Origin of the sequence: Roseateles aquatilis (assembly GCF_002205645.1) — a bacterium.
Classification (GTDB): domain Bacteria; phylum Pseudomonadota; class Gammaproteobacteria; order Burkholderiales; family Burkholderiaceae_C; genus Roseateles; species Roseateles aquatilis.
In genome coordinates this window covers 114,072-171,082 of sequence record NZ_NIOF01000013.1, presented here as the reverse complement: position 1 = coordinate 171,082, position 57,011 = coordinate 114,072, and the positions used below count along the sequence as shown (strand labels likewise).

The following is a 57,011-nucleotide window of genomic DNA, read 5'->3' as shown; positions in this document are numbered from 1 at the left end:
AGCGCAGAAGCGAGATTATGAACGATTTCTTTCGAATCCGTCAAGCAGTCTGCGAAATTAATTTCATCGTCGACTGCGAGAATCTCGCCGCCAAATGAAAACCGGGCTTTGCCTGATATTCACTTGACTACCTCGGCATACCCTCCGAGGGCGCTGTTCAAAACGTTGTTGTGAGCAGCGAAGACCGAGAGTCTAGCACGGATTTTTTGCCCGACACAACTCCCCGTCACGAGAGCGTCATTCTGCCGGTGCGTATACCGGCCAACCGCCTCAATGCAGGCGGGACTGGGGCGTCAGCGCCTCGGCCGCCGTCTTGGCCGGCTCGTCGCTGTCCAGGATGCGCGGCATCACCGCCGCCAGCCGCTGCGAGTCCGCGCGCAGGATGCGCTGCTTGACCGAGGGAATCTGCGAGGGGTGCATGGAGAAACACCGCAACCCCATGCCCAGCAGCAGATCGGTGAAGGCGGCGTCGCCCGCCATCTCGCCGCAGACGCTGACTTCCTTGCCAGCCGCACGCGCCTGCGCGATCGATCCGGCCAGCAGATGCAGCACCGCCGGATGCCACGGGTCATACAGATGGGCGACGGCCTCGTCCGCGCGGTCGATGGCCAAGGTGTATTGAATGAGGTCGTTGGTGCCGATGGACACGAAGTCCACATGCTTGACCAGGTGCGGCAGCATGATCGCCGCCGCCGGCACCTCGATCATGACGCCCACTTCCACGCGGCCGTACATCTGACCGGCATCGTCCAGTTGCACCTTCACCCGCTTGATGGCTTCCTGAACTTGACGGATCTCCCCCAGGTGGGCGACCATGGGAATCAGCAGCTTCACCTTGCCGAAGGCGCTCGCTCTATAGATGGCACGCAATTGCTGGCGGAACATGCTCGGCTCCGCCAGGCTCCAGCGGATCGCCCGCAGCCCCATCGCCGGATTGAGCACGTGCTCGTGCCGCAGCTCGTTGACGGACATGCGGTCGAGCGGCTTGTCCGCGCCGATGTCCACGGTACGGATCGTCACCGGCAGCCCGGCCATCGCTTCAACAGCGGCCTTGTAGGCGGCGAACTGCTCTTCTTCGGTCGGCAGGTCGCCGTCGCGATTCATGAAGAGGAACTCGCTGCGGAACAGCCCCACCCCGGTAGCGCCCGACGCCAGCGCGGCGACCGTGTCGCCGGGCAGCTCGATGTTGGCGTGCAGCTCGATGCGTTGCCCGTCCAGCGTGATCGCCGGCGTGTGGCGCAGACGGGCCAGCCGCGCGCGCTCCAGTTCCGATTGACGCTGGCGGAAGCGGTACTCCTCCAGAATGATCGGCGACGGGTTGACGATCACCGTGCCGGCGTCGCCGTCGATGATGACCCAATCGTCCTGACGGATCAGCCGGGAGGCCTCGCGCGTGCCGACCACCGCCGGGATGTCCATGCTGCGCGCCACGATCGCCGTGTGCGAGGTCTTGCCGCCGATGTCGGTGATGAAGCCCTGGAAGACACTGCGCTTGAACTGGATCATGTCCGCCGGCGCGATGTCCGCGGCGACCAGCAACAGCGGATCCTCCCCCGCGAAGTCCCGCGCGACGACCGCGGCCGGGCCAGCCACGGCGGCATCGTCCAGCTCGACCGCCAGCGCGGACAGGACACGCTCCACGACCTGCTCCAGGTCGGCCTTGCGCTCGCGCAGGTAGTCGTCCTCCATCTCGTCGAACTGGCGGGCCAGCACTTCGAGCTGCGCCGACAGCGCCCACTCCGCGTTGTAGTGCCGGTCGACGATCCAGTCGCGGGCCGCGTCGACCAGCGCCTCGTCGTTGAGCAGCAGCAGGTGGACGTCCAGCAGCGCGTCGAGCTCGTGCGGCGCGTCGTCGGGCAGGTCGGCCTTCAATGACTGCAGCTCGCGCGTGACCACGTCCCGGCCGCGGACCAGGCGGGCGTACTCCTGCTCCGCGTCGGCCGCGGCGATGAAGTAGTGGGCCACGTCGACGCGGCTGGAGGCGACCAGCACCGCACGGCCGATGGCCACGCCACGCGAGACGGGAATGCCGAAGACCTGAAAGCTCATGCGCCGACTTTAGCAGCGGCCTCCACGCCCCCACCGGCCGATGGGGCAAGCGGAAGAAAAGCCCGGTAAAGCGCCGGACAAGGAGTCGCCCGCGACACGTGACGGCGACGCGACTGTCACGGTTCATTCACCCACGAGTCACCGACGCGTCACCCCGTCCGCTCAGCATCACGGCCATCACTTCAGCGAGGCTTTGCCATGAGGGATCTGCCGCTGCCCACCCTGCCCTTCTCTGATCTGCGCTCACCCGAAGCGCCCCGGAGGTCACTTCCAGCAGGGTCCCAAACCGACGCTGTCGACACTGCGCGCACTCGCTTCCATGTGGGCTGGGCTCGTACCGAAGACGAAGTCCGCCAGGCCCAGCGCCTGAGGTACCAGATCTTCGTCGACGAGATGGGCGCCCGCCTGAGCCCGCCCGTCGGCGCTCCGGCCGGGCATGACATCGACGTCTTCGATCCGTTCTGCGAGCACCTGCTGGTGCGCACGCTCGACGAGCGCGGCCAGCCCGGTCAGGTGATCGGCACCTACCGCGTGCTGACGCCCGAGGCCGCGCGCCGCGCCGGCGGCCTGTACAGCGAGACCGAGTTCGACCTGACCCGCCTGCGCTCGCTGCGCCCGCGCATGCTGGAACTGGGCCGCTCGTGCGTGCATCCGGATCACCGCAGCGGCGGCGCCATCATGGCGCTGTGGGGCGCGCTGACCGAGTTCATGGTCCGCAACGACCTCGACACGATGATCGGTTGCGCCAGCATCAGCATGCGTGACGGCGGTCACTACGCGGCCAGCCTGTGGAAGCAGCTCGAGGGCAGCCACATGACCGACATCGAATGGCAGGTCCGTCCGCGGCTGCCGTTGCCGGTCGACGAGTTGCGGCAGGACCTGGTCGTCGAGCCTCCGCCGCTGATCAAGGGTTACCTGCGCTGCGGTGCCCGCGTGCTGGGCCGCCCGGCCTGGGATCCGGACTTCAACACCGCCGACCTGCCGATGCTGATGCGCATCGCCGATCTGCCGGCGCGTTATCGCCGGCACTTCCTGGGTCGCTGAGCAAGCCGAGGCTCCGGGCGGGACGGCATGTCCCGCGCAGCCCCGCCGCCTCGCGGCTTGTCCATCCGAGCGGCGCGGTGATCCGGCGCCGCGTCGACATCATTGGCCCTCGCCGAACTTGTCGTTCACCAGCGCGGTGATCGCGTCCTGCGCGGCCTGCTCGTCCTCGCCCGACGTCTCCAGTTCGACCTCGGAGCCGATGCCCGCGGCCAGCATCATCACGCCCATGATGCTCTTGGCATTCACGCGGCGGCCGTTCCGGCTCAGGAACACTTCGGACTTGAACCCCCCCGCCAACTTCGTCAACTTGGCCGATGCACGGGCATGCAGGCCCAGCTTGTTGCTGATGGTGAGCGTCGACTTGATCATGAGCAGGAAGTTCAGCGCGGAGGGTAGTTGGAGGAGGACGTCGCCGGCGGTGGCGCCGACGCGCAGCCCCCGGTCGGCGGCGCGCACGCCCCGGCCGCGGGCTCGAACATGATGCCCTGGGTGCCGCCGAGGCTGGCGCGCTGGATCAGCGCATCCAGGCCTTCGCCGGCGTAGCACAGCGAGCGCCACAGCATCGGCACGTTGACGCCCGTCAGCACCTTCACCTGCTCGCCCTGCAGGCGCAGCGCGGCATTGGTGGGCGTGGCGCCGAAGACGTCGGTGAGGACCAGGGTCTGGAGATGCCCGCTCGCCGCGATCAGCGCGCGCGCGCTGGCCTCGACGTCGTCGGCGGTCATGTCCGGCGTCACGTCCAGCACGCTCAGCTGGAGCGAGCAATGAGGGAACGTGTGCTCGGCCACCTGCTTCAACGCGGTGGCCAGCGGGGCATGGGCGATCAACAACAGGCCGGACATTCGCGCATTATCGTGCGCCGCAACATGGCGCGGGCGGGGCTCGCACAAACCCTCGATCGGGGGAATGTCGTTCACGGCGGCAGCTGTATCGACCCCAGGAACACGTCCCAGGCCTCGGGGTCGAGCCGTTGCCCCTGCATCAGCAATTGATACAGCCGACCGTCGCGCGAGAACACGGCCTGCCGGACCTGCTGGACCGGCTGGCCGGGACGGGCGTCGAAGACCTGCTGGAAGGCCTCCGGGTCGGCCGCGATGCCGCGCACCGCCAGCGGCGCCGAGGCCCCCGGCGCCAATTGCCTGGCCATCCCCTCGTGCATGCGGCGCATCGCGGGCGAGGTCGACCGGGGGTCGCCCAGGTCCGTCCAGGTCAGCGAGAACTGCCAGTCCCGGGCCTTGCAGCTCATCGAGCTCACGGTCACGTCCCGGCCGCCGGGGCCGGGCTGGGCGCTGGATTCGCGCTCGGGCTTGCAGGGGAACATCAGTTCCAGGCCGGCGCCTTCCGGCCGCACCTTGCGCCAGTTGAGCGCCGGACTGCAGCCCGCCCCCAGCGCGGCGACGAGCAGCACGCCGGCCGTGGCGCCCATGACGGATCTCAAGGTCTCGCTTCTCATCGGACGATTATGGTGGGCCGCGCTTCCGGCATGGGCGGCGGCGCGCGGCGTTCGACCACAATGCCCGGATGAGCGAAGCGAACCTCCCCGATGACTCCGCCATGGCCCTGCGGGGCGTGCGCGTTCTGGATCTCTCCCGCGTGCTGGCCGGCCCGTGGTGCACGCAGACACTGGCCGACCTCGGCGCCGATGTCGTCAAGGTGGAGCGCCCGCCCAAGGGCGGCCACCCCGGCGGCGACGACACGCGCGGCTGGGGCCCGCCCTATCTGAAGGACCACGACGGCCGCGACTCCGGCGAGGCGGCCTACTACCTCGGCGCCAATCGCAACAAGCGCTCGATCGCCGTCGACATCGCCAGCCCCCAGGGTCAGGTCTTGATCCGCGAACTGGCCCTGCGCGCCGACGTCCTGGTCGAGAACTACAAGGTCGGTGACCTGGCCCGCTACGGGCTGGACGCCCAGACGCTGCTGGCGCTCAATCCGCGCCTGGTCTTCTGCTCGGTGACCGGCTTCGGCCAGACCGGCCCCTATCGTGATCGCGCCGGCTACGACTACGCGGTGCAGGGCCTGGGCGGGCTGATGAGCGTGACCGGCGAGACCGACGCCCTTCCCGGCGGCGGGCCGCAGAAGGTCGGCGTCGCGGTGGCCGACCTGTTCACCGGCATGTACGCGACCGTCGCGATCCTCGCCGCGCTGCGGCATCGCGACGCGACCGGACGCGGGCAGGTCGTCGACATGGCGCTGCTCGACACGCAGGTGGCGATGCTGGCCAACCTCGGCTCCAACTACCTGTGCACCGGCGTCGCGCCGCGGCGCATGGGCAACGCGCATCAGAACATCGTGCCGTACCAGGTGTTCCAGGCCAGCGACGGCCACCTGATCGTGGCCGTGGGCAACGACAGTCAGTTCGTCAAGTTCTGCGAGCTGCTCGGACTGCCCGAGCTGCCGCTCGATCCGCGCTACGCGACCAATTCGCAACGCGTGCGGCACCGGGACGAGCTGGTACCGCGGCTCGCCGAGCGCGTCGCCGCGCGCCCGCGTCAGCACTGGCTGGACGCGATGGAGGCGGCCAAGGTCCCGGGCGGCGCGATCAACGACCTGGCCGAGGTCTTCGACGATCCGCAGGTCCGGCATCGCGAGATGGTCGTGCCCATGGACCACCCGCTGAGCGACCGGCTGCGCGTCGTGGCCAGCCCGATCAAGCTCTCGGAGACGCCGGTGGCCTACCGGCTCCCCCCGCCGCTGCTGGGACAGCACACCGACGAGGTCCTGGCCGAGCTCGGCCACGCGCCCGACACGATCGCCGCCTGGCGCAAGGACGGCGTGATCGCCTGAGCGGCGCTTGGCGACAAGGGGCGGCGAGGGACGGCGCGCGGGGGGCCGGTCCTCGGCCGGAATGCCGGGCGGACGTCCGCGAATCGCCCCGACCGCGCGTCGAATCGTGAGCCATTTCACGCCATCCAGACAGGGGGCGGCGCGCCCCCGACTCACGGGATGGCCTCCCCGGGGGCGAACCGGAACCATGGCGCCTCCTAGCCACGGCATCCCTGCCGGCCGGCTCACAAGAACGAAGAGAGCATGTCCAGCCCGCCCCCCTCCATTGCCGCGCCCCTGGCCGCCAATGACATGGTGCCTCGCCCCAGCGACTCGCAATGGGGCGACATCGTCCAGCAACTCGGCGCCGAAATCGCCGGGCCGCTGAGCGGCGCGCTGGAGCGCATCCAGCAGTTGATCAGCACCGGGCAGATCGACCGCCAGGGCCTGCGGGCGCTGCGCGACGCGGTGGCGCAGGCGCGCGAGGCGGGCATGGTCAGCCAGCAGCTGGCGCGGCTCGCGTCGGGCCGGCTGCGGCTCTCGCGGGAGCGCATCCACCTGACGCAGGTGCTGCGCGGCGTGCTCACGCAGCGCAGCCGCGAGACGCAGGCACGCGGCATCCAGGTCCGGCAGTTGCTGCAGCCGGTCGAGATCATGACCGACGCGTCGCTGCTGTTCTCGCTGCTGAACGCCGTGATGGACTGGGCGCTGGCCAGCACGCATTCGTCGCTGGAGATGCGGCTCGACCTGACCCCGTGGCCCGCCAAGGCGCGCCTGATGTGCCGCTTCGCCCATCGCTCGCTGGACCTGGGCAGCGCCCCGGCGCATGCGATCGCCGAGGCGCCGGAGGCGCTCAACTCGCTGACCTGGCGCCTGATCGAGCAGACCGCGATCACCATGGGCGTGCTGCCGCTGCGCGAGGACGAGGCCGGCATCACCATGCTCACGCTCGAGTTCCCGCATCTGATCGGCGACGAGCCCGGCGCGCAGACCGGCGCCCAGCCGTTGCCGCGCCCGGACCGCCCCGAGCTCGACGATCCCGCGCCGTCCCACAACTCCAAGCCGCTGGCCGGCTGCCATCTGCTGATCGTGTCGCCGCGCCGCGAGGTGCGTCAGGAGATCCAGGCCTCGGTGCGCCACATGGGGCTGATCATCGATGCCGTGTCCTCGATGGAGGAAGCCATGCAGTTCTGCGAGGAGGGCCTGCCGCACGGCATCGCCTTCGAGCAGTCGCTGCGCGACGCCGACTTCGACCGCCTGCGCGCCGACATCACCGCCGAGGTGCCCAACTTCAGCTTCATCGAGGTGATGGACGGCGAGCAGCAGACCCAGCTTTCCACCGCCACCGCGGACCACATGGCGCGCATCTCGCGCGGCAACCTGCCGGACGCGCTGCCGTCGGTGCTGCTGTTCGAGCTGTCCAAGGCGCTGTGAGGGCGCGCCGCGGCCTCCGCTGAACGCCCGCTCCGCCGGGATTCGCGGATGACCGTGACGGTTGGCGGGGCAAGACCTCGGGACTACACTCCCCCGCCATGAAGCTGCCTCGCTGGACCGGACTCCTGTTGCTGGTTGCCGCCGTCGGTGTCGGCGCCGGCCTCGCCTATGAGGGCCTGAAGCCCGACGCCGCCCCGGCGGTGAACTACGTGCTGCTGGACGGCACCCGCCAGACGTCGACGCAGGCCTGGGCCGGCAAGGTGGTGCTGGTCAACTTCTGGGCCACGTCCTGCACGACCTGCGTCAAGGAGATGCCGAACGTCATCTCGACCTACCGCAAGTACAAGGACCGGGGCTTCGAGACGCTGGCGGTGGCCATGAGCTACGACCCGCCGGCCTACGTCGCCAACTACGCGGAAACCCGCGGCCTGCCCTTCGGCGTCGCGATGGACAGCACCGGCGAGATCGCGCAGCGCTTCGGCAAGGTGCAGCTCACGCCCACCACCTTCCTGATCAACAAGCGCGGCGAGATCGTCAAGCGCTTCGTTGGCGAGCCCGACTTCGCCGCCCTGCACGGCACCATCGAGAAGCTGCTGGCCGAGAGCTGATCACAGCGCCGCGCGCGCCACCCCTGTCCCGATGCCGCTCCACGAGCGGCATTTTTCATGGCGGCGCGAGGGCTCCGATCCGGTTGCGCGCCAATCGCGCGACACGCGCGATTGGACGCCAGACCTCGGGTTACTCCCCCCGCTTTGCGATTCTTTTCGTCGGGGACACCACCCTGCTGTCGCCGGATACTACGGTGTCGACATGCCCAGCCGACCGCGCGCCCTGACGGTGACGCGGCGCTAGACCTTCCCTAGATCTTCCCCATGGGCAGTCTGCCGAGCAGTAGCGTGCAGACCGCGATCCCGACCGAGCATCGCGAGCACGTCGTGCCGCCCCAGGCGCCGATGCGCTCCGAGAGTCTGCCCACGGCCCGCAGGGCCACATCGCCAGTCCGAATGAACACGAACAAGATCCTGCCCCGTCCGCCGGTGTCCGGCGCGCCGTCTTCCTCCGCCGCAGCGCGGGTCGCCCCGGAGGCCGCGTCGCGACGGCAGCAGCGGCGGCGCCAGCAGGGCCGGGCGACGCCCTGGATCGTGGCCATCGTCGTGCTGGCCGTCGCGGCCGGCGGCTGGTGGTGGTGGAAGGGACGCGGCGCCGACGGCGCGGCGGGTGGTCCGGCCAGCGCGGCGAGCGGCGCGGCCGGCGGCCCCGGCGGCGCGGGTGGGCCCGGCGCGCGCGGCCGCTTCGCCGCCAACCGGACGCAGCCGGTGTCGGTGATGCCGGCCCGCCTGCAGGACATCCGCCACACCGCCGCGGCCATCGGCACGATCACCGCCTCCAACACCGCCGTCGTGCGGGCGCAGGTGAGCGGCGTGCTGCAGCAGCTCCACTTCAAGGAAGGCCAGCAGGTGAAGGCCGGCCAGACGCTGGCGCAGATCGATCCGCGCGCCTTCATGGCCGCGCTCGGCCAGGCCGAGGGCCAACTCGCCCGCGACAAGGCCACGCTGGACAACGGCCGCGTCGACCTCGCCCGCTACAAGGACCTGCTCGCCAAGGACGCCATCGCGAGCCAGCAACTGGATACGCAGCAGGCCCTGGTCCGCCAGCTCGAAGGCACCGTCAAGGCCGACCAGGCCACCGTCGACAGCGCCCGCCTGCAGGTCACGTACACCAAGGTGCTGGCGCCGATCGACGGTCGCGTCGGCCTCAAGCAGGTCGATATCGGCAACGTCGTCCAGACCGGCGATGCCAACGGCATCGTCAGCATCACCCAGACGCGCCCGATCGCGCTGACCTTCGCAGTGCCGTCGGCGCTGCTGCCGCGCGTCACCGCCGGCCTGCGCGGCAACACGCCGATGGTGGTGGAGGCCTGGAGCCGCGACGGCAAGACCCGCCTGGCCACCGGCAAGCTGGCCACGGCGGACAACGCCATCGACATCACCACCGACACCATCAAGCTCAAGGCGCTGTTCCCCAACGACGACGACGCGCTGTTCCCCAACCAGTCCGTCAGCGTGAAGCTGCAGATCAGCACCGAGCAGAACCGCCTGGCCGTGCCGGCCGCCGCGGTGCAACGCGGCTCGCAGGGCTTCTACGTCTACGTCGTGAACGCGGACAACACCGTCAACACCCGCGTCGTGCAGACCGGCGCCGTGGACGGCGACTGGATGGCGGTGGACGGCAAGATCGAGCCGGGTGAACGTGTCGTCATCGACGGTGTCGACCGCCTGCGCGAAGGCGCCAAGGTCGAGGTCATCGCCGCCGATCCCAAGCAGCGCGCCGGCGCCAACGCGGCGCCGCGCCGCGGGCGGGGCGCGAGCGCCCCCGGCGGCGGCGCTTCCGGGGCCTCCGGCGCCTGGGGCGGCGACCGCGCGGCCTCGGGCGCCTCGGCGCCGCACGGCGGTGGCCGCGCCGCGTCCGGCACCGCTCAAAACGAGGCGTCGGGCGAGCGCCCGGCCTGGCTGGACCGCCTGCCGCCGGACGTCCAGGAGAAGGTCATGAAGATGAGCCCTGCCGAGCGCGAGGCCTGGATCGCCGAGCGCCGCGCCGAGCGCGCCAAGCGCCAGGCCGCCGGCGGCGGCAACTGAACGGCGCGCGGCCATGAACCCGTCACGTCCCTTCATCGAGCGGCCGGTCGCGACCTCGCTGCTGATGCTGGCCATCCTGCTGGCCGGCCTGCTCGCCTACCGTCTGCTGCCGCTGTCGGCGCTGCCGGAGGTCGACTATCCGACGATCCAGGTGACGACGCTCTATCCGGGCGCGAGCCCGGACGTCATCTCCACCACCGTCACCGCGCCGCTGGAGCGCCAGTTCGGCCAGATGCCCGGCCTGAACCAGATGACGTCGGCCAGCTCGGGCGGCGCCTCGGTCATCACGCTGCGCTTCTCGCTGGGCCTGTCGCTGGACGTGGCCGAGCAGGAAGTGCAGGCCGCCATCAACGCCGGCAGCAACCTGCTGCCCAGCGACCTGCCGATGCCGCCGGTCTACAGCAAGGTCAATCCGGCCGACGCGCCGGTGCTGACGATCGCGATCACCTCGCCATCGCTGCCGGTCATCAAGGTCCACGACCTGGTGGAGAACCGGCTCGCGCCCAAGCTCTCGCAGGTCGACGGCGTCGGCCTGGTCAGCATCGCCGGCGGCCGTCGGCCGGCCGTGCGCATCCAGGCCAATCCGCGCGCGCTGGCCGCGCTGGGCATGTCGCTGGACGACGTGCGCAGTGCCATCGCCGCGGCCAACGTCAACCAGGCCAAGGGCAGCTTCGACGGCTCGCAGCGCGCCTCGACCATCGACGCCAACGACCAGTTGCGCTCCGCCGCCGAGTACCAGAACCTCATCATCGCGTGGAAGAACGGCAACCCGCTGCGCCTGAGCGACGTGGCCGAGATCGTCGACGACGCCGAGAACCTGCGCCTGGCCGCCTGGGCCGACACCACGCCGGGTGTGATCCTGAACGTGCAGCGCCAGCCCGGCGCCAACGTCATCCAGACCGTCGACCGCGTCAAGGCGCTGCTGCCCAAGCTCGAAGGCACGCTGCCCGCGTCGGTCGACGTGCAGGTGCTGGCCGACCGCACGACCACGATCCGCGCCTCGGTCGACGACACCGAGATCGAGTTGCTGCTCGCGATCGCGCTGGTCGTCGCGGTGATCTTCGTGTTCCTGCGCAGCGGCACCGCGACGCTGATCCCCAGCGTGGCCGTGCCGCTGTCGCTGGTGGGCACCTTCGGCGTGATGTACATGGCGGGGTTCTCGATCAACAACCTGACGCTGATGGCGCTGACCATCTCGACCGGCTTCGTCGTCGACGACGCGATCGTGATGATCGAGAACATCGCCCGCTTCGTCGAGGAGGGCGACTCGCCGATGGAGGCCGCCTTCAAGGGCTCCAAGCAGATCGGTTTCACCATCATCTCGCTGACGGTGTCGCTGATCGCGGTGCTGATCCCGCTGCTGTTCATGGGGGACGTCGTCGGCCGCCTGTTCCATGAATTCGCGATCACGCTCGCGGTGGCCATCCTGATCTCGGCCTTCGTGTCGCTGACGCTGACGCCGATGATGAGCGCACGGCTGCTCAAGCCCGAGTCCGAGCAGAAGCACTCGCGCCTGGGTACCTGGTTCGGCGACCGGTTCGACCGGATGATCCAGGCCTACGGCCGCGGCCTGGACTGGGTGCTGGACCGCCCGGTGCTGACGCTGCTGGGCTTCGCCGGCACGCTGGCGCTGACCGCGCTGCTCTATGTCGTCGTGCCCAAGGGCTTCTTCCCGGTGCAGGACACCGGCCTGCTGCAGGTCATCACCGAGGCGACGCAGAGCACCTCGTTCGACGCCATGAGCACGCGCCAGCAGAAGCTGGCCGAAGTCTTCCTGCAGGACCCGGACGTGGACCACATCGCGTCCTTCATCGGCGTCGACGGCGCCAACGCATCGCTCAACACGGGTCGGATGCAGATCACGCTGAAGCCCTTCGCGCAGCGCCACGCCTCGGCCACCGAGATCATCGCCCGGTTGAACGACGCCAACCGCAAGGTCGCCGGCATCACCGCCTACATGCAGCCGGTGCAAGACCTGACCATCGAGGACCGGGTCTCCAAGACGCAGTACCAGTTCCTGCTCAGCTCGCCGGACTCGGGCGACCTGGCCAAGGCCAACGCCGCGCTGATGGAGCGGCTCAAGGCCCTGCCGCAACTGACCGACGTCGCCAGCGACCTGCAGAACCAGGGCCTGCAGGCCTGGGTGCAGATCGACCGCGAGGCGGCCGGCCGGCTCGGCGTGACGGTGGCGGCGATCGATACCGCGCTCTACAACGCCTTCGGCCAGCGCCTGATCTCGACCATTTACACCCAGTCCAGCCAGTACCGCGTGGTGCTGGAGGCCGCGCGCGAATTCCGCAGCGGCCCGCGCGCGCTCGAAGGGCTCTACGTGCCCGGCAGCACCACGACCATGAGCGGCGCGAACGGCACCGCCACCACAACCACGGTGCAGGTGCCGATGAACTCATTCGCGCAGATCGTCGAGCGGCCGACCGCGCTGACGATCAATCACGTGGCGCAGTTCCCGGCCGCGACGATCTCCTTCAACCTGCCGCCCGGCGTGGCGCTGGGCGACGCGGTGCAGGCGATCAAGGCGGAGCAGGCCAAATTGGACCTGCCCATCAGCGTCGAGACCAGCTTCCAGGGCGCGGCCGAGGCGTTCAGCAATTCGCTGTCGAGCACGCTGTTCCTGATCCTGGCCGCGGTGGTGACGATGTACATCGTGCTGGGCGTGCTCTACGAGAGCTACATCCACCCGGTGACCATCCTGTCGACGCTGCCGTCGGCCGGCGTCGGCGCGTTGCTGGCGCTGCTGGTGGGCGGGCTGGACCTGGGCATCATCGCGATCATCGGCATCGTGCTGCTGATCGGCATCGTGAAGAAGAACGCGATCATGATGATCGACTTCGCGCTGGAGGCCGAGCGCGAGCAGGGCCTCGATCCGCGCGCCGCGATCCACCAGGCCAGCCTGCTGCGCTTCCGCCCCATCCTCATGACCACGATGGCCGCGCTGCTGGGGGCGTTGCCGCTGATGCTGGGCACCGGCGTCGGCCATGAGCTGCGCCATCCGCTGGGCGTGACGATGGTCGGCGGCCTGATCGTGAGCCAGTTGCTGACGCTCTTCACGACGCCGGTGATCTACCTCGGCTTCGCGCGGCTGTCGCAGCGCTGGCGCGAGCGCCGCAAGCATGCAGGCACCGCCTCGACAGGCTCGTCTCACGCCAGCGCGGCGGGCCCGGGCGCCGGGCTGCCCCAAGCCGGGCCCGACCCTCTCGGAGGGTCGATCGCCGTCCCCGGCGATCGGGGTGCCCCATGAATATTTCGGCGCCGTTCATCGCCAGGCCGGTCGCGACCACGCTGATCACGCTGGGCATCGCGCTGGCGGGCGTGCTGGGGTACCACTTCCTGCCGATCGCGCCGTTGCCGCAGGTGGACTTTCCGACGATCTCGGTGTCCGCCTCGCTGCCCGGCGCCAGCCCGGACACGATGGCCGCGACGGTGGCGACGCCGCTGGAGCGCGCGCTCGGCGCCATCGCGGGCGTGACGGAGATCACCTCGCGCTCGTCGCTGGGCTCGGTCAACGTGACGCTGCAGTTCGACCTGAACCGTGACATCGACGGCGCCGCGCGCGACGTGCAGGCGGCGATCAACGCCGCGCGCACGCTACTGCCGACCGGCATGCCCAGCAACCCGACCTACCGCAAGGTCAACCCGGCCGACGCGCCGATCATGATCCTGGCGCTGACCTCGCAGACGCTGACGCGCGGCCAGATGTACGACACCGCGTCGACGGTGCTGGCGCAGCGCCTGGCGCAGGTCGACGGCGTGGGCCAGGTCAACGTCGGCGGCGGCGCGCTGCCGGCGGTGCGGGTGGAGCTCAATCCCGACAAGCTGGCCGCCAACGGCATCGCGCTGGACACAGTGCGGCAGGCCATCACCAACACCAACGCCAACCGGCCCAAGGGCTCGGTCGAGGAAGGCGGCCGCTACTGGCAGGTCGGCGCCAACGACCAGGCCCGCACCGCGGCCGAGTACGCGCCGGTGCTGCTGTCCTACCGCGACGGCGCGGCGCTGCGGCTGCGCGACGTGGCCGACGTCGTCGACTCGGTGCAGGACGTGCGCAACTACGGCGCGTCCAACGGCCAGCCGGCGATCCTGCTCTTCATCCAGAAGGAGCCCGGCGCCAACATCATCGAGACGGTCGCGCGGGTGCGCGAGCTGCTGCCGCGCCTGCAGGCCTCGATCCCGCCGGCCATCGAGCTCAAGGTCATCAGCGACCGCACGCCGACGATCAAGGCCTCGCTGGACGAGGTGCAGCGCGCGATGGCGATCGCCATCGGCCTGGTGATCCTGGTGGTGCTGCTGTTCCTGCGCAGCTGGCGCGCGACGCTGCTGCCGGCGGTGGCCGTGCCGGTGTCGCTGGCCGGCACCTTCGGCGTGATGTATTTGTGCGGCTACAGCCTGGACAACCTGTCGGCGATGGCGCTGACGGTGGCCACCGGCTTCGTCGTGGACGACGCCATCGTGGTGCTGGAGAACATCACCCGCTACATCGAGCAGGGCCTGGCGCCCAAGGAGGCCGCGCTGCGCGGCGCGCGCGAGATCGGCTTCACGGTGGTCTCGATCAGCCTGTCGCTGATCGCGGTGTTCATCCCCATCCTGCTGATGGGCGGCGTCGTGGGACGGCTGTTCCGCGAGTTCGCGGTCGTGCTGTCGTCGGCGATCCTGGTCTCGATGGTGGTATCGCTGACGACGACACCGATGATGGCTTCGCGGGTGCTGCGCGCGCGCCAGGAGCCGGCGCCCGGCGCGCCGACGGCCCGGAAGAGCCGCCTCGTGCGTCTGTTCGACGGCTTCAATCGCGGCGTGGTGCGCGGCTACCGGCGCACGCTGATGTGGACGCTGCGCCATCAGCCGGTGGCGCTGCTGTCGCTGGTGGCGGTGATCGCGCTGAACGTGCACCTGTACGGCGCCATCCCCAAGACCTTCTTCCCGCAGCAGGACACCGGTGTGCTGATCGGCGGCGTGCAGGCGGACCAGGGCAGCTCCTTCGACATGATGCGCAAGCGGGTCGACCGCTTCATGGAGATCATCCTGTCGGACCCGGCGGTGGAGAACGTCAACGGCAGCACCGGCGGCGGGCAGCGCAACAGCGCCAACTTCTACATCACGCTCAAGCCGCTGAAGGAGCGCAAGGTCTCGGCCGACCAGGTGGTGAACCGGCTGCGCGACAAGATGGCCCACGAGCCCGGCGCCAACCTGTTCATGGTGCCGGTGCAGGACATCCGGATCGGCGGCCGGCAGGCCAACGCGCAGTACCAGTTCACGCTGCAGGCCGACGACCTGGAGGCGCTGCGGGCCTGGGAGCCGCGCGTGCGCAACGCGCTGTCGCAGCTGCAGGAGCTGACCGACGTCAACACCGACCAGCAGGACAAGGGCATGCAGACCTCGCTGGTCATCGACCGCGAGGCCGCGGCACGGCTGGGCATCACCGTCAGCACCATCGACACGACGCTGAACAACGCCTTCGGCCAGCGCCAGGTGGGCGTGATCTACAACCCGCTGAACCAGTACCGCGTGGTGATGGAACTGGCGGCGCCCTACCTGCAGGGACCGGAGACGCTGCGCAAGCTCTACGTGATCAGCAATTCCGGCGCGCAGGTGCCGCTGTCGGCGTTCAGCCGCTTCGAGACGACCAACACGCCGCTGTCGGTCAACCACCAGAGCGGCACGCCGGCCTCGACGATCAGCTTCAATCTGCCGGAAGGCGTGTCGCTGTCGCAGGCCACGGACGCGATCAACAACGCGATGTCGGAGCTGGGCGTGCCGGTGTCGGTGCGCGGCACCTTCGCCGGCACCGCCAACGCGTTCCAGGATTCGCTGAAGTCGCAGCCGCTGCTGATCGGCGCGGCCATCATCGCGATCTACCTGGTGCTGGGCATGCTGTACGAGAGCCTGGTCCACCCGGTGACGATCCTGTCGACGCTGCCGTCGGCGGGCGTGGGCGCGCTGCTGGCGCTGATGATGTTCAACACCGAGTTCTCGATCATCGCGTTGATCGGCGTGATCCTGCTGATCGGCATCGTGAAGAAGAACGCGATCATGATGATCGACTTCGCCATCGCGCGGCAGCGCAGCACCGCGCATCTGTCGGCGGGCGCGGCGATCTTCCGCGCCGCCAACCTGCGGCTGCGCCCGATCCTGATGACGACCTTCGCGGCCATCTTCGGCGCGGTGCCGCTGGCCCTGGGCAGCGGCGACGGCGCCGAGCTGCGCAAGCCGCTGGGCATCGCCATCGTCGGCGGGCTGATCCTGAGCCAGCTGCTGACGCTGTACACGACCCCGGTCGTCTTCGTGACGATGGAGCGCCTGCGCCGCCGCCTCCAGCGCCGCCGCGCCGCCAAGGCCGCGCGCGCACGGCGCCGTGCCCCCGATGAATCCCGAGCCGCCCGCGGCTCCGACCCTGCAGGGCTGAGACATGCCGACCCCGTTCATTCCCCCCCTCTCCTCCCTCGGCCCCGTCGCGCGTCTCGCGTCGCGTGGCACCCGCCGGGCACGCCTGGGCGCCAGCGCCGCGATGACGACGCTGGCCGCCGCGGCGGCGCTGCTCGGCGGCTGCGCGGTGACGCGCGTCGACCCGCCGCCGCCGGTCGCCGCGCCGGCGCAGTTCAAGGAAGACGGCCTTTGGAAGAAGGCCCAGCCCGGCACCGCCGAGGCGGTGCCCGAGCAGTGGTGGACGCTGTTCAACGACCCGGCCCTGGACGACTTGCAGCGCCGGCTGGTGATCGGCAACGAAAACCTGAAGGCGGCGGTCGCCCAGGTCGCCAGCGCGCGCGCCGCGCTGGAGGCCAGCCGCTCCGCGCTGTTCCCGACGCTGTCGGCCGGTTTCTCCGGCACGCGCAGCGCCAGCCCCGACGGCAACGTCAGCAACGGCACGATCAACCGCGGGCCGTCCAACAGCGTGCAGGCATCGCTGAACGCGAGTTGGGAGGCGGACCTCTGGGGCCGTCTGCGCCTGGCCAGCGAAGGCGCGGGCGCCACGCTGCAGGCCAGCGCCGACGACCTGGCGGCCGCGCGGCTGAGCGCCCAGGCGACGCTGGCGCAGACCTACTTCTCGCTGCGCACGGCCGAGGCGCAGGAGGCGCTCTACGACCGCAGCGTCAAGGCCTATCAGCGCTTCCTCGACCTGACGCAGGCCCGCTACCAAGGCGGCGTGGCGGCCCGCAGCGACGTGCTGCAGGCGCAGACGCAACTGCGTTCCGCCGAGGCCCAGCTCCTGGAGACGCGCAGCACGCGCGGCCAGCTGGAGCACGCCGTCGCCGTGCTGCTGGGCCTGCCGCCGTCGGCGCTGGACCTGGCACGCAGCGCCGCGCTACCGACGGCGCCCGAGGTGCCGGTGCTGTTGCCCTCGCAATTGCTCGAACGCCGTCCGGACATCGCCGCGGCGCAGCGCCGCGTGGCCTCGGCCTATGCGCAGATCGGCGTCGCCGACGCGGCGTACTTCCCGTCGCTGACGCTGTCGGCCAGCGGCGGCTACCGCAGCAGCACGCTGTCCCACCTGCTGACGGCGCCCAATCTGTTCTGGTCGCTCGGTCCGTCGCTGGCGCAGGCGATCTTCGACGGCGGCCAGCGCAAGCTGGCCAGCGCGCAGGCCCGCAGCAGCGCCGAGGTCGCCACGTCCACCTACCGCCAGACGGTGTTGACCGCGCTGCAGGAGGTGGAGGACAACCTGATCCTGACCGACAACCTGCGGACCCAGTCGCGCCTGCAACAGGAAGCGCTGGAGGCCGCGCAGCGCAACCTGGAGCTCGTGACCGACCAATACCGCGCCGGCACCGTCAGCTTCCTCGAAGTGACGACGGCGCAGAACAGCGCGTTCACGGCCGAGGCCTCGTTGTTGTCGCTGAAGAACCGTCAGTTGGCGGCGGTGAACCTGCTGCTGAAGAACATCGCCGGGCGGTGGGCGCCGGCCTGAGCGCGGAGCGCCAAAACAAATCGGCTCCCGAGGGAGCCGATCTTCATTGGGCGAAGGGCGCGTTCAAGCCGCCGAGGCCGCCCGCTCCGCATCCGCCTTCTCCAGCGCCGCATGGGCCTGCTGGTCGGCGTGGTAGCTGGAGCGCACCATCGCGCCCACGGCCGCGTGCGTGAAGCCCATCTTGTAGGCCTCTTCCTCGAACATCTTGAAGGTGTCCGGGTGCACGTAACGCCGCACCGGCAGGTGGTGACCCGACGGCGCCAGGTACTGGCCGATGGTCAGCATGTCGATGTCGTGGGCGCGCATGTCGCGCATGACCTGAAGGATCTCCTCGTCGGTCTCGCCCAGGCCGACCATGATGCCGCTCTTGGTCGGCACGCCGGGGACGGCTTCCTTGAAGCGCTTGAGCAGGTTGAGGCTGAACTGGTAGTCCGAGCCCGGACGCGCTTCCTTGTACAGGCGCGGCGCGGTTTCCAGGTTGTGGTTCATCACGTCCGGCGGCGCGGCCTTCAGGATGTCCAGCGCGCGGTCCATGCGGCCGCGGAAGTCGGGCACCAGCACTTCGATCTGCGTCAGCGGGCTCAGCTCGCGGACCTTGCGGATGCACTCGGCGAAGTGGCCGGCGCCGCCGTCGCGCAGGTCATCGCGATCGACGCTGGTGATGACGACGTAGTTGAGCTTCAGAGCCGCGATCGTCTTGGCCAGGTTCATCGGCTCGTCGACGTCGAGCGGATCCGGGCGGCCGTGGCCGACGTCGCAGAACGGGCAACGGCGCGTGCACTTGTCGCCCATGATCATGAAGGTGGCCGTGCCCTTGCCGAAGCACTCGCCGATGTTGGGGCAGGAGGCTTCCTCGCAGACGGTGTGCAGCTTGTGCTCGCGCAGGATCTGCTTGATCTCGTAGAAGCGCGTGCTGGGCGAGCCCGCCTTGACGCGAATCCAGTCCGGCTTCTTGAGCTGCTCGGCCGGGATGATCTTGATCGGGATGCGCGCGGTCTTGGCCTGGGCCTTTTGCTTGGCGGTGGCGTCGTAATCCGCGGCGCTCTTTGCTTCGTGGGTGATGTTCTCGGTTGCCATCAGGCGTGCTCTCCGGGAGGCCTCAGGGTTGGAGCTGAGCGGACAGGCGCTCGCCGAACCGCTGGGCCACCGCGGCCCAGTCCGTGAAAACCCCGAGTGTACCGAGGTCCACCGTCGCGAGCCCTGCGTAGCCGCACGGGTTGATGCCCAGGAAGGGCTTCAGGTCCATCGCGACATTCAGCGCGACGCCGTGATACGTGCAGTGCCGGCTGATCTTGATGCCCAGCGCCGCGACCTTGCCCAGGCCGCGGAACGGGTCCGCCGGATCGGCTGGCCCGGTCAGCGCCGCGTGCGATCCCGGATCGTCCAGCCGCACGTAGATGCCGGGCGCGCCGGCGACACGATGCCCGGTCACGCCGAAGCCGTCCAGCGTCTGGATCACGGCGGTCTCGAGGCGGAAGACGTATTCCTTGACGAAGACACCCAGCCGCTTGAGGTCCACCAGCGGGTACGCCACCACCTGGCCCGGTCCGTGGAACGTCACCTGACCGCCGCGGTTGGTCTGCACGACGGGAATGCCGGCGGCGTCCAGTACGTGGTCGGCCTGGCCGGCCAGGCCCTGCGTGTAGACGGGATCGAATTCGCAGAGCCACAGCTCGTCGGGGGTATCGGGGCCGCGTGCGTCGGTGAAGGCGCGCATCGCGTCCAGCGTGGCCGCGTAGTCCACGCGGCCCAGGGTCTTGATCAACATTCCGGCATGCTAGCCGCGAAGGCCCTAGCATCGCCCGCATCGGGACATTTCGGAGCCGCGCCATGCCGCGTCACATTACGAGTCTGTCGGCGGCCGCCGCCGCTCTCCTCCTGCCTTGGACCGTGCCGGCCGCCTGGGCCCAGGCCGCGTCGGCAACCTCTCCGGACGCGGCACCGAAACGTGCCGATGCCTCCATCTCCGCCTCGGCGCCCGCCCCTGCCACGAGGGTGACGCTCGCCCAGGCGCTCGCCACCTACGAACGCGGCGACCTACCGGGCGCCGAGCGGCAGTTCCGGCAACTGTCTCGACAGGGCGTGGCGCTGGGCGACTACAACCTCGCGATGATGCATCTGCGGTCCGAGGTGCCGAAGCCCGATCCCCGCCTCGCGCGTGAGCTGCTGATGCGCGCCGCCGGTCGCGGGCTGGTGCGGGCGGAGCTGGCGCTGGGCCAGTTCTTCGAGCAGGGCGCGGGCGGCACGCCCGATCTGGTCCGGGCCCAGTCCTGGTACCTCAAGGCGGCGGAACACGGCAGCGCCGACGCGCAGGTCGCCGTGGCGACCGCCTTCTACCTGGGACGCGGCGCGCCGCAGGATCCCGCGCAGGCCGCGGCCTGGTACCGCGAGGCCGCCAAGGCCGGGGATGTGGGCGCCCAGTACCTGATCGCGTCGATGTACGAAAGCGGCCTCGGCGTCGACCGTGACCTGCGCCTGGCGCGCTACTGGTACGACATCGCCGCCCGCAACGGCGACGAAGCCGCGCCGTACAAGCTCAAGGCCCTGGACGCCGCCCTCACCGCCGACCCCGGCTCGATCTGAGCTGCCAGGTCTAGAACGCCCGCCCCCTGTGAGCCCGGCGGGCGCCGATTCGGGATGCCCTGCCAGGCGCAAACCGCAGCCATAGCAGCGCTATGGCGAGGATTTGCAACACCGCAGGGCGCCCGAATCGGCGCCCCGCCGGGTTCACAGGACCACTTTCACCATGGGGTGGGTGGTCAGCGTGCGGTAGAGCTCGTCGAGCTGCTCCCGGCTGGTTGCCGTGACGACGATCGTGACGCCGAGGTAGTTGCCGCCCTTGCTCGGGCGCTGCTCGACGGTCGTGTGGTCGAAGGCCGGATCGAATTGCCGCGCGACGCTCACAACGGCGTCGACAAAACCCTCCACATGCGCGCCCATCACCTTGATGGGGAACTGCGACGGGTACTCGATGAGCGATTGCTCGGGCGAAATCGGGGCGTTGTTGAAGGAGGTGGTCATGATGGGATTCTCAAATGGAGCCGCTCAAAGGCTTTGCAAGATCTTGGCCCGCTGGTAGGCCTCGTGCAGCCTGGCGTAGACCGGGCCCGGCTTGCCGCGCAACGCGCCGTGGCCGACCGGCTCGCGATCCAGCCGCGTGACCGGCGCGATCTCCTTGGTCGCCGAAGTCAGCAGGATCTCGTCCGCGGTGGTCAGCTCGGTCTCGGCGATGGGGCATCGGTTGCACGCGATGCCGATCTCCTCGCACAACTCCTGCAGCAGGCCGATGCGCACGCCTTCCAGCAGCAGCTCGCCGGGCGGCGGGGTCAGCAACGCGCCGTCGCGCACCACCCAGACGTTGCTGGACGAGGCCTCGGTCAGGAAGCCGTCGCGGATCAGCAGCGTCTCGTCCGCGTTCTGGTCGGCGGACATCTGCCGCGCCAGCACGTTGCCGAGCAGCGAGGTGCTCTTGATGTCGCCGCGCTGCCACCGGAAGTCGCGCGCGGTGACGCAGGACAGGCCCTGATGGCGCTGCTCCGGCGTCAACGCGCTCTGCGGCTGCGTGTAGGCGAGCACGGTGGGTTCGATGTCCACCGGCATCACATGGTGGCGCGGCCCGACGCCGCGCGTGACCTGCACGTAGATCCACTGGTCGTCGTCATCCGGCAGGTGCTGCACCAGGCTGCGCAGCAGGTCGAGCCAGGCCTCGCGCTCGTACGGATCTTCGATGCGCAACGCCTTCAGGCCGTGGCCCAGGCGATCGAGGTGGTCGTGGACGCGGAACAGCCGACGGGCGTAGACCGGGATCAGCTCGTAGACGCCGTCGCCGAAGAGGAAACCGCGGTCCATCACCGGCACCCGCGCATCGCCGAGCCGGCCGAGGTGGCCGTTGAGGTAGCAGGGCAGTTCGGGCCAGGGCATCGTCATCGGAGGTCTCCCGCACGTTGTCACGCCGAAGAACCGACTTTACGCCGCCGGCCCATCCGCAGACCCCGGCAATCGAGGGGCCTTGCGGACGCCGCCGCGGGCGCGCGGCGCGCGCCTTACTTGATCCAGAGACGGATCGCGTCCCAGGCGCGGCCGAAGATGCCGGCCAGCGGCACTTCCTGCTGGACCACCAGCGGCACGTCGGCCACGGGGGCACCCGATGCGGTGGTCACCTTCAGCGTGCCGACACGCTGGTTCAGCGCCAGCGGCGCGACCAGCGGATCGGTGCGCTGGATGTCGGTCTTGAGCTTGCCGCCCTCGCCGCGCGGCACGGCGACGAACACGGCATCGGCCGCGCCCAGCTTGGCCTCGGGGCTGGCGCCCTTCCAGACCTTGACGGTCGTGATCGGCTGGTTCTTCTCGAACAGGCGCACGGCGTCGAACGCGGCGTAGCCCCAGTTGAGCAGCTTCTGGCTCTCGGTGGCGCGCGCTTCCTTGGAGGCGGTGCCCATCACCACGCTCAGCAGGCGGCGCTTGCCGTTGGGCACGTCGCGCTGGGCGCTCACGGCCAGGCAGTAGCCGGCCGCGTCGGTGAAGCCCGTCTTGCCGCCGTCCACCGATGGGTCGCGGCCCAGCAGCATGTTGCGGTTGAACTGGCGGATCTTGTTGAACGTGTACTCGCGCTTGGAGTAGTAATCGGCGTAGTACTGCGGATAGTCCTGGATCACGTGCGAGAAGATGACCGCGATGTCCCGCGCGGTCGTCTTGTGGCCGGGCTCGGTGATGCCGGTGACGTTCTTGAAGGTGGTGTTCTTCAGGCCCCAGGCCTGCGCCTGGCGGTTCATCATCGCGACGAACTGCTCGACGGTGCCGCCCACGCCTTCGGCCAGCGCGACCGACGCATCGTTGCCGGACTGGATGATCATGCCGCGCAGCAACTCGTCGACCTTGGGCGTCATCGTGGTGTCGATGAACATCAGCGACGGGTCGCCCTTGCGCTCGTCCCAGGCGCGCCGGGAGATGGTCAGCGTCTGGTCCAGCGTCAGGCGCTTGGCCTTGATCGCGTCGAAGACGATGTACGCCGTCATCAGCTTGGTCAGCGAGGCGGGATCCTGCGGGACGTCCGCGTCGCGCTCGGCCAGCGTCTGGTGCGTCGTCAGGTCCAGCAGGACGTAGTTGCGCGCCGCGATCTCGGGCGGCGTCAGCGCCTGCGCCGAGGCGCCGGTCGTCATCAGGAAGCTGGACAGGCCCACGCCGAGGGCCAGGGAAGCAAGGAATCGTTTCATGCGGGAGAAATCCTCAGGCGCGCGCCGCGCCGGCGGGATGCCAGCTGCGCAACACCAAATGCTTGAGCAGCGGCAACTGCCCATGGAAGAAATGCCCGACACCGGGCACCACGATGACCGGCAGCGCCTGCGGGCGCGCCCAGTCGAGCACCGCCTGCAGCGGCACCACATCGTCCTGTTCGCCGTGGATCACGACGGTATCGTCGGGCACGGTGGCCACGCCGAAACGGCTGGCCGCGGGGCCGACCAGCAGCAGGCGCTCGGCCGGCCGGTCCAGCCGCAAGGCCGCCTGGGAAGCCACGAAGCCGCCGAAGGAGAACCCCGCGAGCGCCAGCGGCAACGCCGGGTCGCGCAGCGCCTCGATCACGGCCAGCGCGTCGTCGACCTCGCCGCGCCCCTCGTCCCAGGCGCCGGCCGACCGGCCGATGCCGCGGAAGTTGAAGCGCACCGCGCGGTAGCCCAGGTGCACGAACCCGCGCGCGATGGTCTGGACGACCTTGTTGTCCATCGTGCCACCCTGGGTCGGGTTGGGGTGACAGATCACGACGACGCCGCGCAGCGGGCCCGCGTCGACCGCGGGCTCGTCGACGGCGCATTCGATCTCGCCGGCCGGGCCGGCGATCTGCCGGCGTTGCGTTTGGGAATTCATGACGGGCGAGGCTCCGATCAACGGCCGACGTCGTCGGGCAGGACCAGGCGATCGACGACCTCGCCGTGCTTGAGGTGGCGCTCGACGATCTCGTCGATGTCGCTCTTGTCCACGAAGGTGTACCAGACCGCGTCCGGGTAGACGACCGCCACCGGCCCGCCCGCGCAGCGGTCCAGGCAGCCCGCCTTGTTGACGCGCACGCCGCCCTTGCCGGCCAGCTTCTCGGCCTTGACGCGCTGCTTGCAATGGTCGAAGGCGGCCTGCGCGTCGTGCTGCAGGCAGGCGTTCTCGTGCTCGCGCTGGTTCAGGCAGAAGAAGATGTGGCGGGCGTAATAGCTCGGCGCCGCGGAGGTCGGCTTGATCGGCTCGGTCATGGCTTCATTGTAGTTTCAGGGTTTTCACCGACGGGCGATTCGTGCAGTTCGTCACGATCGACAGGCGGTGCGCGCGGCTCGCTCTGCGTCACGCCATAGAGCAGCCAGGCCAGCGCCGCGAACGGCCACAACCAGCCGACCCATTGCGCCAGGCCGTAGAGGTTGACGAAGCGGCCCTGCTCCCAGAACTGCAGGCTTTGCAGCAGGTAGGGATCGGACGGAGCCTCGGCCACCAGCGCGATCAGCACCGTCAGCACCACCAGGCCCCATGCGGCATTCGCGCGGCGCGACATCAGCGCGGCCAGCAGGGCCAGCACGCCGCCGATCAGCAGCCCCGGCGCGGTGGTGGGGGTGACCCAGGCCCAGGCGTGATCGGGGCCGAAGTTCAGCAAGGTCGACCAGGCCGTGGCCATCACGCCGATCAGCAGCGCGCCGACGATCAGCAGCGCGCGCCGCCAACCGGGCCGCGCCACCGACAGCGCCAGCAGGCACGGCGCCAGCAGCCCCATCGCGATGGCGATCGCCTCCAGGCCCGGCGGCAACGGCGGGTCGTCGGCAAGCTCCCGGGGGATGAGCTCCCAGGGGGTGTTCTCGAGCAGCAGCTCGGTCCATTCACGCAGGCGCGGGAACAGCTGGCCCAGCCCCAGGGGCATCGGCGCCGGATAGAGCAGCCCGATCGGCCACAACGCCAGCAGCGCCAGCGCGCCCGCGCTGTGCGGCGCGAACCAGCGCTCGCGCCAGCCGTTCCAGCGCGCCAGGCCGCCGAAGCGATGCAGGATCCAGGCGCACAAGGCGCCGGTCCACGCGCCGCCGCTGTTGAGCAGGAAGTCCGCCAGCGACGGCACCCGGCCGGGGAGGAAGTACTGCAGCGTCTCCATCGAGAACGACAGCAGAGGCAGCCCCACCAGCGTCAGCAACAGCGCGCGCATCAAGCCGCCACCGCTGCGGATCACCGCGGCGAAGCACAGGAAACCCAGCGGCCAGTAGCCGACCGCATTGGCCCAGACGTCGAACTTGCCCCAGTAGCGCGGCCAGGGCAGCCCCACGACGCCGGGCCAGGGCAGGCTCGGCGGCATGCGCCACGGCCAGAACGGGTAGAGGCTGGCGTAGATCACCAGCACCGCGTAACACAGGGCCAGCCAGGTGGCGGAACTGCGTCGAACCATCATGCGGTCAGATCGGCTTGACGACCACCAGGATCACGATCGCCGCGAACAGCAGCACCGAGACCTCGTTGAACACGCGGTACCACTTGTGGCTGCGGCGATTGGCCAGCAGCTCGAACTTGCGCAGCATCGCGCGGCACATGTGGTGGTAGCCGATCGCCACCAAGACCAGCAGCAGCTTCGCGTGCATCCAGTAGTTGCCCGGCCCGCGACCGATGCCGTAATGCAGCCACAGCGTCAGGCCGAAGACCAAGGCCAGCAGCATCAGCATGGTGCTGAAGCGATAGAGCTTCAGGCCCATCAGCAACAGGCGCTCGCGTTCGGCGTGGCTGTCGTTGGGCACCATGGCCAGATTCACGAAGATCCGCGGCAGATAGAACAGGCCAGCAAACCACGCGGCGACGAAGATGATGTGAAGCGCTTTGATCCAGAGCATCGCGGCATTATGGATGGCGCGAAAAAAAACCCCGGCTTCACAGCCGGGGTTGGAAAGCCTTATCGCTGTCATCACGTTAAGGCTCCTGCTCAGGGAGGAAAAGCAGGGAATGACAACCGAGCGGCTATCATTCAAGAACGAGTTTAACAGATCTGCCAAATTTCGGAATCCACGTCTTTCCGCGTGGTGGCCCCCTATCCCGGTGGTATTCCTCAGAAACCATGCAACTGCCTGCACCGTATCCCGCCAGCCGTCCCCGTCGCCTGCGCCGCGACGCCTACACCCGCGCCCTGGTGCGTGAACACCGGCTGCACGCTGGCGACCTGATCTTTCCGGTCTTCGTCCATGAGGGCGAGAACCGCGTCGAGCCGATCGCGTCGATGCCCGGCGTCTCGCGGCTGAGCCTGGACCGGTTGATCCCCGTCGCCGAGGAATGCGTCGAGCTGGGCATTCCCGTGATGGCGCTGTTTCCCGCGATCGATCCGTCGCTGAAGACGCCCGACGGCATCGAGGCGACCAATCCCGACGGTCTGATCCCGCGCGTCGTCCGCGCGCTGAAGGAGCGGGTGCCGGGACTGGGCGTGCTGACCGATGTCGCGCTCGACCCCTACACCAGCCACGGCCAGGACGGCGTGCTCGACGAGACCGGCTACATCCTCAACGACCGTACGGTGGCGCTGCTCAAGCAGCAGGCGCTGGTCCAGGCCCGCGCGGGCGTGGACATCGTCGCGCCCAGCGACATGATGGACGGCCGCATCGGCGCGATCCGCGAGGCGCTCGAGGCCGACAGCCACATCCATACGCGGATCATGGCCTACAGCGCCAAGTACGCCAGCGCGTTCTACGGCCCGTTCCGCGACGCCGTCGGCTCGCGCACCAACCTCGGCAAGGCCGACAAGAAGACCTACCAGATGGATCCGGGCAACACCGACGAAGCCTTGCGCGAAGTCGGCCTCGATCTGGCCGAGGGCGCCGACATGGTGATGGTCAAGCCCGGCATGCCGTACCTGGACATCGTGCGGCGCGTGAAGGACGAGTTCCGCGTCCCGACCTTCGCATACCAGGTCAGCGGCGAGTACGCCATGATCAAGGCCGCCGCCGCCAACGGCTGGCTCGACCACGACGCGGTGATGATGGAGGCGCTGCTGGCGTTCAAGCGCGCGGGCGCCGACGGCATCCTGACCTACTTCGCGCTGGACGCGGCCCGACTGCTCAAGTCGGGCGCCTGACCCAGCGGCACGCCGGCTGCCCGTCCGACGCATGCGCATCTTCCACCTCAGCGACAGCCTCTACGAAGAGCTCGCCGCGCTTCCGGAGGACCTGCCCTCGGAAGGCTTCCTCTGGATCGGCCTGCCGCGGCGGGAATTCGAGCTTCAGCTCGGCATGCTGCAGCAGCGGCTGCAGCGCTGGACCGGCGCGCAGCTGCTCGACCTGCATGTGTCGGACCTGATGAACCAGCAACTGCCGTCGCACTTCGACTACACGAGCTGGTACGACCTGATGGTCTTCCGTCGCCTGGCGACGCTGCCGGGCAGCCAGCACCTGATGGCCGACGACGAGCCGCACACGCCGGGCGCCATCGAGCAGGCGTTCAAGTCCATCGACACGAGCCCGGTCGGTTTCGCCGTCTTCGATCGCGTGCTGATCACGGTGCATCCGGGCGACTGCCAGTTGCGCGACTACTTCGCCACCAAGCTCGGCGCTCAGCAGGAAGGCCGCGATTTCCGCGGCAGCGCGCGGCTGCCGTCCAGCCCCGCCGAGCTGATGCTGCGCATGGTCAACCACATGGTGGACAGCTACCTGGACCTGCGCCGCCTGCTGACCCGCCAGCTGACGACGCTGCAAGGCCTGTTGCTGGACCGCCGCGGGCACTTCCGCGATTGGCCGGTGGTGCTGTTCGCGCGGGATGCGCTCTCCAAGCTGGAGGACATCTGCGAGGACCAGCGCAGCGCGGTGCAGGAGTGGATCGACGCGCTTGGCGAATGGCCCGCCGGGGACCTGCACGCGGAGCGCGAGCGCGAGCTGCTGCGGGTCCGGTCGCGCGACGTGCTGGAGCACATCGAGCGCGTGCTGACGCATGTGCGGCGCCTGGAGACCTCGGCCGAGACGTCGATGCAGATGCATTTCTCGCTCACCGGCGAGCGCACCAACAACATCATGCGTACGCTGACCGTGCTGACGGCCATCTTCCTGCCGCTGAACCTGATCACCGGCGTCTTCGGCATGAACTTCGACACGCTGCCGCTGATCCACCGCGCCACCGGCTTCTGGATCGCCGTCGGCGTGATGGTGGCGCTCGCGATCGGGCTGGGGGCCTTCTTCTGGCGCAAGCGCTACCTGGGCACGCAGCAGTAGCAGCGGGCCGGCGGGACCGACGGGCTCAGCGCCCGGCGTAGGGATCGGCGAAGCCCAGGCCGAGCATGATCTCGGACTCGCGTGCTTCCATCGCCTCGGCCTCGTCGTCTTCCTCGTGGTCGTAGCCCTGCGCGTGCAGCGTGCCGTGGACCAGCATGTGCGCGTAATGCGCGGCCAGGTCCAGGCCCATCTCCTTGGCCTCGCGCTCGACGACATCGGCGCAGATCACCAGGTCGGCGGCGACCACCGGTTCGTGCGTGTAGTCGAAGGTCAGCACGTTGGTCGCGTAGTCCTTGGCCCGATAGTCGCGATTGAGCGACTGCCCTTCCTCGGCACCGACGATGCGCACGGTGATCTCGCCCGGCAGCTCCAGCGCGGCGCGCATCCACCGGATCACCTTGTGACGCGGCAGCAAGGGCCGATGACGCGGATCGGCGAACTGCAGCGACAGACTCAACTCGGGGCGGCTCATCGGGTACCTCCCTTGCGCGCGACGCCGGCTTTCGGCTGGGCCGACCCCACCTTCGCCGCGGGCCTGGCCTTGGCGACCGGCCCGGCCTTCGCGGCGGACCTCCCGCCGGCCTTCATGGCCGGCTTGGCGACAGCTTTCGCGGCCGGCTGCGCGGGTGGTTTGGCAAGGGTCTTGCCGGTCGTTTTGCCGGTCGTTTTGGCAGCCTGTCTGGCGGAGGGCTTCGGCGTCGGCACCACCGCGGTGACAGGTCTTGCCTCCACCGCCGATTCGGCGACGATCGCGGATTGCAGCCGCAGGGCACGCTCACGGCGTTCCTCGCGCTCTTGCGCATAGAGGGCATCGCGCGCCTGCTGCTCGCTCGCGTGCGCGGCGGCCTGCTCCTCGTAGGCCTGCACGATGCGCGCGACCAGCGGGTGACGGACCACGTCGGCCCGCGTGAAGCGCGTCACGGCGATGCCGTCGACGCCGTCCAGCACCTGCTCCGCGTCGACCAGCCCGCTGACGCTGCCGCGCGGCAGGTCGATCTGGCTGGTGTCCCCGGTCACCACGCACTTGCTGCCGAAGCCGATGCGGGTGAGGAACATCTTCATCTGTTCCGGCGTCGTGTTCTGCGCCTCATCCAGGATGACGAAGGCGTGATTCAGCGTGCGGCCCCGCATGAAGGCCAGCGGCGCGATCTCCAGCTGACCTTTCTCGAAGGCCTTGGTGACGCGGTCGAAGCCCATCAGGTCGTAGAGCGCGTCATAGAGCGGGCGCAGGTAGGGATCGACCTTCTGCGTCAGGTCGCCGGGCAGGAAGCCCAGGCGCTCGCCGGCCTCGACCGCGGGCCGGGTCAGGATGATGCGCTGCACCGTCGAGCGCTCCAGCGCGTCCACCGCGCACGCCACCGCCAGGAAGGTCTTGCCGGTGCCGGCCGGACCGATGCCGAAGCTGATGTCGTGGGACAGGATGTGCCGCAGGTATTGATGCTGGTTGGTCGTGCGGCCGGCCAGGTCGGCGCGCCGGGTGCGGAGCACGACGCTGTCCGGCTCCGTGCCCTCGCCGTCCGGCGCGGCGCCGGGCTTGGCCAGGTCGGCGGCGGCCTCCACGAGCGCGATCCGCAGGGTCTCGTCCGAGATGGGCCGGTCGGCGCGCGCGTACAGGGCTTCCAGCAGCGTCAGCGCGCGTTGCGCCGCGGCCCGGTCGCCCTCGATGTGGAAGTGCTCGCCGCGACGCGAGATGCGCACCGACAAGGCCGTCGCGATCTGGCGGAGGTGCTCGTCCAGCGTGCCGCACAGATGCGAAAGGCGCCGGTTGTCGGCGGGGGTGAAGGCGTGGCGCAGGTTCAAGGCGGCGCTGGCTCCGTATTCAGGGGGGTTGAGGGCGGTATTGTCGCCCGCCGATGCACCGGGCGCTTGCCGCGACTGCACAATCGCCCCCCATGCAGCGGACCACAGAACAACAAGAGCAGCGCCCCGGCCCGAGCAGCGCGGTGGCGGCACGAGAGGGATCGCGGCGGTTGCCCGCGCTGGCCGCCGCCGCTTTGCTGCTGGCGGCGCCGGTGTGCATGGCGCAGGCCGCGGCGACAGGCCCCGGCATCTGGTCGCAACTGGCCGCGCTGCTGGCCTACGGGCTGCAGTCCTCGCTGGTGCTGATGGCCTTCGTGCTGGGCCTGCTGATCTGGCAGCGCCGCGCGCAGCGCCACATCGCCTGGCTGCTGGTGCTGATGCCGGGCTGGGTGATCATGGTCGGCCTGGCACCGCTGACGCCCTGGCCCGCGGCGGTGGCGGTGGTCCTCGCGCCCTGGCTGCTGTGGTGCAGCATCCATTACCTGATGCGCCGGCTGCGCCGGCGCGATCGGCGCCTGCACCGCGTGCTGCTGGCGCAGGCCCTGCTTTTTCCGGTGGCGCTGCTGCTGCCCGTGCCGACGGCGCGGGTCGAGACCTTCGCGCTGTGGTGGCTGGGCGCCCAGTTGCTGATGGCGACGGCATGGCATGTCTGGCACCTGTGGCAGGACATGTTCCTGCCCACGCTGGAGGAACGTTACCCGCGCCAGGATTTCGCGGTCAGCTGCCTGCTGATCGGGCTCGGCGCGCTGGCGGTGGTGGCGGCCTGGCTGCTGCCCGACAGCGGGCTGGCCGGCATCCTGGCGCCGCTGTCGCTGCTGGGCCTGGGCCTGCAACGCGTGCGGGAGTTCGCCCGCGCGCTGACCCAGTCCGAGCTGCAAGTGCTGCAAGGCGAGCTGCATCTGCAGGAACGCATCGCGGAACTGGAGCGCCACTTCGACCAGCTCGCCGAGGCGAAGCTGGAGCAGGTCACCGAGCGCGAGCGCAAGCGCATCGCCGCCGACCTGCACGACGACCTCGGCGCCAAGCTGCTGACCATCGTCCACACCAGCGAGTCGGACCGCATCTCGACGCTGGCGCGCGAGGCGCTGGAGGAAATGCGCCTGTCGGTACGCGGCCTGACCGGCAAGCCGGTGCAGTTGCTGGACGCGCTCGGCGACTGGCGCGCCGAGGTGGTGTCGCGGCTGGCCCAGGCCAACATCCTGGCCGAGTGGAAATCCCCGGCCGAGGACATCGAGCACACCTTCCCCGCCCGCGCCTACGTCCAGACCACCCGCATCCTGCGCGAGTCGGTGAGCAACATCATCAAGCACAGCGGCGCGACGCATTGCGTGATCGGCTGCTCGGCCCAGGACGGCTACTTCTCCGTGGTGATCCAGGACAACGGCCAGGGCATCCCGCTGGAGCTGGAAGGTCGCCTGGACAAGGGACACGGCATGGCCAGCATGAAGGCTCGCGCCAAGCAGATGCACGGTCAGTGCCTGGTCGAATCGGGCCCCGGCTGGGGCACGGTGATCCGTCTCACGATTCCGCTCTAATGCCGTCGTGATCGCGGCGCGCGGCCGCTCGATACGGTCCGGCGCGTGACCCATTGCCCACCGCGCCACACTCCGGCGTTGACCAGTATGGTCAGCCCGCCGATAAAGCCGTAGTGTTGCCTTTCACCGGCAGGCTGTCCGCCGGCCCGCTTATTGAGCAAGAATCCCGCGCCATGAACCACATCCTGCTGCTCGAAGACATTCCCGAAATCCGTGCCTGGTTGAAGGTCCTGGTGAAACAGGTCTTCGCCAACGCGGTGGTGACCGAGTGCTCTCGCGTGCAGGACGCCCTGCAGCAGGTCAACACCCAGCGCTTCACGCTGGCGCTGCTGGACCTGGGTCTGCCGGACGGGTCCGGCGTCGACGTGATCTCGGCGCTGCGTGAAAAGCAACCCGAGGTTCAATCGGTCATCGTCACCATCCACGACGACGACGAGCACCTCTTCCCCGCGCTGCAGGCCGGCGCCTTCGGATATCTGCTGAAGGAGCAGTCGCGCGAGCTGCTGGTCGAGCAGCTGCAGCGCATCAGCCAGGGCGAGCCGCCGCTGTCGCCGTCCATCGCGCGCAAGGTCATCGCCTACTTCACGTCGCAGCGACGCCCCCAGGCGGCGCAACTGCTGCACGAGGTGTCGCTGACCGACCGCGAGACCGAGGTCCTGCTGCGCGTCGCCAAGGGCTTCACGCTGCCCGAGATCGGCGTGCAGCTGGGCCTGTCGCGCCACACCATCGCCGACTACGTGAAGCAGATCTACCGCAAGCTCAACGTGAGCTCGCGCGCCGAGGCCGCGCTGGAAGCCCAGCGCCTGGGCCTGTTCGGCAGGAACTGACCCCCCGGTCACGAACGCCGCGGCGACATGCCGCGGCGCGCCGATAATCCGCACCCATGATCGGCAGACTCACCGGCGTCATCGCGGAAAAATCGCCCCCGCAGGTCCTCATCGACGTGCAGGGCGTCGGCTATGAAGTCGACGTGCCGATGAGCACCTTCTTCAACCTGCCGGGCCTGGGCGAGCGCGCGACGCTGCTCACCCACCTCAGCATCCGCGAGGACGCGCACGTCCTCTTCGGCTTCCTCACCACCGAGGAACGCAGCACCTTCCGCCTGCTCATCAAGATCAGCGGCGTCGGCCCGAAGATGGCGCTGTCGCTGCTGTCCGGCATGTCGGTCGGAGACTTGGCTCAGGCGATCTCCAGGCAGGAGACCGGCCGGCTGGTGAAGGTGCCCGGCATCGGCAAGAAGACGGCGGAACGGCTGCTGCTGGAGCTCAAGGGCAAGCTGGGGCCGGATCTGGCGTTGCCGGTGGCCGTGGCCAACGACGCGCAGGCCGACATCCTGCAGGCCCTGATCGCCCTGGGCTACAGCGAGAAGGAAGCCGGCGCGGCGCTGAAGAAGCTGCCGACCGACGTCGGCGTCAGCGAAGGCATCAAGCTGGCAATGAAGCAGTTGTCCTGACCTCCGCCGGATCCTGCGAGATCCATCTCCTGACCGCCCCTGACGGCAGGACTGGCGGACAATCCACCCCGCCATGAGCATCCAGACCGACGACTTCACCCCCGTGCCGCAACAGGCGCGGCTGATCAGCGCCCAGCCGGCCTCGCCCAACGAGGACGCCATCGAGCGCGCGCTGCGGCCCAAGCTGCTGGACGAGTACGTCGGCCAGGCCAAGGCGCGCGAGCAGCTGGAGATCTTCATCGGCGCGGCCAGGAAACGCGGCGAGGCGCTGGATCACGTGCTGCTGTTCGGCCCGCCCGGGCTGGGCAAGACGACGCTGAGCCACATCGTCGCCGCGGAGCTGGGCGTGAACCTGCGCCAGACCAGCGGCCCGGTGCTGGAGAAGCCCAAGGACCTGGCGGCGATCCTCACGAACCTTGAGCGCAACGACGTGCTGTTCATCGACGAGATCCATCGGCTGTCGCCGGTCGTCGAGGAGATCCTGTACCCGGCGCTGGAGGACTATCAGATCGACATCATGATCGGCGAAGGCCCGGCGGCCCGGTCGATCAAGCTGGACCTGCAGCCGTTCACGCTGGTCGGCGCCACCACGCGCGCGGGCATGCTGACCAACCCGCTGCGCGATCGCTTCGGCATCGTGGCGCGGCTGGAGTTCTACACCCCCGAGGAGTTGCAGCGGATCGTGACGCGCTCGGCCGCGCTGCTCAACGCGCCCATCGAGGTCGCGGGCGCGCTGGAAGTGGCGCGGCGCTCGCGCGGCACGCCCCGCATCGCCAACCGGCTGCTGCGCCGCGTGCGCGACTACGCCGATGTGAAGGGCGACGGCAACATCACCCGCGTCATCGCCGAGAAGGCGCTGGCGATGCTGGATGTCGACCCGCAAGGTTTCGACCTGATGGACCGCAAGCTGCTGGAGGCGGTGGTGCATCGCTTCGATGGCGGACCGGTGGGGCTGGACAACGTCGCCGCCGCGATCGGCGAGGAGCCGGGGACCATCGAGGATGTGATCGAGCCCTATCTGATTCAGCAGGGTTTCCTGCAGCGCACGCCGCGGGGTCGCATCGCGACGCTGGCGGCGTATCGGCACCTCGGGGTGGCGCCGCCCAAGCAGGCGGGGCAGTTGTTCGATCTGGGCGAGTGATTGCCGGGGTCGGGGTCGCGCTCGGTCCTTCGACGCCCACAGCGCGCTCAAGGCGCCCGGGTCCCTTTTCCTCCATGTCCCCCGCCCGCTCCGCGGGCTCCTCCTAATACTTGCGGAAAAGGGACCCGGGCGCCTTGAGCCCATCCACCGAGCTCTACGCCGAGTTCTACGCAGAGCGCTACGCCCAGCTTTGCGCTGGTTGTTGGGCAGTTTGCGCAGGTGCTCGGGCTGGTGTCGTTGGATGACCAAAAGAAAAGGCGCTCCGAAGAGCGCCTTTGCCGTTCCCGGGGATCCCGAAGGATCCGAGGATCAGAAGTTGTGGCGGATACCGGCGGCCAGCGAGTTCAGGTCGTCACGCTTGTTGGGCGTGCTGGCGTCCACAGCGGTGTAGAACGCGTAGACCTTCGTGCGCTTGCTCAGGTTGTAGTTGTAGGCGACGGTGTACTGCTTGCCACCGTTGCGGCCGTTGTTGAACGAGAACGCGCCGGCCTTGGTGCCACCGACGTTCAGGTGGAATTCCGACTGGCCCAGCGTGTACATCACGGCGGCGCGGCCGATCCAGCGCGAGTCCTTCGCGCCAGGCGATTGCGGCGTGCCCGACTCTTCGCGCTGCGCATAGCCGCCGAAGGTGAAGGCGCCCAGCTCGTACAGACCGCGGATCGCGTATTGCTTGGCGCTGCCTTGCTTGCTGTAGCCGGCACCCAGGTGCATCGGGCCTTGGTCGTAGTTCAGGGCAACGTCGTAGCCGCGCGGATCGACGCCTTCACCGGCGTGCAGCGTGAACTCGCCGTTGAAGCCGTTCACGTTCGGGGTGAAGTAGCCGACCTTGTTGGTCTGCGTGAAACCAGCACCGGAGTACAGCTTGTCTTCCGACGTGCCGGTGTCGTGGTTGTGCATCGACACGTAGTCGGCGGTGGCGTAGTACGAGCCCGGGGTCCAGCGGCCGAGGCGGATCGCGCCGAATTCGCCCGACAGCTGCACGCTGGCTTCACGATTCCAGAACGCCGAGCTGGTCTGACGGCCGTCGTCCGAGTTCAGGCCGTGTTCCAGCGCGAAGCTCGCCTTCAGACCGCTGCCCAGATCCTCCGTGCCCTTGAAGCCGAGGCGGGAATTGTTGTTCACCATCGAGGCGACGCGGTCGTTGTTGCCGACCTTGATGCTTTCCACCGAGGTGTTGATCCGGCCCCACAGGGTCACGGAGCTTTGAGCGAACACCGGAGCAGAGAGGGCCGCGATGGCCGCAGCGATTGCGATCTTTTTCATATCCACCTTCGTCTGTTGGAGGTCGCAGCCACGGTTGGCTGCTTGGGCGAACTGCAATGTGTGCGGAGTATAGAAGTGCGTTTCACGCCCTCGACACGGCCGACGCGAAATCGCAACAGTTCTCCGTTAGGGGTGTCCCGCACCCGAAGGCGTCAATAGGCGCGCGGTCAAGACCTGCCCCGCCAGAAGGCCGATCAGCACGGCGATCTGCTCGCCCGAGCCGAGCCGATGCGCGTTCCAGAGGAACAGCGCCACCCCGCCCAGCAGCAGGACGAACAGCACCGCCGCCCCCAGCGCGTGCGAGGAGTCGACCACCGGGTCGAACAGCGGCCGCGCATGCGGGTCGTACCCGGGCGCGATGCGCGCGCCCACGCCCGGCTCCCAGTGCGCCGGCTCCCACCACAGCCGCAGCTTGTCGCGCCAGCGCGGCGTGCTCCGCGTCTTGCGCAGCAGCTTGGCGTAGACCTGCACGTTGGCATGCCAGGGGTTCCAACTGGCAAGCGCGTCGCGGGTGCCGTAGACGCAGCGCTCGTGGTCCAGCTCCTCCTGGAAGCTGCCGAACATCCGGTCCCAGATCACGAGGATGCCGCCATAGTTGCGGTCCAGATAGGGGTCGTTGACGGCGTGGTGCACGCGGTGATTGGAGGGCGAGCAAAACCAGCGGTCGAACCACCCCAGCTTGCCGATCTGCTGCGTGTGCACCCAGAACTGGTAGAGCAGGTCCACCAGCGCGACCACGGCATAGACCAGCGGCGGAAAGCCCAGGATCGCCATCGGCATGTAGAAGATCCAGCCGACCAGCCAGCCGCTGCCGGGCTGGCGCAGCGCGGTGGAGAGGTTGTAGTCCTCGCTCTGGTGATGGACGGCGTGGGCCGCCCACAGCAGCGCCGTGGTGTGGCCCAGCCGGTGGTGCCAGTAGTAGAGGAAGTCGTAGAACAGCAGGCCCAGCAGCCAGACCCACCAGGCGCCGGCGTCCAGCCGCGTCAGCGCGGCATGCTCGAAGACCCAGGTGTAGATGCCCAGCGTGAAGAGCTTGGTCAGCACGCCCACCACCTGGCTGAGCATGCCCAGCGCGATGCTGCTGATCGCGTCGTTGAGGCGATAGGTGTTGCGGCCGCGGCGCACGCCGATCCAGTACTCCAGCCCGATCAGGGCGAAGAACATCGGCGTGGCCAGCACGATGATCTGTGCGTCGGTCATGAGGGCCTCCTCCGTCGGGCGCTCTGCGGCGCCGTGCTTGCGTTCAGGCGCGGGCGGGCTGCGGCGCGGCGGGCATGAAGCCGGGCACGCCCGGGTCGTCCAGCGTCAGGCCCTGCAAGTGCTGATCGTCGTTCCAGCCGACCAGGCTGAAGCCCTGCGGCGAATGCAGCAGCCGGTTGATGCTGGCGTTGCCCAGCATCCAGCTGCGGGGCGCCTGCAGGTCGACGCGGGTCGCGGCGCGGTAGAGGCAGTCCAGCACGCCGCCGTGCGCCACCACCGCGATGGTCTGGCCCGCGTGCGCCGCGGCCAGCGCGGCGACCGCGTCGATGCAGCGCGCGTAGAACCGGTTCAGGCTCTCGCCTCCGGGGGGCTCGTACGCCGGATCACGTTGGCGCCAGCGCAGCGCGTCCTCGGGAAACTCGGCCTCGATGTCGACCCATCGCTTGCCCTCGTGGACGCCGAAGGAGCGCTCGCGCAGCCGCTCGTCCAGCCCGACTTCCAGCCCGTGCGGCGCGGCCAGATGACGCGCGGTGACCGCGGCGCGGCCCAGGTCGCTGGCGTAGATCGCGTCGATCGCATGATCGGCGAGCGCGGCGCCGAGGCGCTCCGCCTGGCGCTCGCCGAGCGCGTTCAGCGGCAGGTCAAGATGCCCCTGCAGACGTCCCTCGCGGTTCCACGCGGTCTCGCCGTGTCGCACGGCCAGGATCAGCGTCGACTCCACTAGACGCCCCAGACGACATCGGTGCCGGCGACCTGCGCGGCGCGCATCAGCTCCAGCAGCGGCCACAGACGCTGACGCAGCGTCACCTCGGGCCTGGGCGGCGGCTTGCGGTCCTCGGCGCGTGCCTCCTCGGCGGCGCGATCGAACGCCTGCTGCTCCTGCGCGATCGCGGCCTCGCCGTGCGCGATCAACGACGCTAGGTCGGCCGACTGCAGGATGCCCTGCGGCGCGGGATCGCGGCCCAGCGCCTGCAGCGCTTGATCGCCGTGGGCGGCCAACATGATCACATCGGCACCGGCCTTCGACTTGAACTTGTAAAGCACGCTTGTCTCCCGGCCGCCGAGTGCGACCCAACGTGCATTGTGCCGCCAGCGGGAACAGGGGAGTGGAGAGGTCACTCGACATCGCGCGGGCCTCGCGAGAGGGTGCTTGGCGCGCGTGACGCGCGTCGAGCCGCGGCGGAGGTCGCCGCCGCCGACCGTGCCGATCAGGCGCCGCGCAGCAGGTGCACCGACGCGCGCGCGCCTCGCGGCGCCTGGGCGGCCAGTTCACGACCGGCCTGCTCGCGGGCCGCCCGGGCGGCGTCGGCCCGCTCGGTGATCTGGGCGGCGCGCTCCTCGAAGGCACGCGTCTCGAGCGCCGGCGCGCAGAGGAAGCCCTGGTACTCGTGGCAGCCGCAGCGGGCCAGGAAGTCGCGCTGCGCCTCGGTCTCGACGCCCTCGGCGATCACCTTGAGGTTCAGCGCGCGGCCCATCTGCACGATCGCGTTGACGATGCCCGCGTCGCTGGCATCGCCCGGCAAGCCCTTCACGAAGCTGCGGTCGACCTTCAGGCGCTGGATCGGGAAGCGCTTCAGGTAGCCGAGGCTGGAGTAGCCGGTCCCGAAATCGTCGATCGACATCAGCACGCCGAGCTCCGACAGCGCCTGCATCCGATGCAGCGCTTCCTCCGCATCGCGCAGCAGCACGGATTCGGTCAGCTCCAGCTCCAGCAGCGACGGCGGCAGGTCGTACGCGCGCAGCGCCTGCGCGACCGACTCGACGAACTGCGTCTGCTGGAACTGCAGCGCCGACACGTTGACCGCGACCGGCACCCGCAGGCCCTGCTTCAGCCAGGCCGCGGCCTGCGCCACCGCCTGCTGCAACACCCATTGGCCGATGGCGACGATGAAGCCGCTCTCCTCCGCCACGGGGATGAATTCGGACGGCGGCACATCGCCGCGCAGCGGATCGCGCCAGCGGATCAGCGCCTCGGCGCCGACCAGCTCGCCGGTCTCGACCGAGAGCTGCGGCTGGAAGTGCAGCCGGAACTCGTGCTCCTGCAACGCCTGGCGCATCGCGTGGTCCAGCCGCATGCGCGACAGCAGGTCCACGTCCTTGCGCGGCTGATGGAAGCGGAACGCGCTGCGGCCGCTTTCCTTGACCCAGTGCATCGCGCGCTCGGCGCTGGCCAGCAGCTCCTCGGCGCTGGCGCCGTCGCCGGGGAACAGCGCGATACCGGTGCTGCAGGTCACGGTGAAGCTCAGCGTGTCGAAGCAGAACGGCCGCGACATCGCCTCCTGGACACGGCGCGCCGCGTGTTCCGCGCCACGGGCGTCGGCCTGATGGATCAGCAGCGCGAATTCATCGCCGTCCAGGCGCGCGACGGTGTCGACCTCGCGCAGCGACTCCTTCAACCGCAGCGCGACTTCCTTGAGCACGCGATCGCCATAAGCATGGCCGAGCGTGTCGTTGATTTGCTTGAAGCGGTCCAGGTCGACGTTGAGCAGCGCGAACGGCGTGGTCTCGCGGCGCGCCATCGCCTGGGCGTAGTCGACGCGCTCCATCAGCGCCCGTCGGTTGGGCAGGCCGGTGAGCATGTCGTTGTGGGACAGCTCCTCGATGCGCTGGTGCGCGGCGAGCTTCTCGCTGAGGTCGCGGAACGAGTAGACCCGCCCGATCGGTCGGCCACGGCTCCACTGCGGCAGCGAGACACGCTCCAGCACGCGGCCGTCGATCAGCTTCAAGTTGTCGCTGGTGTGCAGCAGCGGCGATTCCTGGATCGCGCCCAGACGCACCGCGTAGGCGGGGCCGTCGACGACGCTGCGCCGCATCCAGGCCTGCACGGCCTCGTCGTTGCGGTCGTTGAGCAGGTCTTCCGGGATGCCCCACAGCGAGGCCAGGCGCTGGTTGAAGCTGCGGATGCGGCCGGCCAGATCGGTGACGAGGATGCCGTCGGCGGTCGACTCGAGCGTGGCGCGCAGTTCGGCGAGCAGCGTCTCGCGCTCCTCGTCGTGCTGGCGCTGCTGGGTCTGGTCGCGCATCGCGATCATCCACAGGCCGTCGCCCTGCGGTTGCGCGACATGGCTGATGCGGCGGGAGATCCACAGCACGCGCCCGTCGGCGTGGCGCATCATGGTGTCGGTGTGCAGGCTCTCGCGGCGTCCGATCGCGGCGTCCATCCAGAAGAGCGCGTCCTCCGGCGTCGAGGCCAGCGATTCGATGCCGCTGCCGATCAGGTCCTTGGCCGGCAGGCCGAACAGTTGCTGCGACGCGGTGTTGACCGCGACCACACAATGGGTCTTCGCGTCGACCAGCCACACCGCCTCCTGCAGCCCGTCGATGAGCGGCAGGAACGCGGTGTTGAACGCCGCGTGGGGCGCGGCGGCAGGCCGGACGACAACGCTCACGCAGCCATCTCCCCGGACGACTCGGACGGCAGGCCCGTCGGGCCGGCGGACTCGAAGAAATAGGCGATGCGGCTGCGCGGGCTCAGGTAGTCCAGCGAGGCGCGCGGCAACTGCTGCGGCTTGACGCTGCGGCGGATGCCCAGGTCGGGCAGCTCTTCCAGGTTCAGCACCAGCGCCTCGTCGCGCGCGACCTTGGGATCGTGCACCATCACCTTGGGCTTGAGCGGCCGCGAGGAGTTGACCGCCACGACCAGCGCGTACCGGTCATCGGTCAATTGCACCGCGGAGCCCGGCGGGTACACGCCCATCATGCGGATGAAGGCGTTCAGCATGGTCGCGTCGAAACGGCTGCGGCCCTGCGCGAACATCAGCGACAGCGCCTCGTGCGGCGTCATCGCCTTGGAGGGCAGCAACGGATTGCACAGCCCGTCGAATCGATTGACCAGCGCCACGATGCGGGCGCCGATGCTCATGCGGTCGGCGTTCAGACGCTGCGGGAAACCGCTGCCGTCGGCATGCTCATGGTGCTGCGCGATGATCAGCAGCGGCCCGGCGCTGACGTTCATCTTCTGGCCCAGCATCACGCCCTTGGCGACATGCTGCTGATAGGCGGCGACCTCGGCGGCGGTGAAGCTGTCGTCGCGATGACGGAAGCGCGGCGTCAGCTCCATCTTGCCGATGTCGTGCAGCAGCGCGCCCTGGCCCAGGTCCAGCATCTCGTCGCGGCCCAGGCCGAACGCGCGGCCCAGCAGCATCGCGATCACCGCGACGTTCAGCGCGTGCGCGGTGCCGCGGTCGCCGGCGCCTTCGTTGAGCAGGCGGATGTTGATATCGCCCTCGACCAGCATCTTGTCCAGCAGCGCTCGGGACAGCGCGGCGGAACGGTCGCGCGCGTCGATCGGCTCGCGCGGCACCAGGTCCATCAGGTCGCGCAGCGCGGTGGCGGCCTCGGCGTACTGGCGCTCGCACAGCAACAGCGCGTCGCGCTGCTCGGCGAGCAGGCGGCGGTGGCGCTCTCGCGCCTCGTCTTCGGCGCTCTGCGGCGCATCGGCCGCCACGACGGCCGGCGCGGTCGCGGGCGGCGGCATCGGCGTGGCGTCCAGCGGCAGGTCGCTCTTGCCGGGGCTCCAGCGCACCTGCTTCAGGCCGAGCCGGCGCAAGATCAGCAATTGCTCTTCCGAGCTGAGCTTGAAGCTGCTCAACGGGAATGGATGCGACATCCAGCCCAGATCGAGATGAATGAACATCCCCACCTTGAGCTGGCTCACATCGATTAGCGGATCGGCCGATCTGTCCTTCATTCTTGTAGTTCCGCGCCTCGGGTTTGGGCGTCCTCGTCAGCAGCATCGGCTGCAGAGGGGCGCAACTTAAGCGAAAACTGCGTCACTGGCACGGCGACGCTCATGATCCCTGGGCAACCGTGCAACTTGTCACAGGTTTTTCCAGGTGACCTCTATGATCCTCCGAGTCCTGCATTTTGATAAAGATTCTGGAGACTTGCATGCACGCTTTCATCTGCGATGCTCAGCGCACGCCGTTCGGTCGTTATGGCGGGGCGTTGGCTTCGGTCCGGGCGGATGACCTGGGCGCCGCGCCCCTCCAGGCCCTGATGGCCCGACACCCGTCGCTGGACTGGGCCGCGCTGGACGACGTCTTCTACGGCTGCGCCAACCAGGCCGGCGAGGACAACCGCAACGTCGCGCGCATGTCCGCGTTGCTGGCCGGTCTGCCGATCGACGTGCCCGGCGTGACGCTGAACCGCCTGTGCGGCTCCGGCATGGACGCCATCGGCAGCGCCGCACGCGCGATCCGCGCCGGCGAGGCCCACCTGTTGATCGCCGGCGGTGTCGAGAGCATGAGCCGCGCCCCGTTCGTGATGCCGAAGGCCGACAGCGCCTTCTCGCGCAGCAACGCGATCCATGACACCACCATCGGTTGGCGCTTCATCAACCCGCGCATGAAGGCGCAGTACGGCGTCGACGCGATGCCGGAAACGGCCGAGAACGTCGCCACCGACTTCCGCATCGAACGCGACGCGCAGGACCGCATGGCGCTGGCCAGCCAGACCAAGGCGCTGGCGGCGCAGCGCGCCGGCTTCTTCGACGCCGAGATCTGCCCCGTCACCATCCCGCAGAAGAAGGGGGAGGCCGTGGTGGTGCGCCTGGACGAGCACCCACGCGAGACCAGCCTGGAAGCGCTAGCCCGGCTCAAGGGCGTGGTGCGGCCGGACGGCACGGTGACCGCGGGCAACGCCTCGGGGGTCAACGACGGCAGTTGCGCCCTGCTCCTGGCCAGCGAAACCGCCATCAGCCGCCATGGCCTGACGCCGCGCGCCCGCGTGCTGGGCATGGCGACGGCCGGCGTGGCGCCCCGCATCATGGGCATCGGCCCCGCCCCGGCGACGCGCAAGGTGTTGGCGCAGGTCGGCCTGCGGCTGGAGCAGATGGACGTCATCGAGCTCAACGAGGCCTTCGCGGCCCAGGGCCTCGCGGTGCTGCGCGACCTCGGTCTGCAGGACGACGACCCGCGGGTCAATCCGAACGGCGGCGCGATCGCGCTCGGACATCCGCTCGGCGCCAGCGGTGCCCGGCTGGTGACGACGGCGATCAACCAGCTCCATCGCATCAACGGCCGTTACGCGCTGTGCACGATGTGCATCGGCGTTGGCCAGGGCATCGCAGTGGTGATCGAGCGGGTGTGAGCGGCTCACGCCGCCCGCGGCACGGCGTGCCCAGGCGGCGGTGAGCCCCGCCCCGCGCGCCACCGCTCTATATAGAAGACCAACCGCCTTGCGACCTCGCCGGCCGCCGCGCAATGGCTCATTCTTGCCCATCACGAATAGTCAGACTATTTCTTCGCTGTGGGCGCCAGGCGGCGTCGAGATTGCACCAATCAGGTGCGGATAAACATTCGCTCACCCATATCCAAAAGTTTGGGGCGATTGAAAAATAGTCATGGGCGCAAGTGCGACCACGTAGGCGCCAATCGCACACCCCATGGGATACTGACCCGGTTTGATGGCGCATACCGCTCATATATGTAGGGTATGCGTCGCCAAGCATGATGTCTGACTATTGACGGCCTGCTTAGCGACGAACCGATTGCGGTTTCACGCACTTTTTTCCCGCGGAACGCCCCTTGACACCGCCTGATCCAGGTTGTGGGGCGTTGTGCGCGACAAATTCACCAAGTTGGTGCATTCAAGTGCGATTGGCGGCCAAAACGATTGCCCTGGCAAAGATTCTTCACAGGGTTGTCCCTATAGTCATGGACATCACCTGCTTACGCCCAGCAGCTTTGGGCGTCAAACGCACGTTTTGTCTGCCATGTCCGCTGCACGAGCTCACGACGATGAATTGACCGCCTTGTCGGTCGCCTCCAACCTCACGGCGCCTGACGCCGAAGTCCGCACCGGTCCGCTGAAACGCGACCTGGTCGCCGGCCTGGAAAAGGGTCTGGCCGTGATCGAGGCGTTCGATCAAGAGCGCCCCCGCCTGACCATCAGCGAAGTCGCCGGCCGTACCGGCCTGACGCGCGCCGCCGCCCGCCGCTACCTGCTGACGCTGACCCACCTGGGCTTCGTCTCGCAGGACCGCAAGATGTTCGCGCTGACCCCGAAGGTGCTGCGCCTGGGCCAGAGCTACATGCACTCCGCCCGCCTGCCGCGCATCATCGAGCCCGAGCTGCACAAGCTGGCCTACGCGATGAAGGAAGCGTCCTCCGCCGGCGTGCTGGACGGCAACGACGTGATCTGCATCTCCGCCACCAGCGCCGGTCGCGTGGTGTCGCCGACGCTGCAGCCGGGCACCCGCGTGCCGGCCTACTGCACCGGCAACGGCCGCGTGCTGCTGGCCGCGCAACCGCAGGCCGAGGTCGACGCCTTCATCGCCCGCCAGGAGCTGAGCGCCCTGACCCCGCACACGATCACGCATCCCGAGCGCCTGCGCATCGAGATCGCCCGGGCCCGCGCCCAGGGTTACGCGCTGATCGACCAGGAGCTGGAGCAAGGCCTGCGCTCCGTCGCCGTGCCGCTCAAGAACTACAAGGGCGACACCGTCGCCGCGATGGCCATCAGCGTCCACGCCACCCGCATGAGCATGGAACAGATGGTCGAGCACTGCCTGCCCCCGCTGCTGCAGGCGCAAGCGCACCTGCGCATGCTGCTGTAAGGCAAGACCCGGCCCCAATGAAGAATGCGACCCTCGGGTCGCATTTTTTTGGCCCTACGCCCCCCAGACCCGCTGCCTCAACAGCGGGCTGACGCGATACCGCTCGCTGCGATACGCGTCGAAGAGTCCGTCCAGCAAGTCCATCACGACGGGCGCGCCCAGTTGCGCCAGCCAATCGAAGGGTCCGGCCGGATAGTTGACGCCGAGCTTCATCGCGGTATCCGCGCCGGCCTCGTCGCAGACGCCTTGCCAGACCGCGTCGGCGCCCTCGTTGACCAGCATCGCGACGGAACGGGCGACCGCCAGGCCGGGGACGTCGCGCAGCGGCAGCGGCTCCCAGCAGAGGCGGCGCAGCAGCGTCGCGGCGGCGGCCTTGCGCGCGTCGTCGACACGCGGCGCGAAGGCGATCGCGAGGCCGTCCACGCGGTCCGGCGCCAGCGGCCAATCGATCAGCGCCAGCTCCGGCTGCCCGCGCTCATGCGCGATTTGAGCAGCCGTGCGTCCGCGCGTGAAGTGCAGTTGCAGGCCCTCGATCGCCACGCCGGCCCAGTCCGCGGACTCGTCCCGCTCGAACGCGAGACCGCGCACGCCCATCCAGCCGGCCAGCCCCTCCACCAGCGGTCCCCGCCCCGCCAGCAGCACCGCGCCGATGTCGTCGTCGGCCGCGGGGACGGGCTCGACGGCCGCAGGCAGGCCGTCATAGAAGCCCTTGCCGACCTTGCGGCCGAGTCGCCCGCCGTCGACCAATGCCTTCTGCACCAGCGACGGCTGATAGCGCTTGTCACCGTAGTTGGCCTCGAAGACCGACTGCGTGACCAGGTAGTTGGTGTCGTGGCCGATCAGGTCCATCAGCTCGCAGGGCCCCATCCGGAAGCCGGCGCCGCGCAGCGCGCGGTCCAGGTCGGAGGGACGGCCGGCCTGCTCCTGCAGCAACTGCAGCGTCTCCGCGTAATACGGCCGCGCGATCCGGTTGACGATGAAACCGGGCGTCGACTTCGCGTGCACCGGCGTCTTGCCCCAGCGGCGCGACAGCTGCTCGATCGCCTGCGCGGCCGACGCGTCGGTCTCCGCGCCCCAGACGACTTCCACCAGCTTCATCACCGGCACCGGATTGAAGAAATGCATGCCGACCAGTCGGCTCGGCGTCGTCATGCCGTTGGCCAGCGCGGTGATGCTGATCGACGAGGTGTTGGACGCGATCAGCGCATCGGGCGGCAGCAGCGCGTCGAGTTCGCGCAGCAGCGCCTGCTTGGGATCGAGCTTCTCCACGATCACCTCGATCACCAGCGCCGCGCCGCCCAGGTCGGCGACGGCGCCGGCCGCGGAGATCCGGCCCATCACGGCCTCGCGCGTCTGTGCCTCCATGCGACCCTTGGCGACGAGGCCGTCCAGCCCCTTGCCGATCTGCGCGATCGCCGCCGCGGCGGCGCCCTCGCGCAGATCCATCAGCGTCACCGGATGCCCGGCCTGCGCCGCCACCTGCGCGATGCCCGCGCCCATCACGCCGGCACCGATGACCGCCACCGGCGCTTGCGCGGGGGCGGCGCTCGTGATGCGCCAGGCTGCTGTCGATTCCGTCATTGCCTTCTCCGTCCTGCTTGTGCGTCCTGCTCGTGAATCTGCTCGTGCATGCGATCGCGCGGCTGCTCGCGCGTGTCGCTCATGCGGGTTGCCCGCGCGGTCTGCGGCTTGCCGGGGTTCTCCCGGCCTCGTGCTCGCGCGCGCGGGCCGGTCATTCCGCCTTGGGCACCCACGCCGCGGGCCGCTTGGCCAGGAAGGCCGCGAAGCCTTCCTTGGCCTCGGCGCCCATGCGCACGCGGGCGATGGTCTGCGCCGTGAGCTCGCGGACCTGCCCCGTGACGGGACCGACCTCCAGTTGCGCCAGCAGCGTCTTGATCTCGGCCTGCGCGCGCGGGCCGTTCATCAACAGCTCGGCGATCCAGCGCTCGACGGCGGCCTCCAGACCGTCCGCCTCCGCCACCTCGTGCAGCAGGCCGATGCGCAGCGCCTCGGCGGCGGTGATGCGGCTGGCGGTCAGCGCCAGCCGGCGCGCCTCGCGCGGGCCCACGGCGTTCACCACGTAGGGGCCGATCACGGCCGGCAGGATGCCGAAGCGCGCCTCGCTCACCGCGAACTGCGCGCCGGACGCGGCCACCGCGATGTCGCAGGCCAGTGTCAGGCCCACGCCACCGCCCAGCGCCACGCCGTGCACGCGGGCGATCGTCGGTTTCGGGCAGCGGGCGATGCGGTCCAGCATCGCGGCGAAGCGGCGCGCGTCCTCGACGTTCCATTCCTGCGTGGCCTCGGAGGCGCGTCTCATCCACTGGATGTCCGCCCCGGCGCTGAAGGCCTTGCCGGCGCCGTCCAGCACGATCACGCGCGCGGCGGGATCCTGGCCGAGTTGCTCGAAGGCCGCGTCCAGGTCCGCGATCATGGCCTCATTGAAGGCGTTGAACACCTCGGGCCGGTTCATCGTCACGCGCGCGACGCCGCGCGCATCGGTCGCGATCTGCAAGGTCTCCACGATGTAACTCCGTTGTTATCGGAGGAGTATCGCAGCCGACGACGGTGCCCGATCGCCGGGCGAGGTCCGCGCTCCGGGCGCCGACACGCGCGCGAGCGCGTGGACACCGCGGACGTCAGTGCCCCCAGACCTCGAGCACCAGCTCCCGCAGCGCGCTCAGCGCCGGCTCCTCCGGGCCTTCGCGCTGCAGCCAGCACAGCCAGGTCTCGTCCTGCCAATGCGGCCAGACGCGCAGCTCGCCGGCCGCCTCAGCGGCCTGCGCCTGATCGCGACGCAGCACGGCGGCGCCGAGTCCGCTGGCCACCATGCCGCGCACGGCGGCCTCGGTCTCGGCCATCAGTCCTTGCGACGGGTCGCGCCCGGCGCTGCGGAACAGCCGCTCCGCCGCCGGGCGCAGCCCGCAATCGGGCGGCGTGGCGATCCACGGCAGGGCCAGCAGCGCCTCGTGCGTCGGCGGCCACTCGCGGTCCGCGAAACGCCGAGGCACCGCGACGACCAGCTCCATCCGGCGCAGGCGACGCACCTCCAGCCCGTCGATCGGATCGCCCTCGTTGAGCACGTAGGCGCAGTCCACCTCGCCGCGCCGCAGCGCCTGCACGCTGTGCAGCGACAGGCGCTGCATCAGCTGCAGCGCGATGCCGGGGTGATGCTCGGCCAGCTTGACCATCACCTCGCCCAGGCGCAGCGAGATCGGATCGGTCACCGTGCCCATGCGCAGCACGCCGCGCACCTCGCCGCGGATCTGCGCGGCGGCCTGCCGCAGGCGCTGCGCGGCGTCGAGCGTGCGGCGGGCCTCGTCGGCCAGGCGCTCACCGGCGACGGTCGGCGCCATGCCGCGCGAACTGCGCTCGAACAGCTGCACGCCGAGCTCCTCCTCCAGCGCCTTGATCTGCGCGCTGACGGCGGGCACGCTGGTGAAGACCTTCTCCGCGGCGCGGGTCAGGTTGCCCTCGGCCACGACGGCCAGAAAACTCTTCAGCTGGTAAAGCTCCATGGGCCCCCATTGTGGCCAGCGGCGCCGCGGCCGGCGTTCGGATTCGCCAAAGACCCGTTCGGAACAAACGCATGGACCGCGCGCGAGGCGCCGCCCAGACTGGCCCCCGATCAATGTCACGTTCGAAAGGGAGGGCCGCCATGCGCCTGTCCGCTGTTCTCGCCATGCTGTTCGCCGCCGTCTCGTGGGGCAGCCTCTTCCTCGTCGGCAAGCCGGTGCTGGGCCGGCTCGATCCCGTCTGGTTCACCGCGCTGCGCTACCTGCTCGCCAGCACCGTCATGGCGGTCCTGCTCTGGCGTTTCGGCGATCGGCCGTGGGCCAAGCTGCGCGCGCACTGGGGCCGGCTGACCGGGCTCGGCGTGCTGGGTTACGGCTTCTTCGGCGTGCTGGTGCTGGAGGGGCTGAAGCTGTCCCTGCCCTCGCACGGCGCGGTCCTGATGGCGACGATGCCGCTGACCACGCTGCTGCTGCGCTGGCTGCTCGACGGTCACCGCCCCGGTCTGGGCCTGGCCGGCGCGGCGGTGCTGGCGCTCGGCGGCGTGGTGATGGTGTCCGGCGTGATCGGCCGCGCCGACGGTCCGCCGCATGTGCTGCTGGGCGACGCGCTGACGCTGCTCGGCACGCTCGGCTGGGTGCTTTACACGCGCGGCGCGGCGCGGCTGCCGGGCTTCAGCCCGCTGGAGTACTCCGGCCTGACCGCGCTCGCCGCCCTGCCCTGGCAGGTGCTGTTCGCGCTCGCCGCCACGGCGGCGGGCTGGTCCGCGGCGCCGGCGTGGCAGGACCTGCCCCCGGTGGCGCCGCACCTGCTGTACGTCGCGGCGGTGCCGACGGTCGCGGCGGTGCTGGCCTTCAATTACGGCGTGCGGCAACTCGGCGCCTCGCGCGGCACGCTGTTCCTGAACGGCGTGCCGGTATCGGCGCTGCTGATGAGCGTCGCGCTCGGTCAGCATCCGGCGGCGCAGGAATGGATGGGCGCGGCGCTGGTGATCGCGGCGCTGACCTTGAGCACGCGCGCGTCGGCCTCGTCGCCTGCCGCGGCCCCGGCGGCCTCGTCCCGCTCGTCGCCTTCATCGCTTTCGCCGGCCCTGCCGGCCGCCGCGACGACGTCCACCCCTACCTGGCTCGACGGTCAGGATGGCGTGAAGATGCGGGCGCCCGGCGTGCCGATCGGGCGCTGTCCAGCCACCTGAGGGGCATTCCCACAAGCAGGAAAGCCCCGGGGCTCATGGCTTTTGGCACGCCATGCCTTTTGACATAGCCTGTCGGCTTCGTCGGGCACGACCCGCGCTCCCATCACTGCTTGCGATGAACAAAGCACTTCGTCTCACCACCCTGGCCCTGCTGATGCAGCTGGGCGGCCTCGCGATGGCCGCGCCGCCGCAGTCCGGCCTGGACACCCAGGCCTTCGACAAGAAGGTGCGCCCGCAGGACGACCTGTTCCGCGCCGCCAACGGCCACTGGCTGGAGACGACCGAGATCCCCGCCGACAAGTCGTCCTTCGGCGTGTTCATCCAACTGCGCGACACGTCCGACCAACGCGCCCGCACCATCATCGAGGAGCTGGCGAAGAAGAAGGGCAAGACCGGCTCGGTCGAGCAGAAGATCGGCGACTACTACGCCACCTATACCGACACCGCCACGATCGACAAGGCCGGCCTGGCGCCGGTCAAGCCGCTGCTGGACAGCATCGCCGCGATCCAGACCCGCGAGCAACTGGCCGCCTGGATGGGCCGCCAGATGGGCGTGATCGACACGCCCGTGCCGCTGGGCATCGAGGCCGACTTCAAGGAACCCACGGTCAACCGCCTGATCACCTGGCAGGGCGGCCTGGGTCTGCCGGACCGCGACTACTACCTCAAGAAGGACGACGAGCGCCTGTCCAAGGCCCGCGCCGCCTATCAGACCTACCTTGAGACACTGGCCCGCGAGGCCGGCGTCAAGGACCCCGCCGACGCCGCCAAGCGCGTGCTGGCGCTGGAGAACCAACTGGCCGAGGTGCAGTGGGACAAGGTCGCCAACCGCGACCCGGTCAAGCTCTACAACCCGATGACGCCGGCCGAGCTGGCGCAGAAGGCGCCCGGCTTCGACTGGAACGGCTTCTTCGCGGCGGCCTCGCTGCCCAAGCTGGACAAGCTGTCGGGCTCGCAGCCGAGCTACCTGACCGGCGTGGCCAAGATCCTGTCCGAGGCGCCGCTGGAGGACATCAAGCTCTACCTGACGATGCGCGCGCTGGACGGCAACGCCGACGTGCTGCCCAAGGCGCTGCGCGAGGCGCACTTCGCGTACCACGGCACCGCGCTGACCGGCGCCAAGAGCCAGAAGCCGCGCTGGCAGCAGGCGGTGGGCAACGTCAACGGCGCGCTCGGCGAAGCCGTCGGCGAGGTCTACGTGAAGCGCTACTTCCCGGCCGCCGACAAGGCCCGCATGCTGCAGCTGGTCAACAACCTGCTGGGCTCGTACAAGGACTCCATCGACAAGCTGAGCTGGATGACGCCGGCCACCAAGGCGCAGGCGCAGGAGAAGCTGTCCAAGTACATGGTCAAGATCGGCTACCCCGACGTCTGGCGCGACTACGGCGCGCTGGAAGTCCGCGCCGGCGACGCGGTGGGCAACGGCCTGCGCGCCGCGTCCTTCGAGTGGCAGCGCCAGGCCGCCAAGGCCAGCAAGCCGGTGGACCGTCGCGAGTGGCTGATGACGCCGCAGACCGTCAACGCCTACTACAACCCGACGCTCAACGAGATCGTCTTCCCGGCCGCGATCCTGCAGCCGCCCTTCTACAACACGAAGGCGGACGACGCGGTCAACTACGGCGCGATCGGCGCGGTGATCGGGCATGAGATCAGCCACGGCTTCGACGACCAGGGCAGCCAGTTCGACGGCGACGGTGCGCTGCGCAACTGGTGGACCGACGACGACCGCAAGGCCTTCGAGGCCATCGGCGCGAAGCTGGTCGCCCAGTACGAAGGCTACGAGCCGATCCCCGGCAAGCACGTCAACGGCAAGCTGACGCTGGGCGAGAACATCGCCGACCTGTCCGGCCTGCAGATCGCGTACAAGGCCTACCTGCGCTCGCTGAACGGCAAGCCGGCCCCGGTGATCAACGGCTTCACCGGCGAGCAGCGCTTCTTCATGGGCTGGTCCCAGGCCTGGCGCGAGAAGTCGCGCGAGGAACGCCGCCTGCAGTTGCTGACGACCGATCCGCACTCGCCGGCCGAGTTCCGCGCCAACGGCGCCGCGGTCAACCACGACGGCTTCCACGAGGCCTTCAAGACCAAGCCGGGCGACAAGATGTTCAAGGCCAGCGAGGACCGCATCCGGATCTGGTGATCCGCGCGTCCGCGCTGACGACGAAGGCCGGGCTTGTCCCGGCCTTTTTTCGTCTCAGTGCGGCGACGCGCCGCGGTCCAGCGCGCGGCTGGCGCCGAGCAGCGCGGCCTGGTCCGCCTCGTGCACGACGAAGGTGGGGATCGCGCGCAGGTAGGCCGTGAGCCGGCCGGCGGACTCGAAGCGGGCACGGAACGGGCTGGCGTCGAACCACTCGCCCAGCCGCGGCACGATGCCGCCGCCGATGTACAGGCCGCCGCGCGCGCCCAGCGTCAGCGCGACGTTGCCGGCGACGTCGCCCAGCAGGGCGCAGAACATGCGCAGGACCTCGCTGCTGAAGGGCTCGCCGGCCAGCGCGGCGGCGGTGATCGCGGGCGCGTCGCGGCATTCGCCGGGCGCCATCTTGAGGCCGCGCAATTCGGCCAGCGCGGTGTAGAGGTTCTCCAGCCCCGGGCCGGACACGGCGCGCTCCGCCGAGACATGGCCGAAGCGGCGATGCAGCAGGTCCAGCACCGCGCGCTCCTCGGGGTCGTACGACGCCAGCGTGGCGTGACCGCCCTCGCCGGCCACGGCCACCAACACGCCGTCGTCCTCCGACGGCAGCAGGCCCGACACGCCCAGGCCGGTGCCCGGGCCGACCAGCCCCATCGGGCCGCCGGCGACGGCCTCGCCGCCGCCGATCTTGCGCGTCGATCGCGGCCCGAGCGCCGGCAGCGCGAGCGCCAGCGCGGTGAAGTCGTTGATCACCAGCAGGCGCTCGGCGCCCAGCGCGGACTGCAGCGCGCGGGTCGAAAAACTCCAGTGGTGGTTGGTCATCCGGACGTGGTCGCCGGTGATCGCCGTGGCGATGCCGATCGCGCAGCTGCGCGGCGTCGGCAGGCCCTCGCGATGCAGGTGATAGAAGATCGCGTCGGCCAGGCTGTCGAAGTCGCGGCAGGCATAACGCGCCACATGCTCGAGCGGCCCCGCCGCACCACCCTGGCTGGCGAAGCGCACATGCGTGCCGCCCACGTCCGCCAGCAATCGCGTCGGCGCCGCGTCGTGCGCGCCGGTCTCCGAGCCCTGCCTCATGCCTTGCTTGCTCCTTCATGCTTGCTCCGCGTCGAGCGCGCGGTCGTGGCCCCGGCCGGAGCCCCCCGCGGGACGGACCCGCCCTCGCCGGCCGCGCGAAAGCCCTGGATGCTGCCACAGTCCGCCCCCTCCTCGACCCTGGCCGCGGCCCGGTGCCCATTGCCCGGCCTCGGCATCCGTCGCTCAGCGCGGCGCCTTGAACGCCGCGATCATGTCCCGGTACCAGTGCGCGCTGTCCTTGGCCAGGCGCTGCTGGGTTGCGTAGTCGACGTGGAAGAGCCCGAAGCGCTTCTCGTAGCCGGAGTTCCACTCGAAATTGTCCAGCAGGCTCCAGTAGAAGTACCCGCGCACGTCGGCGCCCAGCGCCACCGCCTGCGCCACCGCTTCGAGGTGGCCGCGCAGGTAGGCGATGCGCGCCGGATCGGCCACGCGGCCGTCGACGACGCGGTCGGCGTTGGCCATGCCGTTCTCGGTGATGACGATGGGCGGCGGCGTGTACTCGCGGCTGATGCGCAGCAGGTGCTGCGTCAGCGCCTGCGGATAGATCTCCCAGCCCATGTCGGTGAAGCCCAGCTCGCCGGGCGGCTTGACCATGGCCTGGCGCCCGTCGAGCACGCTGCGGGTGTAGAAGTTGACGCCCAGGAAGTCCAGCGGCTGCTGGATCAGCGCCAGGTCGCCGACCTCGATCAGCGGCGCGTCGGCGCCCAGGTACTCGACGATGTCGGCCGGGTACTGGCCGCGGAACACCGGGTCCATGTACCAGCGCACATTGGTGCCGTCGTCGATGCGGGCGGCGCGGCGGTCGGCCTCGCTCAGCGGATCGGCCGGGAAGGACGGCGTGTGGTTGAGCACGATGCCCAGCCTGGCCTGGCCGCCCACCGCGCGCATCGCCTGGATCGCGGCGCCGTGCATCATGAGCAGGTGGTGCGACACCTGCGTCGCCTCGGCGCGGTTGCGGTGGCCGGGCGCGAACTGCGCGGTCTCGTAGCCGAGCGTGGCCGAGCACCAGGGCTCGTTCAAGGTCGCGATGGTGGCGAGGCGATCGCCGAAACGTCGCGCGATCTCCGCCGCGTAGTCGGCGAACAGCGGCACCACCTCGCGCGACAGCAGCCCGCCGATGGACTCGTCCAGCGCCTGCGGCAGGTCCCAGTGGTACAGCGTCGCGTTGGGCTGGATGCCGGCCTCCAGTAGCGTGTCGATGAGCCGGTCGTAGAAGGCGAAGCCGGCCTCGTTCCAGGCGCCTCGGCCCAGCGGCTGCACACGCGGCCAGGCGAAGGAGAAGCGGTAGGCGTCCAGGCCCAACCACTGCATCAGCTTCACGTCCTGCGGATAGCGCCGGTAGTGGTCACAGGCGACGTCGATGTCGGAGCCGTCCTTGATCGCGCCCGGCCGGGCGCAGAAGCGGTCCCAGATCGACTCGCCCTTGCCGTCCTCGCGGGCGGCGCCCTCGATCTGCGCCGCGCTGGTCGCGGAGCCCCACTGGAAGCCGGCCGGCAGCGACCGGATCAGGGCACGGAAGGTGTCCGTGTCCGCGGAGGACGGGGTCGACGGATCGACGCCGGGGGAGGCGGCGGAGCTGGTGGCGGGCGTGGTGGCGGCACTGGTGGCGGGGTGGGCGGCGGTCGCGTGCATGGTGGTCCGGTCGAAGGAAGGCATGGGGGACGTGGAAGGCAGGGGAGTCGGGGCGCGCGTCGACGGCGTCGACGGCGCTGACGGCCGGGTCGCGGCGGCGCCGGGAGCGCTCGACGCGTGTCGGTCGTTGGGGGGGATCGGGGTGGCGGCGGGCATGGCGTGTCCGTGTCGGTCCTGGGGCGGCTCAACCGCGCACGGCGCCCGAGGTGAGCCCGGCGACGAGGCGCCGGGCGCTGAAGCAATAGGCCACCAGCAAGGGCAGCATCGCGATCGCGCTGCCCATCATGAGCGCGCCCCATTCGGTGTTGTTGGGCGCCTGCATCGAGCGCAGCGCCAGCGGCAGCGTGTAGTGCTCCACCGATCGCATCACCACGAGCGGCCCGACGAAGTTGTTCCAGCTGGCGATGAAGGTGATCAGGCCCAGCGTGCCCAGCGCGGGCTTGAGCAGCGGCAGCACGATGCTCCAGAAGATGCGCAGCTCGCCGCAGCCGTCGATGCGCGCGGCGTCGAGCAGGTCGCGCGGGATCGCCGCGCCGATGTACTGGCGCATCAGGAAGATGCCCAGCGCGCTCGCCGCCGCCGGCACGTAGAGCGCGCGCGGCTCGTCGATCCAGCCGAGTGCGTCCATCACCATGAAGCTCGGGATCATGTGCAGGAAGCTCGGGAGCATCATCGAGCCGAGCACGACGGCGAACAGCGGGCGCTTGAAGCGGAACTCGTAGATCGCGAAGCCGTAGCCGGCCAGCGAGCACAGCAGCAGGTTCAACGCCGTCGTCATCGACGCGACGTACAGGCTCATGCCCAGGTTGCGCCAGAACGGCAGCCGCTCTTCGAGCAGGCGCAGGTTGGAGACGGCCGCGTCACCGAACCCCAGCGGCGGCGGCGAGTTGAAGATCTCGGCGCGGCCATGCGTCGCGAAGACGAAGGTGAAGTACAGCGGCGACACCAGCACGACCGCGCCGGCGATGACCAGCGCCCAGGCCAGCCACGGCCGCCCCCGCGCGGACCGCGGGCGGGCGCACCCGCCACCGACCGCGCGGCGGCGGTCGACGCTCCACGGCCGGACCCGTTCAGGGCGCGCCATGGCCGCCTCGCGCGTCGCGGCCGAAGAGCCGGGCATTGAGCCAGGTCAGCGCGGCGATCAACAGGAACATCAGCCAGGACATCGCCGACGCGGTGCCGAAGTCGCCGTCGGAGAACGCCGTCCGGTACATGAAGATCGCGCTGGTCATCACCGACGTCGCCACACCCTGCTCGCCGTCGACGAGGATGAAGGGCTCCTCGAACAGCTGCAGGTTGCCGATGATCGTCAGCGTCACCGCGAAGAACATGATGGGCTTGAGCAGCGGCAGCGTGACGTGACGGAACTGCTGCCACTCGCTGGCGCCGTCCAGCGTGGCGGCCTCGTAGAGGTCCTTGTCGATGATCTGCAGGCCGGACAGGTAAAGCACGACGTTCCAGCCGAGGTAGCGCCAGAACACGACGAACGCGACGGCGGGCCGCGTGTAGTCGGCGTCGCCGAGCCAGTCGATGCCGCCGTCCTTCAGCGACGGCAGCGTCGCGAGCGGGCTGCCCAGGAACGGGATGCGGGTCAGCTCCGCCAGCGCCGCGTTGATCAGGCCGTAGTCCTTCGAGTACAGCGTGTTGAAGATCAGCGCGATGGCGACGCTGGAGGTGATGTACGGCACGAAATAGGCGCCGACGATCAGGTCGCGCCCGCGCCCGGCGCGCCGATGGATGAAGAACGCCAGCGGCAGCGCGACCAGGTGCTGCGGCACGCCGGCCACGAGCGCGAACCAGGCGGTGTTGTAGAGCGCGTCGTGAAACCATGGATCGGTGAGCGCGTAGACGTAGTTCTCCAGCCCGACCCAGTGCATCGTGTGCAGCCCCTCCGCCGGATTCCACTGCTGCAGCGACAGCCAGATCGAGAACAGCAACGGGAACAGGCCGAAGACCACGAACAGCGCGAAGAACGGCGCGATGAAGAGATAAGGCGCCCACGCGCGCGACCGCCACCACGGTGGACGCGGCAGGCCGGAGCGAGCAGGTCCGGCATTCGCGGCTTCGGGCCGAGCAGGGCCGGGGCTGGCGAGACCGGGACGAGGGAAGCGGCTCATCGGGCGGCTCCCTCAGCGGCGGCGCGCGCGGCGCTCGATGAGGCGGCGCGCATCCTTGAGCGCCTCCCCGATGTCCTTGCCGCGCGCGACGACCTTCTCGAACTCGTCGCGGATGATCTGCGTCGCGATGGCGTCGAAGCGATTGACCGGGATGGCGGGGATGCGCCGCGCGGTGTCGCGCCACAGTTGGCGCGCGCGCTGACCGCCGAGGAAGGCGATCGGCTCGTCCATCACCGGATCGCCATGCACCGACAGCAGCGCGGGGAAGCTGTCCAGCACCTTGAGCGATTCGAGCTGCACGTGCGGATCCGCCGTCATCAGGCGGATGAAGTCCCAGGCCGCGGCCTTGTTGGCGGCCTTCTTCGGGATCGCGTAGAACGAGCCGCCGTAGGCGGCCAGCACGCCGCCGGGCAGCGGCGCCGAGCGCCACAGGCCGGCCGTCGCCGGCGCGATCCAATTGCGCAGCTGGCCGACCAGCCAGGCGCCCATCATCTGCGTCGCGATGCGGCCCTGCTTGAAGCCCGCCGCCCAGTCGTTGGTCCACGCCACCGCGCGCGCGTCCAGCCCCGCCCGGCGCGCGGCGCGGCCGAGCTCGAACGCATGGCGGAAGCGCGCCGAGTCGACCAGCACGCGCCCGTCCGCGTCGAAGTACAGGCCCTCGCCATCCTGCAGCCCCTGCCGCAACGCGATGTCGCGCAGGTCGGCGGCATCGGTCATCAGGTACGCCCCGGTCGTCTTCCGGATGCGTTGGCCGGCGGCCAGATAGGCGTCCCAGTCGCGGGTGATCTCGGTCTCGCTCACGCCGGCCTTGTCGAGAACGTCCTTGCGGTAGATCAGCGTGCCGGGCCCGATGTCGGCGGGGATCGCCACCTGCGCGCCGCGTGCGTCCCGCCCCTGCGCCATCGCGTAGCGGACGTACTCGCCCGCACGCGACGCGACGTCATACGGCGGCGGGTTCAGATCGACGAAGCCGCCGGAACCGACGAACTTGCCGATGTGCCGCAGGTCGATCGCCATCACGTCCGGCAGGCCGGAACCGGTCGCCAGGGCGGTCGTCATCGACAGGTGATGGTCGGCGTACTGCATGGCCAGGATCTTCAGCTCGACATCCGGATGAAGCGCGCGCCAGCGCGGCGCCGCGGCGATGGCGGCGCGGTCCAGGTCGGGAAAGGTGGCGACGCGCAGCGGCGTGCGCGTCGCCGGCCGTTCTCCCGGTCCTGGGATCGATCCCGCCGGCTGGGCGATCACGCCCGGCACGGCGGCCGCGATCCCGGCCGCCAGCAGCGCGCGGGCCGCCGATCGCCGGTCGATCGCGGGGCCTCGGCTCACGTCAGAAGTTGTAGCCGGCGTTGACGCCGAAGG

The 57,011-nt window shown here is 69.7% G+C and carries 47 protein-coding genes and 2 pseudogenes (1 of these 49 only partly in view); 19 read left to right on the top strand and 30 right to left on the bottom strand.

Annotation, left to right across the window (positions count from 1 at the left end; all coding sequences use genetic code 11):
• Window positions 1-270 precede the first annotated feature (270 nt).
• The gene (gene ptsP, locus CDN99_RS22725) at window positions 271-2,049 is read right to left on the bottom strand and encodes a phosphoenolpyruvate--protein phosphotransferase (protein WP_088387190.1); all 1,779 of its coding nucleotides are present in this window, start codon (window positions 2,047-2,049) and stop codon (window positions 271-273) included.
• A 198-nt stretch (window positions 2,050-2,247) separates the two neighbouring features.
• On the opposite strand from ptsP, the gene CDN99_RS22720 reads away from it, so the two are divergent.
• Complete coding sequence (locus CDN99_RS22720; protein ID WP_088387189.1) at window positions 2,248-3,093, top strand: GNAT family N-acetyltransferase; 846 nt, start codon at window positions 2,248-2,250, stop codon at window positions 3,091-3,093.
• Window positions 3,094-3,192: 99 nt separating this feature from the next.
• Here CDN99_RS22720 and CDN99_RS22715 read toward each other — a convergent pair whose 3' ends face one another.
• From CDN99_RS22715 to CDN99_RS22705, 3 genes are all read right to left on the bottom strand, one after another.
• The gene (locus tag CDN99_RS22715; RefSeq protein ID WP_088387202.1) at window positions 3,193-3,462 is read right to left on the bottom strand and encodes an HPr family phosphocarrier protein; all 270 of its coding nucleotides are present in this window, start codon (window positions 3,460-3,462) and stop codon (window positions 3,193-3,195) included.
• 11 nt (window positions 3,463-3,473) lie between these two features.
• Window positions 3,474-3,935 (bottom strand): PTS sugar transporter subunit IIA, encoded by a 462-nt coding sequence (locus CDN99_RS22710; RefSeq protein WP_088387188.1) that lies wholly within the window; start codon window positions 3,933-3,935, stop codon window positions 3,474-3,476.
• Between the two features lie 71 nt (window positions 3,936-4,006).
• Window positions 4,007-4,531: a hypothetical protein gene (locus CDN99_RS22705; protein ID WP_141100932.1), complete on the bottom strand. Its 525-nt coding sequence runs from the start codon at window positions 4,529-4,531 to the stop codon at window positions 4,007-4,009.
• An 83-nt stretch (window positions 4,532-4,614) separates the two neighbouring features.
• Here CDN99_RS22705 and CDN99_RS22700 point away from each other — a divergent pair, with 83 nt between their 5' ends.
• The 7 genes and pseudogenes from CDN99_RS22700 (at window position 4,615) to CDN99_RS22670 (ending at window position 17,844) form a co-directional block, all read left to right on the top strand.
• The gene (locus tag CDN99_RS22700; protein WP_088387186.1) at window positions 4,615-5,880 is read left to right on the top strand and encodes a CaiB/BaiF CoA transferase family protein; all 1,266 of its coding nucleotides are present in this window, start codon (window positions 4,615-4,617) and stop codon (window positions 5,878-5,880) included.
• A 243-nt stretch (window positions 5,881-6,123) separates the two neighbouring features.
• Window positions 6,124-7,293 carry an ATP-binding protein gene (locus CDN99_RS22695; protein ID WP_088387185.1) on the top strand — a complete coding sequence of 390 codons (1,170 nt, stop codon included), beginning with the start codon at window positions 6,124-6,126 and terminating at the stop codon, window positions 7,291-7,293.
• A gap of 98 nt (window positions 7,294-7,391) precedes the next feature.
• The gene (locus CDN99_RS22690) at window positions 7,392-7,901 is read left to right on the top strand and encodes a TlpA disulfide reductase family protein (protein ID WP_088387184.1); all 510 of its coding nucleotides are present in this window, start codon (window positions 7,392-7,394) and stop codon (window positions 7,899-7,901) included.
• Window positions 7,902-8,297: 396 nt separating this feature from the next.
• Complete coding sequence (locus tag CDN99_RS22685; protein WP_088387183.1) at window positions 8,298-9,929, top strand: MdtA/MuxA family multidrug efflux RND transporter periplasmic adaptor subunit; 1,632 nt, start codon at window positions 8,298-8,300, stop codon at window positions 9,927-9,929.
• A 13-nt stretch (window positions 9,930-9,942) separates the two neighbouring features.
• Complete coding sequence (locus tag CDN99_RS22680; RefSeq protein ID WP_088387182.1) at window positions 9,943-13,185, top strand: MdtB/MuxB family multidrug efflux RND transporter permease subunit; 3,243 nt, start codon at window positions 9,943-9,945, stop codon at window positions 13,183-13,185.
• A pseudogene (locus CDN99_RS22675) lies at window positions 13,182-16,289 on the top strand (multidrug efflux RND transporter permease subunit); the annotation flags it as partial. The gene CDN99_RS22680 and the pseudogene CDN99_RS22675, both read left to right, overlap by 4 nt.
• Before the next feature lie 157 nt (window positions 16,290-16,446).
• Window positions 16,447-17,844 (top strand): efflux transporter outer membrane subunit, encoded by a 1,398-nt coding sequence (locus tag CDN99_RS22670; protein WP_088387181.1) that lies wholly within the window; start codon window positions 16,447-16,449, stop codon window positions 17,842-17,844.
• 63 nt (window positions 17,845-17,907) lie between these two features.
• On the opposite strand, the gene lipA is transcribed toward CDN99_RS22670, so the two are convergent.
• Both lipA and lipB read right to left on the bottom strand, forming a co-directional pair.
• Window positions 17,908-18,921 carry a lipoyl synthase gene (gene lipA / locus CDN99_RS22665; RefSeq protein ID WP_088387180.1) on the bottom strand — a complete coding sequence of 338 codons (1,014 nt, stop codon included), beginning with the start codon at window positions 18,919-18,921 and terminating at the stop codon, window positions 17,908-17,910.
• Window positions 18,922-18,943: 22 nt separating this feature from the next.
• Entirely contained in the window at window positions 18,944-19,612 is a 669-nt protein-coding gene (lipB, locus tag CDN99_RS22660; RefSeq protein WP_088387179.1) for a lipoyl(octanoyl) transferase LipB, read from the bottom strand.
• Between the two features lie 62 nt (window positions 19,613-19,674).
• On the opposite strand from lipB, the gene CDN99_RS22655 reads away from it, so the two are divergent.
• A complete protein-coding gene (locus CDN99_RS22655; RefSeq protein ID WP_088387178.1) occupies window positions 19,675-20,427 on the top strand; it encodes a tetratricopeptide repeat protein in 753 nt (250 codons plus the stop codon).
• A 144-nt stretch (window positions 20,428-20,571) separates the two neighbouring features.
• Here the strand turns inward: CDN99_RS22655 and CDN99_RS22650 are convergent, their stop codons facing one another.
• The 7 genes from CDN99_RS22650 to CDN99_RS22620 all read right to left on the bottom strand — a co-directional run bounded on the left by CDN99_RS22650 (window position 20,572) and on the right by CDN99_RS22620 (window position 25,682).
• Window positions 20,572-20,865: a YbeD family protein gene (locus CDN99_RS22650; protein WP_088387177.1), complete on the bottom strand. Its 294-nt coding sequence runs from the start codon at window positions 20,863-20,865 to the stop codon at window positions 20,572-20,574.
• 24 nt (window positions 20,866-20,889) lie between these two features.
• Window positions 20,890-21,771, bottom strand: coding sequence for an aminotransferase class IV (locus tag CDN99_RS22645; protein ID WP_088387176.1), 882 nt, complete (start codon window positions 21,769-21,771; stop codon window positions 20,890-20,892).
• 116 nt (window positions 21,772-21,887) lie between these two features.
• Window positions 21,888-23,057, bottom strand: coding sequence for a D-alanyl-D-alanine carboxypeptidase family protein (locus CDN99_RS22640; RefSeq protein WP_088387175.1), 1,170 nt, complete (start codon window positions 23,055-23,057; stop codon window positions 21,888-21,890).
• Between the two features lie 13 nt (window positions 23,058-23,070).
• Window positions 23,071-23,706, bottom strand: a complete 636-nt coding sequence (locus CDN99_RS22635; RefSeq protein WP_088387174.1) for an alpha/beta hydrolase — start codon at window positions 23,704-23,706, stop codon at window positions 23,071-23,073.
• A 17-nt stretch (window positions 23,707-23,723) separates the two neighbouring features.
• Complete coding sequence (locus tag CDN99_RS22630) at window positions 23,724-24,080, bottom strand: (2Fe-2S) ferredoxin domain-containing protein (RefSeq protein WP_088387173.1); 357 nt, start codon at window positions 24,078-24,080, stop codon at window positions 23,724-23,726.
• Window positions 24,077-25,249 carry a VanZ family protein gene (locus tag CDN99_RS22625; protein ID WP_088387172.1) on the bottom strand — a complete coding sequence of 391 codons (1,173 nt, stop codon included), beginning with the start codon at window positions 25,247-25,249 and terminating at the stop codon, window positions 24,077-24,079. The genes CDN99_RS22630 and CDN99_RS22625 overlap by 4 nt, the downstream gene beginning before the upstream one ends.
• Before the next feature lie 4 nt (window positions 25,250-25,253).
• Window positions 25,254-25,682, bottom strand: a complete 429-nt coding sequence (locus tag CDN99_RS22620) for a CopD family protein (RefSeq protein ID WP_088387171.1) — start codon at window positions 25,680-25,682, stop codon at window positions 25,254-25,256.
• Between the two features lie 221 nt (window positions 25,683-25,903).
• On the opposite strand from CDN99_RS22620, the gene hemB reads away from it, so the two are divergent.
• Together hemB and CDN99_RS22610 are read left to right on the top strand one after the other, a co-directional pair.
• Window positions 25,904-26,911 carry a porphobilinogen synthase gene (gene hemB / locus CDN99_RS22615; protein ID WP_088387170.1) on the top strand — a complete coding sequence of 336 codons (1,008 nt, stop codon included), beginning with the start codon at window positions 25,904-25,906 and terminating at the stop codon, window positions 26,909-26,911.
• 31 nt (window positions 26,912-26,942) lie between these two features.
• Window positions 26,943-28,037, top strand: a complete 1,095-nt coding sequence (locus CDN99_RS22610) for a magnesium transporter CorA family protein (protein ID WP_088387169.1) — start codon at window positions 26,943-26,945, stop codon at window positions 28,035-28,037.
• Between the two features lie 25 nt (window positions 28,038-28,062).
• Here the strand turns inward: CDN99_RS22610 and ybeY are convergent, their stop codons facing one another.
• Both ybeY and CDN99_RS22600 read right to left on the bottom strand, forming a co-directional pair.
• Window positions 28,063-28,509, bottom strand: a complete 447-nt coding sequence (gene ybeY, locus CDN99_RS22605) for an rRNA maturation RNase YbeY (RefSeq protein ID WP_088387168.1) — start codon at window positions 28,507-28,509, stop codon at window positions 28,063-28,065.
• 373 nt (window positions 28,510-28,882) lie between these two features.
• Window positions 28,883-29,837, bottom strand: a pseudogene (locus CDN99_RS22600) (PhoH family protein); the annotation flags it as partial.
• Between the two features lie 92 nt (window positions 29,838-29,929).
• On the opposite strand from CDN99_RS22600, the gene CDN99_RS22595 reads away from it, so the two are divergent.
• The 4 genes from CDN99_RS22595 (at window position 29,930) to ruvB (ending at window position 33,966) form a co-directional block, all read left to right on the top strand.
• The gene (locus CDN99_RS22595) at window positions 29,930-31,372 is read left to right on the top strand and encodes a sensor histidine kinase (RefSeq protein WP_238139665.1); all 1,443 of its coding nucleotides are present in this window, start codon (window positions 29,930-29,932) and stop codon (window positions 31,370-31,372) included.
• 173 nt (window positions 31,373-31,545) lie between these two features.
• On the top strand, window positions 31,546-32,199 hold the full coding sequence (locus CDN99_RS22590; RefSeq protein WP_088387166.1) for a response regulator: 654 nt from the start codon (window positions 31,546-31,548) through the stop codon (window positions 32,197-32,199).
• 56 nt (window positions 32,200-32,255) lie between these two features.
• Window positions 32,256-32,825 carry a Holliday junction branch migration protein RuvA gene (gene ruvA, locus CDN99_RS22585; RefSeq protein WP_088387165.1) on the top strand — a complete coding sequence of 190 codons (570 nt, stop codon included), beginning with the start codon at window positions 32,256-32,258 and terminating at the stop codon, window positions 32,823-32,825.
• A 73-nt stretch (window positions 32,826-32,898) separates the two neighbouring features.
• Complete coding sequence (ruvB, locus tag CDN99_RS22580; RefSeq protein ID WP_088387164.1) at window positions 32,899-33,966, top strand: Holliday junction branch migration DNA helicase RuvB; 1,068 nt, start codon at window positions 32,899-32,901, stop codon at window positions 33,964-33,966.
• A 309-nt stretch (window positions 33,967-34,275) separates the two neighbouring features.
• Here the strand turns inward: ruvB and CDN99_RS22575 are convergent, their stop codons facing one another.
• From CDN99_RS22575 to CDN99_RS22550, 6 genes are all read right to left on the bottom strand, one after another.
• Window positions 34,276-35,229: a porin gene (locus CDN99_RS22575; RefSeq protein ID WP_088387163.1), complete on the bottom strand. Its 954-nt coding sequence runs from the start codon at window positions 35,227-35,229 to the stop codon at window positions 34,276-34,278.
• A gap of 126 nt (window positions 35,230-35,355) precedes the next feature.
• Complete coding sequence (locus CDN99_RS22570) at window positions 35,356-36,429, bottom strand: sterol desaturase family protein (protein ID WP_088387162.1); 1,074 nt, start codon at window positions 36,427-36,429, stop codon at window positions 35,356-35,358.
• Window positions 36,430-36,472: 43 nt separating this feature from the next.
• The gene (locus tag CDN99_RS22565) at window positions 36,473-37,150 is read right to left on the bottom strand and encodes a histidine phosphatase family protein (protein ID WP_238139664.1); all 678 of its coding nucleotides are present in this window, start codon (window positions 37,148-37,150) and stop codon (window positions 36,473-36,475) included.
• Window positions 37,150-37,473: a DUF1840 domain-containing protein gene (locus CDN99_RS22560; RefSeq protein WP_088387161.1), complete on the bottom strand. Its 324-nt coding sequence runs from the start codon at window positions 37,471-37,473 to the stop codon at window positions 37,150-37,152. Before CDN99_RS22560 ends, CDN99_RS22565 begins: the two co-directional genes overlap by 1 nt.
• 164 nt (window positions 37,474-37,637) lie before the next feature.
• On the bottom strand, window positions 37,638-39,818 hold the full coding sequence (locus tag CDN99_RS22555; protein WP_238139663.1) for a putative bifunctional diguanylate cyclase/phosphodiesterase: 2,181 nt from the start codon (window positions 39,816-39,818) through the stop codon (window positions 37,638-37,640).
• A complete protein-coding gene (locus CDN99_RS22550; protein WP_088387160.1) occupies window positions 39,815-41,119 on the bottom strand; it encodes a cyclic di-GMP phosphodiesterase in 1,305 nt (434 codons plus the stop codon). Before CDN99_RS22550 ends, CDN99_RS22555 begins: the two co-directional genes overlap by 4 nt.
• Before the next feature lie 200 nt (window positions 41,120-41,319).
• Here CDN99_RS22550 and pcaF point away from each other — a divergent pair, with 200 nt between their 5' ends.
• Together pcaF and CDN99_RS22540 are read left to right on the top strand one after the other, a co-directional pair.
• A complete protein-coding gene (gene pcaF, locus CDN99_RS22545) occupies window positions 41,320-42,519 on the top strand; it encodes a 3-oxoadipyl-CoA thiolase (protein ID WP_088387159.1) in 1,200 nt (399 codons plus the stop codon).
• A 625-nt stretch (window positions 42,520-43,144) separates the two neighbouring features.
• Entirely contained in the window at window positions 43,145-43,987 is an 843-nt protein-coding gene (locus CDN99_RS22540) for an IclR family transcriptional regulator domain-containing protein (protein ID WP_088387158.1), read from the top strand.
• A gap of 54 nt (window positions 43,988-44,041) precedes the next feature.
• Here the strand turns inward: CDN99_RS22540 and CDN99_RS22535 are convergent, their stop codons facing one another.
• The 3 genes from CDN99_RS22535 to CDN99_RS22525 form a co-directional block, all read right to left on the bottom strand.
• A complete protein-coding gene (locus CDN99_RS22535) occupies window positions 44,042-45,568 on the bottom strand; it encodes a 3-hydroxyacyl-CoA dehydrogenase (RefSeq protein ID WP_088387157.1) in 1,527 nt (508 codons plus the stop codon).
• A 151-nt stretch (window positions 45,569-45,719) separates the two neighbouring features.
• Window positions 45,720-46,511: an enoyl-CoA hydratase-related protein gene (locus tag CDN99_RS22530; RefSeq protein ID WP_088387156.1), complete on the bottom strand. Its 792-nt coding sequence runs from the start codon at window positions 46,509-46,511 to the stop codon at window positions 45,720-45,722.
• 115 nt (window positions 46,512-46,626) lie between these two features.
• Window positions 46,627-47,505, bottom strand: coding sequence for a LysR family transcriptional regulator (locus CDN99_RS22525; RefSeq protein ID WP_088387155.1), 879 nt, complete (start codon window positions 47,503-47,505; stop codon window positions 46,627-46,629).
• Between the two features lie 140 nt (window positions 47,506-47,645).
• On the opposite strand from CDN99_RS22525, the gene CDN99_RS22520 reads away from it, so the two are divergent.
• Both CDN99_RS22520 and CDN99_RS22515 read left to right on the top strand, forming a co-directional pair.
• Complete coding sequence (locus CDN99_RS22520; protein WP_088387154.1) at window positions 47,646-48,695, top strand: DMT family transporter; 1,050 nt, start codon at window positions 47,646-47,648, stop codon at window positions 48,693-48,695.
• Between the two features lie 115 nt (window positions 48,696-48,810).
• Window positions 48,811-50,832, top strand: coding sequence for a M13 family metallopeptidase (locus tag CDN99_RS22515; protein WP_088387153.1), 2,022 nt, complete (start codon window positions 48,811-48,813; stop codon window positions 50,830-50,832).
• A gap of 54 nt (window positions 50,833-50,886) precedes the next feature.
• Here CDN99_RS22515 and glk read toward each other — a convergent pair whose 3' ends face one another.
• From glk to CDN99_RS22485, 6 genes are all read right to left on the bottom strand, one after another.
• Window positions 50,887-51,900 (bottom strand): glucokinase, encoded by a 1,014-nt coding sequence (glk, locus tag CDN99_RS22510; protein WP_088387152.1) that lies wholly within the window; start codon window positions 51,898-51,900, stop codon window positions 50,887-50,889.
• Between the two features lie 183 nt (window positions 51,901-52,083).
• Entirely contained in the window at window positions 52,084-53,556 is a 1,473-nt protein-coding gene (locus tag CDN99_RS22505) for a GH1 family beta-glucosidase (protein ID WP_238139662.1), read from the bottom strand.
• A 160-nt stretch (window positions 53,557-53,716) separates the two neighbouring features.
• Complete coding sequence (locus CDN99_RS22500) at window positions 53,717-54,616, bottom strand: carbohydrate ABC transporter permease (RefSeq protein ID WP_088387197.1); 900 nt, start codon at window positions 54,614-54,616, stop codon at window positions 53,717-53,719.
• Entirely contained in the window at window positions 54,603-55,649 is a 1,047-nt protein-coding gene (locus CDN99_RS22495) for a carbohydrate ABC transporter permease (RefSeq protein WP_088387151.1), read from the bottom strand. The genes CDN99_RS22500 and CDN99_RS22495 overlap by 14 nt, the downstream gene beginning before the upstream one ends.
• A gap of 12 nt (window positions 55,650-55,661) precedes the next feature.
• On the bottom strand, window positions 55,662-56,978 hold the full coding sequence (locus CDN99_RS22490; protein WP_202820311.1) for an ABC transporter substrate-binding protein: 1,317 nt from the start codon (window positions 56,976-56,978) through the stop codon (window positions 55,662-55,664).
• Between the two features lies 1 nt (window position 56,979).
• Window positions 56,980-57,011, bottom strand: the end of a protein-coding gene (locus CDN99_RS22485; protein WP_088387150.1) for a TonB-dependent receptor. 2,410 nt of this gene lie beyond the right edge of the window; only the last 32 of its 2,442 coding nucleotides appear in the window; the start codon falls outside the window, past its right edge; its stop codon occupies window positions 56,980-56,982.

Coding starts and splice junctions, on each gene's coding strand:
- ptsP (WP_088387190.1), bottom strand. CDS start 2,049: ATGAGCTTTCAGGTCTTCGGCATTCCCGTCTCGCGTGGCGTGGCCATC.
- CDN99_RS22720 (WP_088387189.1), top strand. CDS start 2,248: ATGAGGGATCTGCCGCTGCCCACCCTGCCCTTCTCTGATCTGCGCTCA.
- CDN99_RS22715 (WP_088387202.1), bottom strand. CDS start 3,462: ATGATCAAGTCGACGCTCACCATCAGCAACAAGCTGGGCCTGCATGCC.
- CDN99_RS22710 (WP_088387188.1), bottom strand. CDS start 3,935: ATGTCCGGCCTGTTGTTGATCGCCCATGCCCCGCTGGCCACCGCGTTG.
- CDN99_RS22700 (WP_088387186.1), top strand. CDS start 4,615: ATGAGCGAAGCGAACCTCCCCGATGACTCCGCCATGGCCCTGCGGGGC.
- CDN99_RS22695 (WP_088387185.1), top strand. CDS start 6,124: ATGTCCAGCCCGCCCCCCTCCATTGCCGCGCCCCTGGCCGCCAATGAC.
- CDN99_RS22690 (WP_088387184.1), top strand. CDS start 7,392: ATGAAGCTGCCTCGCTGGACCGGACTCCTGTTGCTGGTTGCCGCCGTC.
- CDN99_RS22685 (WP_088387183.1), top strand. CDS start 8,298: ATGAACACGAACAAGATCCTGCCCCGTCCGCCGGTGTCCGGCGCGCCG.
- CDN99_RS22680 (WP_088387182.1), top strand. CDS start 9,943: ATGAACCCGTCACGTCCCTTCATCGAGCGGCCGGTCGCGACCTCGCTG.
- CDN99_RS22670 (WP_088387181.1), top strand. CDS start 16,447: ATGACGACGCTGGCCGCCGCGGCGGCGCTGCTCGGCGGCTGCGCGGTG.
- lipA (WP_088387180.1), bottom strand. CDS start 18,921: ATGGCAACCGAGAACATCACCCACGAAGCAAAGAGCGCCGCGGATTAC.
- lipB (WP_088387179.1), bottom strand. CDS start 19,612: ATGTTGATCAAGACCCTGGGCCGCGTGGACTACGCGGCCACGCTGGAC.
- CDN99_RS22655 (WP_088387178.1), top strand. CDS start 19,675: ATGCCGCGTCACATTACGAGTCTGTCGGCGGCCGCCGCCGCTCTCCTC.
- CDN99_RS22650 (WP_088387177.1), bottom strand. CDS start 20,865: ATGACCACCTCCTTCAACAACGCCCCGATTTCGCCCGAGCAATCGCTC.
- CDN99_RS22645 (WP_088387176.1), bottom strand. CDS start 21,771: ATGACGATGCCCTGGCCCGAACTGCCCTGCTACCTCAACGGCCACCTC.
- CDN99_RS22640 (WP_088387175.1), bottom strand. CDS start 23,057: ATGAAACGATTCCTTGCTTCCCTGGCCCTCGGCGTGGGCCTGTCCAGC.
- CDN99_RS22635 (WP_088387174.1), bottom strand. CDS start 23,706: ATGAATTCCCAAACGCAACGCCGGCAGATCGCCGGCCCGGCCGGCGAG.
- CDN99_RS22630 (WP_088387173.1), bottom strand. CDS start 24,080: ATGACCGAGCCGATCAAGCCGACCTCCGCGGCGCCGAGCTATTACGCC.
- CDN99_RS22625 (WP_088387172.1), bottom strand. CDS start 25,249: ATGATGGTTCGACGCAGTTCCGCCACCTGGCTGGCCCTGTGTTACGCG.
- CDN99_RS22620 (WP_088387171.1), bottom strand. CDS start 25,682: ATGCTCTGGATCAAAGCGCTTCACATCATCTTCGTCGCCGCGTGGTTT.
- hemB (WP_088387170.1), top strand. CDS start 25,904: ATGCAACTGCCTGCACCGTATCCCGCCAGCCGTCCCCGTCGCCTGCGC.
- CDN99_RS22610 (WP_088387169.1), top strand. CDS start 26,943: ATGCGCATCTTCCACCTCAGCGACAGCCTCTACGAAGAGCTCGCCGCG.
- ybeY (WP_088387168.1), bottom strand. CDS start 28,509: ATGAGCCGCCCCGAGTTGAGTCTGTCGCTGCAGTTCGCCGATCCGCGT.
- CDN99_RS22595 (WP_238139665.1), top strand. CDS start 29,930: ATGCAGCGGACCACAGAACAACAAGAGCAGCGCCCCGGCCCGAGCAGC.
- CDN99_RS22590 (WP_088387166.1), top strand. CDS start 31,546: ATGAACCACATCCTGCTGCTCGAAGACATTCCCGAAATCCGTGCCTGG.
- ruvA (WP_088387165.1), top strand. CDS start 32,256: ATGATCGGCAGACTCACCGGCGTCATCGCGGAAAAATCGCCCCCGCAG.
- ruvB (WP_088387164.1), top strand. CDS start 32,899: ATGAGCATCCAGACCGACGACTTCACCCCCGTGCCGCAACAGGCGCGG.
- CDN99_RS22575 (WP_088387163.1), bottom strand. CDS start 35,229: ATGAAAAAGATCGCAATCGCTGCGGCCATCGCGGCCCTCTCTGCTCCG.
- CDN99_RS22570 (WP_088387162.1), bottom strand. CDS start 36,429: ATGACCGACGCACAGATCATCGTGCTGGCCACGCCGATGTTCTTCGCC.
- CDN99_RS22550 (WP_088387160.1), bottom strand. CDS start 41,119: ATGAAGGACAGATCGGCCGATCCGCTAATCGATGTGAGCCAGCTCAAG.
- pcaF (WP_088387159.1), top strand. CDS start 41,320: ATGCACGCTTTCATCTGCGATGCTCAGCGCACGCCGTTCGGTCGTTAT.
- CDN99_RS22540 (WP_088387158.1), top strand. CDS start 43,145: ATGTCCGCTGCACGAGCTCACGACGATGAATTGACCGCCTTGTCGGTC.
- CDN99_RS22535 (WP_088387157.1), bottom strand. CDS start 45,568: ATGACGGAATCGACAGCAGCCTGGCGCATCACGAGCGCCGCCCCCGCG.
- CDN99_RS22525 (WP_088387155.1), bottom strand. CDS start 47,505: ATGGAGCTTTACCAGCTGAAGAGTTTTCTGGCCGTCGTGGCCGAGGGC.
- CDN99_RS22520 (WP_088387154.1), top strand. CDS start 47,646: ATGCGCCTGTCCGCTGTTCTCGCCATGCTGTTCGCCGCCGTCTCGTGG.
- CDN99_RS22515 (WP_088387153.1), top strand. CDS start 48,811: ATGAACAAAGCACTTCGTCTCACCACCCTGGCCCTGCTGATGCAGCTG.
- glk (WP_088387152.1), bottom strand. CDS start 51,900: ATGAGGCAGGGCTCGGAGACCGGCGCGCACGACGCGGCGCCGACGCGA.
- CDN99_RS22505 (WP_238139662.1), bottom strand. CDS start 53,556: ATGCCTTCCTTCGACCGGACCACCATGCACGCGACCGCCGCCCACCCC.
- CDN99_RS22500 (WP_088387197.1), bottom strand. CDS start 54,616: ATGGCGCGCCCTGAACGGGTCCGGCCGTGGAGCGTCGACCGCCGCCGC.
- CDN99_RS22495 (WP_088387151.1), bottom strand. CDS start 55,649: ATGAGCCGCTTCCCTCGTCCCGGTCTCGCCAGCCCCGGCCCTGCTCGG.